This is a genomic window from Sulfurimonas sp. (assembly GCF_028714975.1).
Lineage (GTDB): Bacteria > Campylobacterota > Campylobacteria > Campylobacterales > Sulfurimonadaceae > Sulfurimonas.
Genome location: NZ_JAQTLH010000011.1, coordinates 1 through 57,671, shown reverse-complemented (window position 1 = coordinate 57,671; position 57,671 = coordinate 1). Strand labels below are relative to the sequence as shown.

At 35.8% G+C, this 57,671-nt stretch carries 66 protein-coding genes and 1 pseudogene (1 of these 67 running past the window's edge); 33 read left to right on the top strand and 34 right to left on the bottom strand.

Annotation, left to right across the window (positions count from 1 at the left end):
• The 8 genes from murC to PHQ93_RS09600 all read left to right on the top strand — a co-directional run.
• On the top strand, positions 1 to 237 hold the final stretch of the coding sequence (murC, locus tag PHQ93_RS09635) for a UDP-N-acetylmuramate--L-alanine ligase (RefSeq protein ID WP_299943706.1). 1,077 nt of this gene lie to the left of the window's left edge; only the last 237 of its 1,314 coding nucleotides appear in the window; its start codon lies off the left edge, out of view; it ends in the stop codon at positions 235 to 237.
• Complete coding sequence (locus PHQ93_RS09630) at positions 238 to 567, top strand: hypothetical protein (RefSeq protein ID WP_299943703.1); 330 nt, start codon at positions 238 to 240, stop codon at positions 565 to 567.
• Positions 558 to 2,780: an endonuclease MutS2 gene (locus PHQ93_RS09625; protein WP_299943700.1), complete on the top strand. Its 2,223-nt coding sequence runs from the start codon at positions 558 to 560 to the stop codon at positions 2,778 to 2,780. Before PHQ93_RS09630 ends, PHQ93_RS09625 begins: the two co-directional genes overlap by 10 nt.
• 17 nt (positions 2,781 to 2,797) lie before the next feature.
• On the top strand, positions 2,798 to 3,484 hold the full coding sequence (locus tag PHQ93_RS09620; RefSeq protein WP_299943697.1) for a response regulator transcription factor: 687 nt from the start codon (positions 2,798 to 2,800) through the stop codon (positions 3,482 to 3,484).
• The gene (locus tag PHQ93_RS09615) at positions 3,471 to 4,649 is read left to right on the top strand and encodes a HAMP domain-containing sensor histidine kinase (protein WP_299943694.1); all 1,179 of its coding nucleotides are present in this window, start codon (positions 3,471 to 3,473) and stop codon (positions 4,647 to 4,649) included. The genes PHQ93_RS09620 and PHQ93_RS09615 overlap by 14 nt, the downstream gene beginning before the upstream one ends.
• A 53-nt stretch (positions 4,650 to 4,702) precedes the next feature.
• Positions 4,703 to 4,894, top strand: coding sequence for a hypothetical protein (locus PHQ93_RS09610; protein ID WP_299943691.1), 192 nt, complete (start codon positions 4,703 to 4,705; stop codon positions 4,892 to 4,894).
• Positions 4,895 to 5,112: 218 nt separating this feature from the next.
• A complete protein-coding gene (locus PHQ93_RS09605; RefSeq protein ID WP_299943688.1) occupies positions 5,113 to 5,349 on the top strand; it encodes a hypothetical protein in 237 nt (78 codons plus the stop codon).
• Positions 5,350 to 5,459: 110 nt separating this feature from the next.
• On the top strand, positions 5,460 to 6,659 hold the full coding sequence (locus PHQ93_RS09600) for an NAD(P)/FAD-dependent oxidoreductase (protein ID WP_299943685.1): 1,200 nt from the start codon (positions 5,460 to 5,462) through the stop codon (positions 6,657 to 6,659).
• Here PHQ93_RS09600 and hypB read toward each other — a convergent pair.
• Both hypB and PHQ93_RS09590 read right to left on the bottom strand, forming a co-directional pair.
• A complete protein-coding gene (hypB, locus tag PHQ93_RS09595; RefSeq protein ID WP_299943682.1) occupies positions 6,656 to 7,411 on the bottom strand; it encodes a hydrogenase nickel incorporation protein HypB in 756 nt (251 codons plus the stop codon). The two genes, PHQ93_RS09600 and hypB, sit on opposite strands and share 4 nt — an antisense overlap.
• Complete coding sequence (locus PHQ93_RS09590; protein WP_299943679.1) at positions 7,411 to 7,584, bottom strand: hypothetical protein; 174 nt, start codon at positions 7,582 to 7,584, stop codon at positions 7,411 to 7,413. The genes hypB and PHQ93_RS09590 overlap by 1 nt, the downstream gene beginning before the upstream one ends.
• 87 nt (positions 7,585 to 7,671) lie before the next feature.
• Here PHQ93_RS09590 and PHQ93_RS09585 point away from each other — a divergent pair, with 87 nt between their 5' ends.
• From PHQ93_RS09585 to PHQ93_RS09555, 7 genes and pseudogenes are all read left to right on the top strand, one after another.
• On the top strand, positions 7,672 to 8,145 hold the full coding sequence (locus PHQ93_RS09585; RefSeq protein WP_299943676.1) for an NAD(P)H-dependent oxidoreductase subunit E: 474 nt from the start codon (positions 7,672 to 7,674) through the stop codon (positions 8,143 to 8,145).
• Positions 8,142 to 9,755 (top strand): NuoF family protein, encoded by a 1,614-nt coding sequence (locus PHQ93_RS09580; protein WP_299943673.1) that lies wholly within the window; start codon positions 8,142 to 8,144, stop codon positions 9,753 to 9,755. Before PHQ93_RS09585 ends, PHQ93_RS09580 begins: the two co-directional genes overlap by 4 nt.
• Positions 9,748 to 10,467, top strand: a complete 720-nt coding sequence (locus tag PHQ93_RS09575) for a 2Fe-2S iron-sulfur cluster-binding protein (RefSeq protein WP_299943670.1) — start codon at positions 9,748 to 9,750, stop codon at positions 10,465 to 10,467. The genes PHQ93_RS09580 and PHQ93_RS09575 overlap by 8 nt, the downstream gene beginning before the upstream one ends.
• Before the next feature lie 134 nt (positions 10,468 to 10,601).
• Positions 10,602 to 10,934: pseudogene (locus PHQ93_RS09570) on the top strand (ORF6N domain-containing protein).
• A gap of 56 nt (positions 10,935 to 10,990) precedes the next feature.
• A complete protein-coding gene (locus tag PHQ93_RS09565) occupies positions 10,991 to 11,542 on the top strand; it encodes a hypothetical protein (protein ID WP_299943669.1) in 552 nt (183 codons plus the stop codon).
• Positions 11,543 to 11,544: 2 nt separating this feature from the next.
• Positions 11,545 to 12,975 carry a Ni/Fe hydrogenase subunit alpha gene (locus PHQ93_RS09560; RefSeq protein ID WP_299943666.1) on the top strand — a complete coding sequence of 477 codons (1,431 nt, stop codon included), beginning with the start codon at positions 11,545 to 11,547 and terminating at the stop codon, positions 12,973 to 12,975.
• Positions 12,975 to 13,388, top strand: coding sequence for a hypothetical protein (locus tag PHQ93_RS09555; RefSeq protein ID WP_299943663.1), 414 nt, complete (start codon positions 12,975 to 12,977; stop codon positions 13,386 to 13,388). Before PHQ93_RS09560 ends, PHQ93_RS09555 begins: the two co-directional genes overlap by 1 nt.
• Positions 13,389 to 13,413: 25 nt before the next feature.
• Here PHQ93_RS09555 and PHQ93_RS09550 read toward each other — a convergent pair whose 3' ends face one another.
• The 5 genes from PHQ93_RS09550 to PHQ93_RS09530 all read right to left on the bottom strand — a co-directional run bounded on the left by PHQ93_RS09550 (position 13,414) and on the right by PHQ93_RS09530 (position 19,338).
• Positions 13,414 to 16,074 carry a glycosyltransferase family 2 protein gene (locus PHQ93_RS09550; protein WP_299943660.1) on the bottom strand — a complete coding sequence of 887 codons (2,661 nt, stop codon included), beginning with the start codon at positions 16,072 to 16,074 and terminating at the stop codon, positions 13,414 to 13,416.
• 192 nt (positions 16,075 to 16,266) lie between these two features.
• Positions 16,267 to 16,872 (bottom strand): ABC transporter substrate-binding protein, encoded by a 606-nt coding sequence (locus PHQ93_RS09545; RefSeq protein ID WP_299943657.1) that lies wholly within the window; start codon positions 16,870 to 16,872, stop codon positions 16,267 to 16,269.
• A gap of 2 nt (positions 16,873 to 16,874) precedes the next feature.
• Positions 16,875 to 17,666 (bottom strand): VacJ family lipoprotein, encoded by a 792-nt coding sequence (locus tag PHQ93_RS09540; RefSeq protein WP_299943655.1) that lies wholly within the window; start codon positions 17,664 to 17,666, stop codon positions 16,875 to 16,877.
• A 2-nt stretch (positions 17,667 to 17,668) separates the two neighbouring features.
• On the bottom strand, positions 17,669 to 18,238 hold the full coding sequence (gene recR / locus PHQ93_RS09535; protein ID WP_299943652.1) for a recombination mediator RecR: 570 nt from the start codon (positions 18,236 to 18,238) through the stop codon (positions 17,669 to 17,671).
• Positions 18,223 to 19,338: a murein transglycosylase A gene (locus PHQ93_RS09530; RefSeq protein ID WP_299943649.1), complete on the bottom strand. Its 1,116-nt coding sequence runs from the start codon at positions 19,336 to 19,338 to the stop codon at positions 18,223 to 18,225. Before PHQ93_RS09530 ends, recR begins: the two co-directional genes overlap by 16 nt.
• Positions 19,339 to 19,414: 76 nt before the next feature.
• On the opposite strand from PHQ93_RS09530, the gene dnaJ reads away from it, so the two are divergent.
• Complete coding sequence (gene dnaJ, locus PHQ93_RS09525; protein WP_299943646.1) at positions 19,415 to 20,539, top strand: molecular chaperone DnaJ; 1,125 nt, start codon at positions 19,415 to 19,417, stop codon at positions 20,537 to 20,539.
• 1 nt (position 20,540) lies between these two features.
• Here dnaJ and PHQ93_RS09520 read toward each other — a convergent pair whose 3' ends face one another.
• The 3 genes from PHQ93_RS09520 to PHQ93_RS09510 are packed head-to-tail and all read right to left on the bottom strand — an operon-like array spanning position 20,541 to position 22,561.
• A complete protein-coding gene (locus tag PHQ93_RS09520) occupies positions 20,541 to 20,894 on the bottom strand; it encodes a DsrE/DsrF/TusD sulfur relay family protein (protein WP_299943643.1) in 354 nt (117 codons plus the stop codon).
• A 15-nt stretch (positions 20,895 to 20,909) separates the two neighbouring features.
• On the bottom strand, positions 20,910 to 22,205 hold the full coding sequence (locus tag PHQ93_RS09515) for an adenosylmethionine--8-amino-7-oxononanoate transaminase (protein WP_299943640.1): 1,296 nt from the start codon (positions 22,203 to 22,205) through the stop codon (positions 20,910 to 20,912).
• A gap of 5 nt (positions 22,206 to 22,210) precedes the next feature.
• Complete coding sequence (locus tag PHQ93_RS09510) at positions 22,211 to 22,561, bottom strand: hypothetical protein (protein WP_299943637.1); 351 nt, start codon at positions 22,559 to 22,561, stop codon at positions 22,211 to 22,213.
• A 157-nt stretch (positions 22,562 to 22,718) separates the two neighbouring features.
• On the opposite strand from PHQ93_RS09510, the gene PHQ93_RS09505 reads away from it, so the two are divergent.
• The 17 genes from PHQ93_RS09505 to PHQ93_RS09425 all read left to right on the top strand — a co-directional run bounded on the left by PHQ93_RS09505 (position 22,719) and on the right by PHQ93_RS09425 (position 38,990).
• Complete coding sequence (locus tag PHQ93_RS09505) at positions 22,719 to 24,182, top strand: peptidylprolyl isomerase (RefSeq protein ID WP_299943635.1); 1,464 nt, start codon at positions 22,719 to 22,721, stop codon at positions 24,180 to 24,182.
• 1 nt (position 24,183) lies between these two features.
• A complete protein-coding gene (gene ftsA, locus PHQ93_RS09500) occupies positions 24,184 to 25,545 on the top strand; it encodes a cell division protein FtsA (RefSeq protein WP_299943632.1) in 1,362 nt (453 codons plus the stop codon).
• A gap of 9 nt (positions 25,546 to 25,554) precedes the next feature.
• Entirely contained in the window at positions 25,555 to 26,673 is a 1,119-nt protein-coding gene (ftsZ, locus tag PHQ93_RS09495) for a cell division protein FtsZ (RefSeq protein ID WP_299943629.1), read from the top strand.
• Between the two features lie 84 nt (positions 26,674 to 26,757).
• Entirely contained in the window at positions 26,758 to 27,186 is a 429-nt protein-coding gene (locus tag PHQ93_RS09490) for a hypothetical protein (RefSeq protein ID WP_299943626.1), read from the top strand.
• A 3-nt stretch (positions 27,187 to 27,189) separates the two neighbouring features.
• On the top strand, positions 27,190 to 27,858 hold the full coding sequence (locus PHQ93_RS09485; RefSeq protein WP_299943623.1) for a Crp/Fnr family transcriptional regulator: 669 nt from the start codon (positions 27,190 to 27,192) through the stop codon (positions 27,856 to 27,858).
• Between the two features lie 3 nt (positions 27,859 to 27,861).
• Positions 27,862 to 28,794 carry a hypothetical protein gene (locus PHQ93_RS09480; protein WP_299943620.1) on the top strand — a complete coding sequence of 311 codons (933 nt, stop codon included), beginning with the start codon at positions 27,862 to 27,864 and terminating at the stop codon, positions 28,792 to 28,794.
• Positions 28,795 to 28,911: 117 nt separating this feature from the next.
• The gene (nosZ, locus tag PHQ93_RS09475; protein WP_299943617.1) at positions 28,912 to 31,512 is read left to right on the top strand and encodes a Sec-dependent nitrous-oxide reductase; all 2,601 of its coding nucleotides are present in this window, start codon (positions 28,912 to 28,914) and stop codon (positions 31,510 to 31,512) included.
• Positions 31,513 to 31,696: 184 nt separating this feature from the next.
• Positions 31,697 to 32,479, top strand: coding sequence for a cytochrome C (locus PHQ93_RS09470; RefSeq protein WP_299943614.1), 783 nt, complete (start codon positions 31,697 to 31,699; stop codon positions 32,477 to 32,479).
• 2 nt (positions 32,480 to 32,481) lie between these two features.
• Positions 32,482 to 33,699, top strand: coding sequence for a nitrous oxide reductase family maturation protein NosD (locus PHQ93_RS09465; protein WP_299943611.1), 1,218 nt, complete (start codon positions 32,482 to 32,484; stop codon positions 33,697 to 33,699).
• 2 nt (positions 33,700 to 33,701) lie between these two features.
• Positions 33,702 to 34,442: a 4Fe-4S dicluster domain-containing protein gene (locus PHQ93_RS09460; protein ID WP_299943607.1), complete on the top strand. Its 741-nt coding sequence runs from the start codon at positions 33,702 to 33,704 to the stop codon at positions 34,440 to 34,442.
• Positions 34,443 to 34,451: 9 nt separating this feature from the next.
• The gene (locus tag PHQ93_RS09455; RefSeq protein ID WP_299943604.1) at positions 34,452 to 35,096 is read left to right on the top strand and encodes a hypothetical protein; all 645 of its coding nucleotides are present in this window, start codon (positions 34,452 to 34,454) and stop codon (positions 35,094 to 35,096) included.
• Positions 35,097 to 35,098: 2 nt separating this feature from the next.
• On the top strand, positions 35,099 to 35,611 hold the full coding sequence (locus tag PHQ93_RS09450) for a c-type cytochrome (RefSeq protein ID WP_299943601.1): 513 nt from the start codon (positions 35,099 to 35,101) through the stop codon (positions 35,609 to 35,611).
• Positions 35,612 to 35,639: 28 nt separating this feature from the next.
• Positions 35,640 to 36,545 (top strand): NapH/MauN family ferredoxin-type protein, encoded by a 906-nt coding sequence (locus PHQ93_RS09445; protein ID WP_299943598.1) that lies wholly within the window; start codon positions 35,640 to 35,642, stop codon positions 36,543 to 36,545.
• A 3-nt stretch (positions 36,546 to 36,548) separates the two neighbouring features.
• A complete protein-coding gene (locus PHQ93_RS09440) occupies positions 36,549 to 37,187 on the top strand; it encodes an ABC transporter ATP-binding protein (protein WP_299943595.1) in 639 nt (212 codons plus the stop codon).
• On the top strand, positions 37,174 to 37,644 hold the full coding sequence (locus tag PHQ93_RS09435; protein ID WP_299943593.1) for a hypothetical protein: 471 nt from the start codon (positions 37,174 to 37,176) through the stop codon (positions 37,642 to 37,644). Before PHQ93_RS09440 ends, PHQ93_RS09435 begins: the two co-directional genes overlap by 14 nt.
• Before the next feature lie 9 nt (positions 37,645 to 37,653).
• Positions 37,654 to 38,481 carry an ABC transporter permease subunit gene (locus tag PHQ93_RS09430; RefSeq protein ID WP_299943591.1) on the top strand — a complete coding sequence of 276 codons (828 nt, stop codon included), beginning with the start codon at positions 37,654 to 37,656 and terminating at the stop codon, positions 38,479 to 38,481.
• An 11-nt stretch (positions 38,482 to 38,492) separates the two neighbouring features.
• Positions 38,493 to 38,990 carry a nitrous oxide reductase accessory protein NosL gene (locus tag PHQ93_RS09425; RefSeq protein WP_299943589.1) on the top strand — a complete coding sequence of 166 codons (498 nt, stop codon included), beginning with the start codon at positions 38,493 to 38,495 and terminating at the stop codon, positions 38,988 to 38,990.
• A gap of 37 nt (positions 38,991 to 39,027) precedes the next feature.
• Here PHQ93_RS09425 and PHQ93_RS09420 read toward each other — a convergent pair whose 3' ends face one another.
• From PHQ93_RS09420 to atpD, 24 genes are all read right to left on the bottom strand, one after another.
• Positions 39,028 to 39,657, bottom strand: coding sequence for a Crp/Fnr family transcriptional regulator (locus tag PHQ93_RS09420; protein WP_299943586.1), 630 nt, complete (start codon positions 39,655 to 39,657; stop codon positions 39,028 to 39,030).
• A complete protein-coding gene (locus PHQ93_RS09415; protein ID WP_299943583.1) occupies positions 39,654 to 40,085 on the bottom strand; it encodes a hypothetical protein in 432 nt (143 codons plus the stop codon). Before PHQ93_RS09415 ends, PHQ93_RS09420 begins: the two co-directional genes overlap by 4 nt.
• A gap of 8 nt (positions 40,086 to 40,093) precedes the next feature.
• A complete protein-coding gene (locus PHQ93_RS09410) occupies positions 40,094 to 41,041 on the bottom strand; it encodes a hypothetical protein (RefSeq protein WP_299943580.1) in 948 nt (315 codons plus the stop codon).
• Complete coding sequence (locus PHQ93_RS09405) at positions 41,041 to 41,709, bottom strand: ABC transporter ATP-binding protein (RefSeq protein WP_299943577.1); 669 nt, start codon at positions 41,707 to 41,709, stop codon at positions 41,041 to 41,043. The genes PHQ93_RS09410 and PHQ93_RS09405 overlap by 1 nt, the downstream gene beginning before the upstream one ends.
• Positions 41,709 to 42,884, bottom strand: a complete 1,176-nt coding sequence (locus PHQ93_RS09400) for an FtsX-like permease family protein (protein ID WP_299943574.1) — start codon at positions 42,882 to 42,884, stop codon at positions 41,709 to 41,711. The genes PHQ93_RS09405 and PHQ93_RS09400 overlap by 1 nt, the downstream gene beginning before the upstream one ends.
• On the bottom strand, positions 42,874 to 43,185 hold the full coding sequence (locus PHQ93_RS09395) for a hypothetical protein (protein WP_299943571.1): 312 nt from the start codon (positions 43,183 to 43,185) through the stop codon (positions 42,874 to 42,876). The genes PHQ93_RS09400 and PHQ93_RS09395 overlap by 11 nt, the downstream gene beginning before the upstream one ends.
• Positions 43,178 to 44,269 carry a nitrous oxide reductase accessory protein NosL gene (locus PHQ93_RS09390; protein ID WP_299943568.1) on the bottom strand — a complete coding sequence of 364 codons (1,092 nt, stop codon included), beginning with the start codon at positions 44,267 to 44,269 and terminating at the stop codon, positions 43,178 to 43,180. Before PHQ93_RS09390 ends, PHQ93_RS09395 begins: the two co-directional genes overlap by 8 nt.
• A gap of 54 nt (positions 44,270 to 44,323) precedes the next feature.
• On the bottom strand, positions 44,324 to 44,803 hold the full coding sequence (locus PHQ93_RS09385; RefSeq protein ID WP_299943564.1) for a DUF4149 domain-containing protein: 480 nt from the start codon (positions 44,801 to 44,803) through the stop codon (positions 44,324 to 44,326).
• Between the two features lie 3 nt (positions 44,804 to 44,806).
• The gene (gene prmC, locus PHQ93_RS09380; RefSeq protein WP_299943561.1) at positions 44,807 to 45,637 is read right to left on the bottom strand and encodes a peptide chain release factor N(5)-glutamine methyltransferase; all 831 of its coding nucleotides are present in this window, start codon (positions 45,635 to 45,637) and stop codon (positions 44,807 to 44,809) included.
• The gene (locus tag PHQ93_RS09375) at positions 45,619 to 46,875 is read right to left on the bottom strand and encodes a M48 family metallopeptidase (protein ID WP_299943558.1); all 1,257 of its coding nucleotides are present in this window, start codon (positions 46,873 to 46,875) and stop codon (positions 45,619 to 45,621) included. The genes prmC and PHQ93_RS09375 overlap by 19 nt, the downstream gene beginning before the upstream one ends.
• Before the next feature lie 18 nt (positions 46,876 to 46,893).
• Positions 46,894 to 47,652 (bottom strand): tRNA lysidine(34) synthetase TilS, encoded by a 759-nt coding sequence (tilS, locus tag PHQ93_RS09370; protein WP_299943555.1) that lies wholly within the window; start codon positions 47,650 to 47,652, stop codon positions 46,894 to 46,896.
• 102 nt (positions 47,653 to 47,754) lie between these two features.
• Complete coding sequence (locus PHQ93_RS09365; RefSeq protein WP_299943552.1) at positions 47,755 to 48,456, bottom strand: 5'-methylthioadenosine/adenosylhomocysteine nucleosidase; 702 nt, start codon at positions 48,454 to 48,456, stop codon at positions 47,755 to 47,757.
• 9 nt (positions 48,457 to 48,465) lie between these two features.
• Positions 48,466 to 49,182 carry a nitrilase-related carbon-nitrogen hydrolase gene (locus tag PHQ93_RS09360; protein WP_299943549.1) on the bottom strand — a complete coding sequence of 239 codons (717 nt, stop codon included), beginning with the start codon at positions 49,180 to 49,182 and terminating at the stop codon, positions 48,466 to 48,468.
• Position 49,183: 1 nt separating this feature from the next.
• Entirely contained in the window at positions 49,184 to 50,122 is a 939-nt protein-coding gene (fabD, locus tag PHQ93_RS09355) for an ACP S-malonyltransferase (protein WP_299943546.1), read from the bottom strand.
• Between the two features lie 9 nt (positions 50,123 to 50,131).
• Complete coding sequence (locus tag PHQ93_RS09350) at positions 50,132 to 50,914, bottom strand: Fis family transcriptional regulator (RefSeq protein ID WP_299943543.1); 783 nt, start codon at positions 50,912 to 50,914, stop codon at positions 50,132 to 50,134.
• Entirely contained in the window at positions 50,871 to 51,383 is a 513-nt protein-coding gene (locus PHQ93_RS09345; protein ID WP_299943540.1) for a peptidylprolyl isomerase, read from the bottom strand. The genes PHQ93_RS09350 and PHQ93_RS09345 overlap by 44 nt, the downstream gene beginning before the upstream one ends.
• A gap of 69 nt (positions 51,384 to 51,452) precedes the next feature.
• Positions 51,453 to 52,337, bottom strand: coding sequence for a hypothetical protein (locus PHQ93_RS09340; protein ID WP_299943537.1), 885 nt, complete (start codon positions 52,335 to 52,337; stop codon positions 51,453 to 51,455).
• A gap of 30 nt (positions 52,338 to 52,367) precedes the next feature.
• On the bottom strand, positions 52,368 to 52,895 hold the full coding sequence (locus PHQ93_RS09335) for an OmpA family protein (RefSeq protein WP_299943534.1): 528 nt from the start codon (positions 52,893 to 52,895) through the stop codon (positions 52,368 to 52,370).
• Positions 52,896 to 52,966: 71 nt separating this feature from the next.
• Positions 52,967 to 54,217, bottom strand: coding sequence for a Tol-Pal system protein TolB (tolB, locus tag PHQ93_RS09330; RefSeq protein WP_299943531.1), 1,251 nt, complete (start codon positions 54,215 to 54,217; stop codon positions 52,967 to 52,969).
• A 9-nt stretch (positions 54,218 to 54,226) separates the two neighbouring features.
• A complete protein-coding gene (locus PHQ93_RS09325; protein WP_299943528.1) occupies positions 54,227 to 54,994 on the bottom strand; it encodes a TonB C-terminal domain-containing protein in 768 nt (255 codons plus the stop codon).
• Positions 54,987 to 55,379, bottom strand: a complete 393-nt coding sequence (locus PHQ93_RS09320; RefSeq protein ID WP_299943525.1) for a biopolymer transporter ExbD — start codon at positions 55,377 to 55,379, stop codon at positions 54,987 to 54,989. The genes PHQ93_RS09325 and PHQ93_RS09320 overlap by 8 nt, the downstream gene beginning before the upstream one ends.
• Before the next feature lie 2 nt (positions 55,380 to 55,381).
• Positions 55,382 to 55,948: a MotA/TolQ/ExbB proton channel family protein gene (locus tag PHQ93_RS09315; protein ID WP_299915322.1), complete on the bottom strand. Its 567-nt coding sequence runs from the start codon at positions 55,946 to 55,948 to the stop codon at positions 55,382 to 55,384.
• Between the two features lie 4 nt (positions 55,949 to 55,952).
• A complete protein-coding gene (atpC, locus tag PHQ93_RS09310) occupies positions 55,953 to 56,345 on the bottom strand; it encodes an ATP synthase F1 subunit epsilon (RefSeq protein ID WP_299943521.1) in 393 nt (130 codons plus the stop codon).
• Positions 56,346 to 56,361: 16 nt separating this feature from the next.
• Positions 56,362 to 57,671 (bottom strand): F0F1 ATP synthase subunit beta (atpD, locus tag PHQ93_RS09305; RefSeq protein WP_299943518.1); only part of this gene is annotated, 1,310 nt, incomplete at its 5' end.

The window sequence follows — 57,671 nt, the reverse complement described above, 5'->3', positions numbered from 1 at the left end:
GAGGGCGCATGTGAGCTTATCATCCTGCCTGTATGGGCCGCAGGTGAAGCAATCAGAGAAATTGATTTTAAAGAGAAGTTTAAAAGATATAACCTGACAATGGCAGACAATATCTCAAGAGCAGATAACACGATTACCGTTATGAAAGACAAAGAGGCGCTTAAAATCTTAGACAAAGGTCTTATCATCGGTTTTGGCGCAGGCGATTTGACTTATCAGATAAGAGGAATCGCTTAAGTGGCATATATAGCCGGAATTGTAATCGCAGGACTCTTTTTTTTGGCTCTGCACTATTTTACGGAACTGACAAATAAACAAAAAGCATTGATTACGGTAGTAGTTCTATCTATTGTTTTATCGGCGATTGCATTTAACAGTTACAGCAATGCCAAAAGCCAAAAGATGCTAGATGTCGTAATGAAGTTTAATCAGCACAACACTATCACATGTAACGGTGTGAGCGTAAACGATGAAAACTACACTCTAAGCATAGGAACATACACATTTATAGGCAAAAAAGAGACTCCGTTTTACGGTCAAATGATTAGCGCTTCTACATGCAAATAGAAAAAACTTCAAAAATTGATACTCTTATCAATCAACTTGATTTAAGCGATCATATAAACTCATTTAAGCAATTTTTTTCTCGTGAGAGTTCGCTCTATATTGAGGGAGACCAAGAGCTTCACTACCGCTACATCAAAGCGCTTGATACCATAGAGTTTAAGGCTCCTCCTAAAGTTGCAGACTTTACAAATATAAAACTTCATCTTCAAAAGCACGGTGTGTTGCAGTTTGAGCAGATTTTTGAAATCGTAAAAGTCGTTAGATATTTTCGCTATTTTAAAAACAGAGAACTAGAAGGTATCATCGGCGAATGGATGGATAAGTTTGTCATTGAGCCGAAGTTTTTTGAGGTTGAGAAGTACTTTACCCATGACGGTAAATTTGAAGAGAATCTCGACGAAGTGCTATTTGGTTTGGGTGCAAGAATAAGAGAGCATAAAGCCAACATGAACAGCTCGCTTAAGAGACTTACATCAAGCCCGAAACTCTCACCGTATCTCATAGATACACAGGTGCATCTCATAAACGACGAAGAGTCTCTTTTGGTTCGCGGCGGTTTTAACCATGTGTTAAAAGGTGCCATAGTCGGCAGAAGCAGCAGCGGCGGTTTTTATGTATCACCCGATAGCATACTAAAATCAAAAGAGCAGATTCGCTATATCGTCCAAGAACGAGAGGCGATTTTTTACACTTATGCAAAAGAGTTTTCATCCAAACTTGCCGAACTTTTACCGTTTATCTCATTTTGCGACAAAGAGTTCACAAAGTTTGACAACTATCAAGCCAGAGTTTTGTTTGCAAAGAGTAAAAACCTTCAACTTATAAAATCGAAGAAAGATTCTAAAATCATCTTAGATAGCTTTATCCACCCTGCTCTTCACCACGCAAAACCTATATATGTTGATTTTTCAAAAAATATTTTGATGATTACCGGTGTAAATGCGGGCGGAAAAACTATGCTTTTAAAGTCGATTTTAAGTGCTGCTTTTATGGCAAAATATATTATCCCTATGAAGCTGAATGAACACAAATCTCATATCGGCGGCTTTAAAAACATTTTAGCGATTATCGACGACCCTCAAAATGTTAAAAACGATATCTCAACTTTTGCAGGGCGTATGCAGGAGTTTTCTAAAATATTTGAGTATAAAGACGCACTTGTCGGAGTCGATGAGATTGAACTTGGAACAGATAGCGACGAGGCTGCGGCACTCTTTAAAGTTATACTTGATGAATTGATTTTAAGAGGGCAAAAGATAGTCGTCACAACGCACCACAAACGACTTGCCGCACTTATGGCTGACCGTGACGATGTAGAACTTATGGCGGCGATTTACGATGAGCAAAACAGAGTTCCGACTTATGAGTTTATGCACGGAATCATTGGGAAAAGTTACGCTTTTGAGACCGCCAGCAGATACGGAATCTCAAACAAAATAGTAAATGAAGCAAAAGCAGTATACGGCGACAACAGCGAAAAACTTAATATCCTTATAGAGAGAGGCTCACAGTTAGAGCGGGAGTTGAAACAAAAACATCAAAAAGTTGATGAAAAGTTAGAGAGTATAAAAGCCAAAGAGCTTGAGTTAAAAGAAGAGAAACAGAGAGTTTATGAAGAGCTAGAATATGAGAGAAATGCCCTTAAAGATAGTTACGAGAGTGCGATAAACGAAGCTAAACTTGCTGCCCGCGCGGGAGACACAAAAGCTATCCACAGAGCTATGAACAAAGCCAATCAGCAGCTCCCGCTTGAGAAAAAAGAGCCGCAAATCGCACAAATAGCAGAATTTAACATCGGCGACAATGTAAAATATCATAGCAAAAAAGGCGTAATCGTAGCTATGAAAGATAAAAATGAGGCGATTGTAGAAGTTGACGGAATGCGTGTCAGAGTTAAAACAAAAGAGCTTAAACATACGCAAATCATACATCAAAAACCTCGCACGGATGTCAATTTACAAGTACAAAGAAGAGCAGGACTAAAATGCGATTTGCACGGTATGAGAGCGGAAGAAGCAACGGAGGTACTGGACAAATTTATCTCTGACGCGCTTATAAACGGCTGGGATGAAGTCATCGTTTATCACGGTATCGGGACGGGAAAACTCTCTTATGCAGTCAAAGAGTTTCTAAAAGCACATCCAAAAGTAAAAAAATTTGAAGATGCACCGCAACATATGGGCGGTTTTGGGGCAAAACTTGTCACCCTTTAATAAAAAATGAGAAAACAATGAGAGAAAAAGGCTCAAAATTACGACTTCTTGTACTTGAAGACGACTTATTGATATGCGACATTATGTCTGAATTTTTAAACGGATGCGGCTATGAAGTCATCTGTGTGAATGACGGCAACGAAGCAATAGACAAAGCATATGAAGAACATTTCGATGCATTTATCTTTGATGTCAAAGTGCCTCTGATGAATGGGTTTGATGTACTAAAAACACTCAGAGAAGCAAAACAGGAAGCGCCGGCGATTTTTGTGACATCGCTAGCTAGCATAGCTGATCTATCAAGAGGGTATGATGCCGGATGTGACGACTACATAAAAAAACCATTTGAATTAAAAGAACTTCAACTGCGTCTTGAAAAATTGATTCAAAAATCTTTTTCTACAAACAACAGTAACAAAATAACTCTTACTCAGACATGGTCGTTTGAACCAAACAATGGAAAACTATTTAGTGCTAATGAAGAGCTTTTTTTAACAAAAAAAGAGACAAAATTACTCAATATACTAATTTCACATAAAGGTAAAATGGTATCTAATGAGCAAATTATTGCCAGTGTATGGAATTATGACGATGAAGCAACTGAAGAAAATCTTCGTACCCACATCAAAAAATTACGCAAAATATTAGGAAAAGAGATTATTCAAAATGTGCGAAAGCAGGGATACCTAATTGTTACAAGCTGAAAAAAAATCACTCATCCAATTTGTATCTGTTTTTGTCGGACTAAATATAATTTTTTTAATTATATTATCTACTCTTTATTACAACTATCAAAAAAAAATATATACAGAAATTCTGCAAGATGAGATGATATACTATACCGAAACAGCCTATGAATCAGTATATTATGCACAAAATATAGCTGATTTGGATGAATATTTACTGCACCATCCAAAATTTGATATTGCTATGATGGACAAAAACAAGAATATCATATATCCAAATCCTGCTCCCTTTAAAGTCAAGTTTAAACAAGGGTTTTTTAGAGAAGATACCCACTATTTTTTTATTAAAACTATTGAGCTAGAAAATATCGAAAATATTCACTATCTTATAGTCCGAGGGGATGCGATAGACGATGAGTTAAATAAAACAAAACAAACAATACTTATTGTTTTGATTTTTTCTATTGTATTTTTTGGTGCAGTAATATTTATTTTATCAAAAATTTTCTTGCGTCCTCTGCGTCAATACATTGAACTGCTAAACAAATTTATCACGGATGCGATTCACGAGCTAAACACTCCTATCTCTGTCCTCTCAATGAGCCTTGAAACAATGGAAGTAGACGAACTAAGCCAAAAAAATCTAAAATCTACAAATCGTATGTTAATCGCAACAAGAACGCTCTCACATCTCTATAACGACCTAACATTTACAATGTTCTCCTCCGAGCACTATCCTGTTCAAAAAACAGATCTCAAAGAGCTGATTTTGCAACGAATAGATTATTTTATGCCCTTAGCCTCTACAAAAAATCTTAGCTTTACAAAAGAGCTAAGAGAGTGCGAAATTATGATTAACGAGCGACTCATGGGCAGGATTATTGACAATCTACTCTCAAACGCTATTAAATACAACAAAAAAAATGGAAATATAAAGATAGAATTGAATGAAAATTCGTTTAGCATTTCAGATACAGGAATTGGATTTGACCAATCAAAATCAAAAGAGATTTTTGAACGCTACAAAAGATTTGATAACTCAAACGGCGGTTTTGGGCTTGGACTTAGTATCGTAAAATCATTGTGTGATTTATACGATATAGAGATTGAAGTAGTATCAAAAAAAGATATCGGAACAACTTTTACTCTAACTTGGAATAATTCACGAATAATTCACACTTAATAATATAAAATTCCTCTACACAAAAAGTGTAAACATCAAAAAAGGATTAATTTATGAAAAAAATTATCGCACTTGCTATCGTTCTTGGTCTAACTACTTCAGCTTTCGCTGCAACTCCTAAATCTGAAAGAGGTGAAAGAGTAGAGAAATCAGAAAAAACTTCTCACGCTAAAAAAGCTAAAAAAGCTAAAAAAGCTAAAAAAGCTAAAAAAAACAAAACAGCAGAAGAAGCAACTTCTAAGTAATCTCTAAGAGCGGCACGATTGTGTTGCTCTTCCTTTCTCTCAATCGTTCGATTCATTTCATCTTAATATCATTAAAATCCATTTAACGCAAATATGTTACAAAAGTAGTCATTAAAATAAGATTTACCATCTTTTGAGGTAATTCACGAATAATTCCACATATAATGCTATAGAATTACTTTACACATGATGTGTACACACCAAAAAAGGATTAATTTATGAAAAAAATTATCGCGATTGTTCTTGTTCTTGGTTTAAGTTCACTATTCGCCGCAGGCGGTCATAAAGCTGAAAAACCTGAAAAGGAAAAGAAAGAAAAAAAGGAGAAAAAAGATAAACCCGCTGAAGCTTCAGCAGGCGCTAATCATAGAGCAACTCGTGCCATTCCTGCGACACCTGCTACTCGTACAACTCCTGCAGTTCCGGCAACTCCTGCAGTTCCGGCAGCTAAATAATTCCCAAGAGCGGCACGATTGTGTTGCTCTTATGAATTACTCAACCTATTTATCTTAACATCTCTCATATTTATAGTACAATCCTTATAATTTTTAAAAAAGAGTATCTTGTGTTAAAAGAAAAAAAAGTAGCAATTATAGGCGGTGGAGCAAGCGGGCTTTTGTGTGCAATATTTTGTGCAAAAAAATCTCTAAGTGTTGATGTTTTTGAGCAAAATGCAAAATGTGCAAAAAAGATTTTAGTATCAGGAAACGGTCGTTGCAATATCACAAATAAAAACCTAAGCCCAAATGATTATTTCTCGCAAAATCCATCGTTTGTAGAGTTTGCACTTAAAGAGTTCGGATTTGGCGAGTTTGAGAAGTTTTGCGATAGCATAGGTCTTTTGCTTGATATTAAAGATGACGGAAGAGCTTATCCGCTCAGCAATGAAGCAAAAAGCGTAGCTTCTCTTCTTTTAAGCAGTGCAAAAAGTATCGGTGTAAATATCCATACCGATAAAAAAATTAGCGATATAAAAAAACTATTAAGTGAGTATGACTTCGTCGTAGTAGCAACCGGTTCAGAGGCAGCCTCACATCTTGGCGGAAACAGAGACGGCTTAGAGTTTGCAAAAGAGTTTGGGCATAACATCATCCCGACATATCCATCTTTGGTACAACTTCATCTAAACTCCAACATTGCAAAAAAAATGAGCGGAGCCAAGATAGAGAGCGAAGTCACACTGCTAATCAACAACAAAAAAGAGCTAACTTCCAGCGGTGATATACTCTTTACCGACTACGGAGTCTCAGGCTTTGCCGTCTTAGATATATCTCAAATGGCTAGTACAGCTTTGATGGAGTTTTCGCATGTAAGCATATCCGTAAACCTGCTTCCAAACTTCAACGCTCAAAAACTATCAACTCACATAAGCAAACTCGCAACCTCATCGCCAAAAATGACGATTTTCGATATTCTCATCGGGCTTGTTCCGACAAAAATAGCCTCAGGAATTTTAGAAGAGTTGGATATTTCAGCCTCTTTATGCCAAGATGAAATCGGCATAAAACTTGCCAAAAAAATAGCAAATCAGATGTTAAACTGGCGATTTGATGTAAGCGGTACCCACGGCTTCCGCCATGCAGAGGTAAGCGGAGGCGGAGTTGATACAACTGAGATAAACCCAAAAACTTTTGAATCACTTAAACAAAAAAACCTCTATTTCTGCGGCGAAGTGCTTGATGTTGTCGGTCGCCGCGGAGGATACAATTTTGCTTTTGCATGGGCAAGCGGATATTTGGCTGCAAAACATATAACTAGAGCTTAAGCCCGCATCCCTCTTTTAAACTCTATCCAGTTTAGGACTCTTTTTATAGAGTCGTCATCTTTTATGTTTACTTCTAAGATATCGACATTCGGTTTTAGTTTTCTCGCCTCTTTTTTCTCTGCTTCCATATCAAACTCTATGTAAGGCAAAAGGTCGGTTTTTGTAATGAGTATCAAATCAGCTTTGCGAAACATTACAGGGTATTTTGCTATCTTGTCATTTCCCTCAGGAACACTTACGAGGACTATATTTAGGTGTGTTCCGACATCGTAAGAAGCGGGACATACAAGGTTGCCGACATTTTCCACAAAACAGACATCTACCGTATCTAAATCGATATTATGAAGCGCCTTATGAACCATAAAAGCGTCCAAGTGACATGCGCTTCCCGTTTGTATCTGATAGGCATCTACTCCTTTGGCTTTTAGTCTATCTGCATCTTTTGAAGTCTGTAAGTCGCCCTCTATAACGGCAAATTTAAACTTAGACAACTCTGTAAACTTCTCTAAAAGTGCAGTTTTTCCGCTTCCGGGAGAGCTCATAATGTTTATCGCCAACACTCCGTGACTCTCAAAATGAGCTCTATTATGAGAAGCTTCATGGTCATTTTTGTCTAAAATCTTCTCTATAACGGCTATGGTTTTTGCGTCGTTTAACTGAGGGTTTGCATGTATAGTTTGCATATCGTGAGAATGCTCGTGAGAGTGTTCATGTCTATGTTCTATTATCCCGCATCCGCAATCTTTACACATTATCTGTTATCCTTAAAAAATTTATCATAAACAAAATAAGCGCCGACTAACCCGACTATAAAGAAAACAAAATACTCTGCATGTAATGATGAGAAAAAGTGCAGATGCTCATGCTCTTTGCCGTGAGCAAACAGAGTGCTAAATATTAGTTGAAAAATTACTATGTATTTCATAAAAGTACCGCCATTTTATAAAGATTAGACTATTTTAATCAATTGTTCCTTATAATAGAGGAAGTTTCCTACAAAGGATATTTTGAAATGTCAATAGCAACAGACGATAGATATAACACACTTGAAAAAAGCATGAAAAAACTCGGGTATGACAAAAGTGCTCTCATTGAGACTCTTCATACCGCGCAAGAGACATTCGGGTATTTGGGCATCGATACTCTAAAGTTTATAGCAAAACGGTTAAGACTTCCCTACTCAAAAGTTTATGGCGTTGCTACATTTTACAACTATTTCAGACTTAAACCAAAAGGCAAGCACAATGTCGTCGTTTGTATGGGAACTGCCTGCTATATAAAAGGCTCCAATAAAATACTCGAAAAAATCGAACAAAAATACGGTATCAAAGTCGGTGAAACAACCCCCGATAGTGTTTTGTCGCTTCTAAGTGCAAGATGTTTCGGTTCATGTTCTCTTGCTCCCGTAGTTGTTTATGACGATGTGCCAAAAGGCAAAGTGACTATTGAAGACTCTTTATGTGATATAGAGGAGATGATAAAATGATTACATCTTTAAATGAGTTAAAAGAACTCGCCGATAAAAAAAAGTGTACCGACGATAACAGCCGCCAAGAGCTAAGAGTCTGTATGGGCAGCAGCTGTATGTCTCTGGGTTCTGCAGAGTTAGGAAAAAGTCTGCAAGATGAACTGCAAAGCAGAGAGCTAAATGATAGGTACAAAATAAAAAGTGTCGGCTGTAGCGGACTTTGCGCAAACGGAACACTAGTTTCTCACTGCAATGGCAATGAAAGCACTCTATATGAAAAAATCACGACTTCAGACGCAAAAGATTTGGTTGATAGCATCCAAAACGGCGGTTTGCTTAAAGATAAAATGTGTGATATCGCTCAACCGTTTTTTGCAAAACAGACCAAAATAGTCCTTGAAAATGCCGGAATGATTGACCCCGATGAGATTGAAGACTATATAGCTCACGGCGGATATATAGCACTATTTAAGGCACTTGACGAGATGACGCCAAAAGAGGTTATAGAAGAGGTAAAGATAAGCGCTCTGCGCGGTCGCGGCGGTGGAGGTTATCCGGCGGGTATAAAATGGGAGAGCGTCTCAAAAGTTATCAGCGAACAGAAGTATATAATCTGTAACGGCGATGAGGGTGACCCCGGAGCTTTTATGGATAGAGCAGTTATGGAGTCCGACCCGCACAGAGTGTTAGAAGGAATGGCGATTGCAGGTTATGCATGCGGGGCAAACAAAGGTTATATCTATGTTCGAGCCGAATACCCTTTGGCCGTCGAGAAATTAAGCAGAGCTATAAAACAAGCAACAAAACTTGGTATTTTGGGAGAGAATATCGCCCACAGCAACTTTAGTTTTAGTATTGAGATTCGCCTCGGTGCGGGTGCATTTGTATGCGGAGAGGCGACTGCACTTATCGCTTCGGTGGAAGGTAACCGCGGCAATCCAAGACAAAAACCTCCTCATTTAACAGATTACGGCTTATGGGGTAAACCTACAGTTCTTAATAATGTCGAGACTTTAGCAAACATTGCACCCATAATTAAAAACGGCGGAGCGTGGTACAAAAATATAGGTACGCAAAACTCAAGCGGAACAAAAGTTTTTGCACTGACGGGACATATAAAAAACACGGGGCTTGTTGAAGTACCCATGGGAACAACCCTAAGGGAGCTTATATATGAAATCGGCGGCGGAATTCCCGATGGAAAAAGATTTAAAGCCATTCAGTCTGGAGGTCCAAGCGGAGGGTGTATTCCCGAAGAACTTTTAGATCTGCATGTAGACTATGAATCCCTTAAAAACGCAGGCTCCATTATGGGAAGCGGAGGTTTGATAGTTATAGATGATAGCTCAAATATGGTTGAGATTGCACGATTTTTTATGGATTTTTGCAGGAGTGAGTCTTGCGGAAAGTGTACGCCTTGCCGCGTAGGAACAACAGAACTTACACTCCTTTTGGATAAATTTATAAAAAAAGAGGCAACAAAGAGCGATTTTGAGCTCTTAAAAGAGATGTGTGAAGTACTAAAGAGCGCAAGTCTTTGCGGACTCGGGCAAACGGCGCCAAATCCGGTTCTTAGCACCATAAAATATTTTGAAAGTGAATATCTTGAAGGAATTGGCGATGATTAGAGAAAAAGTCAGGGTTAAAACCTTTAAGATAAACGGCGTAGATGTCACGGGGCAATCAAACCAAACCATACTTGAAGTTGCACGCGACAACGGCATTGAAATTCCGACACTCTGCCACTTAGAAGGTCTTAGCTGCGTCGGTTCATGCAGAATGTGCATAGTCGAAATAAAAGGAAGCCGTGAGCCGACTCCTGCATGTACGGCAAAGATAAAAGAGGGAATAGAGGTAACGACTAACTCTTCAAAAATTGAAGCCACAAGAAAGATGATACTCTCGATGATGTTTAGCGAGCGAACTCATACATGCAGTACTTGCGTCGCAAACGGAGATTGTGAACTTCAAAACAAATCGGTAGAACTTGAACTGCAACACAGCCAAGTTCCATATCTAAATAAAAGATTTGAGATAGACGCTTCACATAAAAACTTTGTAAACGACCCAAACAGATGCATATTGTGTACGAGATGTATCCGTGTCTGTGATGAGATTGAAGGCGCACACGCGCTTGATTTGGCAGGCAGAGGACTGAGCACAAGAATAATTCACGATATGGATGAGCCTTGGGCAGATTCACAGAGTTGTACAAGCTGCGGCAAATGCGTCTACGTCTGCCCGACGGGTGCACTTTATGAAAAAGATGTCAGTGAAGAAGAAGTCATCAAAAAAAGAGGGATTATTTTGGAGCTTGTGAAAAATAGAGGTAAATATTAAATAAAGTTTTTATTAAAAACCCTCGGCTAAATCTCAAGGATGAAGGCTTACGAGGGAATTACGGCAATCTAGTTTTTATAGGTGCTTAATATGACAAAATGCAATATTTTTAAATAAAAATCAAATTTTCTGTTATGGTTTCGTATCTTAAAAATCTAGGAGCAGTGGAGATGGATACAAAAAACCAAGCTTTAAATAATATTGTCGTAGATGATAAAATATTTATTATCAGAGGTATTCAAGTAATGATTGATAAGGATTTAGCCGAACTTTATCAAGTTCAAACTAGCAGATTGAATTAACAGATTAAAAGAAATATAGAAAAGTTTCCAGATGATTTCATGTTTGAGCTAACAGATGATGAAAAAAATAATCTTATCGCAAAATGCGATAACCTACAAAAACTTAAATTTAACCCATCAAAAATTTTTAGAATTGGCGAGTTCTTTAAGCGGGAGTTTGTTTGATAATTAACTACTCATAAATTTGTTATACTATTCTCTTTACAACAGAGGTAAAACAGATGGAAAATTCTCCAAAAAAATTACGCCTTGCAACTATTTGGCTTGACGGCTGTTCGGGATGTCATATGTCAATCTTAGATATGGACGAAAAACTCCTTGAAATAACTCCATTTATAGATGTAGTTTTCAGTCCCTATGTCGATGCAAAAGAGTTTCCGCCGAATGTTGATTTAACCATAGTTGAAGGTGCTCTCAGCACCGACCATGACATAGCGATAATAAAAAAGATAAGAGAAAACTCAAAACTCATACTAGCTCTTGGAGATTGCGCGATTACGGGAAATATTTCGGCTATGAAAAATCTCTTCGGCAGTGATGCGGTTTTGCAAAAAGGTTATTTTGACTTGGCGGATATAAACGAGAGCAAAAAGTACCCCTCACAAATAGTTCCCAAACTCTTAGATAAAGTTTTGCCTCTGCATGAAGTCGTAAAAGTCGACTACTTCCTGCCCGGTTGCCCTGCTCCGTACAAAGCTATCTACGAGATGTTAAAAGCGCTCATTGAAGGCAGAGAAATAAATATATATGAATATACAAGATTTGGAAAATAGTTATGGAAAATAAAAAAATCATAATCGACCCAGTAACCAGGATCGAAGGACATGCAAAAATCACAATCGACCTTGATTGTGATGGCAAAGTAGAAGATGCAAAGATACATGTAACTCAGTATCGCGGTTTTGAGAAGTTTTGCGAGGGTAGGATGTATACCGAAATGCCCGCAATAACAGCCAGAACTTGCGGAATCTGCCCCGTTAGTCATGTCGTAGCCTCCACAAAAGCCATTGATGAGATTTTAGCCGTTACTCCACCCCAAGCCGGCATAAACATAAGAAAAATCATAAATCTAGCTCAAATACTCCAGTCACATACGCTAAACTTTTTTCATCTCTCAAGCCCTGATTTTATATATGGTTTTGACGCGCCAAAAGAGGATAGAAATATCTTTAAGATGATGCAGACACATCCCGTAATGGCAAAAGACGGCATAATATTAAGAGCTTTCGGGCAAAAAATCATAGAAGAACTTGGAGGAAAAAGAATCCACCCGACAGGCATAACTCCCGGCGGAGCGGCTAAAAAGATTGAAGAGTCACAAAAAGAGATGATACTTAAAGAGATTCCAAATGCTATGAAAATTGCACAAGGCGCACTTAAATATTTCAAAGAAAATCTTCATAAGTTTCAAAAAGAGATAGACTCATTTGCAACATTTCCATCTCTGTTTATGGCTCTTATAAACCCAGACGGAACCTTAGAACATTATGACGGGGTTTTACGCTTTATTGACAGTGAGGGGAACATCCTTGAAGAGGGAATTGACCCACAAAATTACAAAGATTATATAGGTGAAGCGGTAGAAGAAGATAGTTACCTAAAATCACCGTACTACAAACCTTTAGGCTATCCTATGGGAATGTACAGAGTAGGAGCATTGGCAAGACTAAATATTGCATCAACTTGCGGAACTCCTTTAGCGGATGAGGAGCTTAAAAATTTTAAAGCACTCGGTGGCGGCAAACCTGTTTTAAACTCATTTTACTACCACTACGCAAGGCTTATCGAGATTATTTACGCCATCGAGAAAATAGAAGAGCTTTTAAATGACGATGAGACAATAAGTGAAACCGTAAGAAGAACCTCAAAAGTGAGTAAAAATAGAGGTGTCGGATGTTCGGAAGCTCCAAGAGGAACTCTCTTTCATGAGTACCATGTTACAAAAGAGGGAGTAATAACTGCCGTAAACCTTATCATAGCGACAGGAAATAACAACCTCGCTATGAACGCAGGGATAAAACAGGCGGCCCTTGCGTTTGTAGACGGCAATAACATAACGGACGGAGCATTAAACAGAGTCGAAGCCGTCATCAGATGTTTTGACCCGTGCCTTAGCTGTTCTACTCATGCACTCGGAATTGTCTCCTCAAAAATAGAGGTGCGCGACCATAACAAAAACATAATCAAAGTGATTGAGCGAAACTAATGAGAATCATCATTGGATATGGCAATGAGTTAAGAGGCGAAGATGCTTTTGGAGTCGATGTTATAAAAGAGCTGCAAAAACTTTCTCTAAAAGATACAAAACTCATTTCAGTTTTTCAACTAACACCGGAGATAGTTTTAGAGATGCTTGATGCAGATGAGATAATCTTTATAGACACGTGCAGTAATGAAAAAAATCACTACAAATTAGCATGTTCTTTGACTCAGCAAAACGGTTTAAATCTAAGCCACCATATAGCACCAAAAACTATTATCTACATGTTAGAAAGTTTATACGACAAACGCCCGAGCTTTTTTATCTATTCCATGATGAGCAGCAGTTTTGATGAGATAATGGATTTAAAGAAGTATAGAGAGTGTGTGGATATAGTCGTAAAGCATTTATTAGACTAAGGTCAAAGCCACATAAAAAAGCTATCTAAGCTTTTTTATAGGAACTCGTCTCAATCATTCTAAGAATAATAGCTGAAATATACGGGATACTTTGCACCAACAGAGTTAAAGAAAAGATATAAACCTCTACAATTCTTTGATGATTCGTCATAATAAGCGCTATAAATGAACCTATAAGAAGTACAGATAAAATAATCTCGTTCTTAATAGGATTTTCTAAAGACTTCTTACTATTTCCGCCTTTTTCTGTTCTCTTAAACGGCAAGCGATCTTTTACAAATCCATCAAATACTGCTTTAAAAATCGTAAGCTGCAGACTCATAGCCGCAATTGCACCCAAGAGTGAATGATAAAAGTTTGCCTTAACTCTTGTTCTATAAAGCACAAAAGAGTGAATAACATTAACTATAAATGCAGTCAAAATAGGTACGGTAAGAGCAATAGTCGGAATTGTCACTCCGACAAATATAATTACAGGAACCCAAATTATATTTAAAATCGAAGTAACTGTTCCAAGTGCATCAGAGAGCCAAAAAAACCATCCGGTAACAAAATGATGCTTTTGAGCACGAGTCAGTGTTTTTGAAGATGGTTTAAAATGCTGCCAATGTTTTTTAAGAATCTGTATTGCTCCGTAAGCCCAACGATGACGCTGATTTTTGAAGGCTTCAATCGTATCAGGCAGTAGACCAAAACCGTATCTGCGGTTTGTATAATGTCCCATATAACCTGCTTCAAAGAGTCTAAGTCCCAGCTCACTATCCTCAACTATGGTATCTGTATTCCATTTACCTACCTCGTTAAAAGCGCTTAAGCGTATTAAAAGCATAGTACCATGAGCAACGATAGCATTTTCTTCGTTGCGCTCAACCATTCCAATATCAAAGAAACCTGCATATTCTGCATTCATTGCGGTTTTTAGAAGTGATTCATTGCCGTCTCTGTGATCTTGTGGAGCTTGAACCAACGCAACTTTTGAATCATCAAAAATAGGTACCAAATCAATAAGCCAATTTGGACTAATAACATAATCGGCATCTATAACTGCTAAAATTTCACTCTGCGGGTTTGTAAAATCAAGCGCTTTGTTTAATGCTCCTGCTTTAAAGCCCGTACACTCTATATCGAGATATACAAATCTTGATCCAAGTTCTTGGCATAAAGCTTTTATCGGCGCTTTGTAGTAATCTTCAGGCGTATTGTTGATAATAACAAGCACCTCATAATTTGTGTAATTAAGTTTTGATAGTGCAATAAGCGTCTCTTCTAAAACAGCGGGTTGCTCTTTATAGGCAGGCACATGTATACTCACAAACGGTACATGATTTGATTTGAGATCAAGCGGAATAAGTCTTTGAGGGCGTCTTCCGATTGTACATTTAAAGAGCTCATTTGCTTTAGCCAATGTAATTAATGTTAGAGGTACCATGAGAATCGAACCCATTCCCCACATAACCCATTTACCGAAATTCATATAATGAACAAACGGATAGACGGCAGACATAACTATACCAAAAGAGATACCCTGCGCAGCTAAACCGTAAGTCATAGCATGCAAGAAATTAACATGTTGATTTCTAAGTCCAAAGAAAGTAAAAATTGCGCCTATTAATGCAGCTACTACCATTTGAGTAAACCAATACGGCTCTACAAGGACTTCTCCTTGCATCTCAAATTTCTGATGGCGATTTGCATCAAAAACACCCCAATATTGCCCTACACTACCCTCGTCAACCCCTTTCCAAGGTTGGTCAAACGCTTCAATAAGATTATAGCTAAATCCCTCTTCTTTAGCTAAAACTAAAAATCTTCTAATGATAGTTGCCTGATTTTCGGGACTTGCTACGGAACCTTGATTGTTATATCCTTGACTAGGCCATCCAAACTCACCGATGAATATAGGCTTATTTTTATATGCATCAGCTACTTTTTTATATATCTCTTTAAAAAACGATTCAAAATTTTCGGCTTTTATTTTTTCCCAATAAGGAAGAATATGTATATTTATAACATCGACTTCTTGAACTAAATCCGGATATAGTAACCACATATTCCAAATTTCTGCAGTAGTAACCAATATTTTATGTTCTTTTTCTTTGGCAGCTTTCTCTTTAGCGGCTTTTTCTTTTGCAGCTCTTGCTTTTCTATCTTTTTCTTTAGCAATTTCTTCTTTAGCGGCTTTAGCTTTAGATTCTCTATCGGCTTTAACCACATTATTAGTAAATTCTTTAAAATCTTTAATAAAAACAATTAAATCCTCAGGTGATAAATCATCGCGAAGCAATACCTCATTTCCGACAATAACGGATGCCAAATTCTCATGGTAGGATGTTATAAGACTTTTTGCTAATGCTATCTCTTTTTCGTTATTCTCTGCAACAGGAGAGAGCCAAAGACCCATATGTGCTTGCATTCCAAGCTTTTTTACCGCAGGCATTACTCTTTGTGAATCTTCGGCAGAATAGAGACGAACTTTGTTCGTAAATTGCTTAAGCAGAGTTAAATCTTGTACTATCTCTTCATCGCTAAGAAACTCTTTATTATTGCTTTTTTTATACGGTGCGTAAGATAGAGATTCTATAATATTATCAGCATCAGGCGGAGAGATAAACTTCTTGTCGCTATTTAGCCACAAAAAAACTTGAAGCAGTGAAGCTAATAGTAATGAGCTTATAATGTATTTCAATGGATTTCCTAAAAAAATAAAACGAATTGTATACCAAAATTTCGAAAAATGTTGCTTAATAAAAAAAATTGTACCGTAAAATTTAATTTACGGCGAAGCAACTACCAAAAACAGCCCATTTAACTCTTTAAAATTTCAAATATTAAGAAGCGCTCGGCATTAAAAAATTGCCGAGAATATCCATAAATACAACTATGATTGCTTAGATAAAGCATCCATTAGTTCGGTTATACTTTTTGTTTGCAAAAACTCTTTAAATTGAGCTATATCTGTTTTAAGTATGCTAACTCCTAAAATCTCTACATCATATATCAGCCAGTTATCTTTATCGCTTCTCTTCTCTTTGGGTTTATGAAATTTATAAACAATTTCAAGTTTTTGTTCTTTACTTACAAGATCTGTTACAAAAGCGATTCTACCCTCTTGCGATTGATCTATTTTCTTAACTTCAACCTTTTCATCTTTATAAGCATCTATTTTTGATGAGTATGATTGTTTCATTCGCTCCACATAAAGCGCAATAAACCTATCTTGATTCTCTTTTGAAAGTTCCTTCCACTTATTTCCTAAGCTAAGTTTTGCCATAAGCTCAAAATCAAACATCGGCGTTAAGCACTTTATGATATTTCCATTTCTGCTGTCTTTAGATAATTTTTTATCTTCAACTACTAAAATAACCTCATCAATTTTTTTTAAAAAATGCTTTTTTAATTCTAACTGCTCATTTGCTGCCAAATTTTGTCCAAATACTATTATAAAAAATAGCATCAACATTACATTTTTATACACTTTTTTCATTTTTACTCCTTAATCTGTTTATTTCTGTATTGCTCATACACATCTCTTAAATACGGGTACAAATCTACCGCATCTTTTCTCATTTTTTCATATCGATCCATATTTAAGGACATATAATTTACATTTTCCAATGACTTTGCCTCCAAATACTCTGCCAAAGTATCCGTTAATGTCCAATATCTTCTCTCATTATAATCAATCGGACTAAGCAGCGAATCAGGATAAAGACTAATCATATCTCTTAAGTTTGATGGACCAAGAAGCGGCAAAACTATATGTGGACCGCTGCCTACACCGTAAAACCCGAGCGTCTGACCGAAATCCTCTTCATGCGCTTGAAGTTCAAAACAACTCTTTGCCGGATCAAACAATCCAGCGATACCGACAGTAGTGTTAAGAACAAATCTAGCACCCTCTTCAGAGGCATATGAGAATTTTCCTTGAAAAATATTATTGGCAAAACGCATAGGAAAATAGAGATTATTAAAGAAATTTCTTACACTCTCCCTTATCTCGACGTGCAACACGGCTTTATACCCCTTTGAAACAGGTTTAAGTACATACTCATAAGCACCGTCATTAAAGCCGGTCATAAATCTGTTGTACCCGCTAAAGGGGTCATAAACTTCTTCTATTTTAAACTCGTCGGAAAACTCCTCAACATCACCGTTTACGGCATTGTTCTCTTTTACTTCATAAAGAGCTTCTGCACTTGGTTTTTCAATATTTTTTGAACTGCATCCTGCAAAATTTAAAATTATAGATAAACATATCGTCAAATAAATAAATCTCAAATTTATACCTTTACCCTGTCTGCCAATGCCCTAGTTAGAGACAATAAATCTATATTTTCTAAACTCACTCCCGTCGGAACGCCCTGAGCGATTTTCGTATAGTTTATATCAAAATTACTTAATTTATCTTCAATATATAACATAACGGCATCATTTGAAATAGAAGGAGTCAATGCAAAAACAATCTCTTTGACTCCTGAACCGACTAATTTTTCTAAACTTAAAAAATTCAACTCAGCTAAAGACTCCAGAACAAAATATCTACCGTCAAAAAGTCCATTCTCTTCTAAAAGAAGTATATCTTTTGCATTTTCTACTATGCAAAGAAGCGTCTCATCTCTACTCTCATCGCAGCATATAAAACATAAATCATCTTCACTCATTCCGCCGCAGGAGCTACACTGCTTTAGTGTTCCTAAAGCCTCTTCTATGGCATGAGAAACTTTCATTCCGATAAAACTATCTTTCATAACCATATGATACGCTAATCTTGTTGCCGATTTTTTCCCTATGGTAGGTAGTTCTTGCAGTGCCTCTACAAGTTTATTAAATTTCTCTAACGAGCTTCGCACATGCTCTCTTTTTGGTTATTTTTCGGCAATAATATCCATAATTTCAAAGGTGCCTTTAATTTTCCGGCACTATTTCCCGCTTCATCCCCGTAACCGAAAAAAAGGTCGGCTCTTACGCACCCTTTTATAGCCCCGCCGGTATCTTGTGCTATAACTATTCTATTTAAATCTTTCTCTTTGGTATCCGCACTAAGATAGAGCATACTTCCAAGAGGAAGATATCTCTGATCTACCGCGACTGAGCGATTTGGTGTTAAAACAACTCCAAGCGAGCCTGTTGCGGGTTTATCTTTCTTTTTAAAAAAAACCATGGATTCATTTTTATTTAGTAAATCATCGACTTTAGTCGGATTTTTATCACACCACTCTTTTATGCCTTTCATAGACGCCTGAGCATAACTCATTTCACCGGCGTCAATTAGGTATTTTCCGATAGAGCTGTATTTATATCCGTTTAGATTGTCAAAGCCTACATAAATCACCTCACCGTTATCAAGCCGCACCCTTCCCGAGCCTTGCACCTCTAAGAAAAAAAGATCTATTCTTGAATCGACATAGCAAACTACATCCGCGTCCAAAGCTTTACCGTTAAGCTCTTTTCTTGTGTAGTAAGGTACCACTTTATTGCCGTTAACTCTACCTCTTAATCTATAATTTTGCAACTCCGGATATTGTTTGGCAAAATCAACAACGACCAAATCTCTCGGTGTTGCATATACCGGATAAATATATGGTCCTTTTTTTGTAAGCGAACCTTTCAATAACGGTTCATAATAACCCGTTAAAAGTCCATCTTCTTTACTATCGGTCGTATCAATTTTATACGGTGTAAAATTTTGTGTAAAAAACTTTTTTGCATCCGTCGTATTTGCACCTCTACTGCACAACTCTTTATAAAGCACTTTTGTTTTACTCGTTTTACAGCTTTCAAGAAAAGAGCTTAAAGCTTTAGAATAATCTTCATTATCCCAATTAGGCAACTCCTCAAAGCTACTCTCGGAAATATCCGTTTTAGGCGTCTCTAAAAGAACTATTTTTGGTTCTTTCGAACAGCCGACAAGGAGTAAAATAGTAATTAAAAATAGGATATTATGTTTCATAAACGCAATTATACATACATTAAATTTAAAACGATATAATTGCGAAAATTTTAAATGTTAGGATATTTAATATAATATGCAGGATTTAAGCTATTACGAAATATTAGAAGTCTCAAAAGACGCAGACCAAACAACAATTAAAAAAGCATATCGAAAAATGGCTAAAATTTACCATCCGGATAAAAATCATGGTGATAGTGAAGCTGAGAGCAAATTTAAATTATGTAACGAAGCGTACCAATGTTTAAGCGACGACAAACAAAGAAGTATCTATGATCGCTACGGAAAAGAGGGACTTACCGGAATGGGCAGCCGCGGTCGCTCATCAGGCGGATTTGACGACCTCGGTTCAATGTTTGAAGAGATGTTTAATGGTTTTGGAGGCGGAGGTTCTCGCCGTCGCCAAAATCCGGCAGATATGGAAAAATACAATCTTGATATGAATGTCAATATGAGCATTAGTTTCAATGAGGCTGTTTTTGGATGCGAAAAAGAGATAGAGTTCAAGTACAAAAATTCTTGTAACAGCTGTAAGGGCACCGGAGCAAAGGACGGCAAGCTCTCCACATGTCACCAATGCAGAGGACAAGGTCAAGTTTTTATGAAACAGGGCTTTATGACATTCTCGCAAACTTGTCCGGTATGTCAGGGAACAGGTTCTGCACCCTCAGCTCCGTGTCAAAGTTGTGACGGCAACGGCTATCATGAAGAGAGAGGCAATGTTACGATTAAGATTCCAAAGGGAATTGATGACGGAAATCGCTTAAGAGTCTCAGGAAAAGGAAATATCGGCAAACGCGGAACCAGAGGTGATTTGTATGTTACTTTTAGCGTAAAACCCGACAAACATTTTCAAAGGGACGGAAATGATATCTATATCGCAATTCCGGTATTTTTTACTCAGGCAGTTGCAGGTGAGAGCTTGACAATTCCATCACTTACGGGCGAATTAGAGCTCAAACTTGATATTGGAACAAAAGATAAACAGCACTTTGTATTCAAAGGCGAAGGTATAGATGATGTCCACGGACACGGCAAAGGAAATTTAATTGCACAAGTCAACATCACATATCCGAATAAACTAAACGATGAGCAACGCGAGCTTATAAAAAAACTTCAGGAGTCGTTCGGAATAGAATCCAAACCGCATGAGAGCGTTTTAGATTCTGCGATTGAGAAGATGAAGAGCTGGTTTAAGTAAATTAAAATGTTAAAACTTGCTTGCTTTGAACAACCCAGTCTGAGAGAACCTGCATAGTTGATGATACTTTTTCATCAAAGTATGGTTCATTTTTAAAGATCCCACATCTTGCATTACAAGTTCCGCAAGCTTGCAATGCAACTCCTTTTTTGTAAAGTTCTTTTAACATCAAAACCAAGTCATGATCATAACTATCGGGTTTTAATGTTTTATCTCTTGCCAAATCAACCGCATCATTCATTAAAAAAATATTTACATCTTCTCCATTTTTATGTAGTGTTGAAGCCAGACGCAAAGCATTCCAAGTAACATCGGAACCATCATACGGTTCATGATTTAATATAATAGTAATCATTTTTACTCCTAACCCTTAAAGTAATTTTATAGCCTCATAAGCGGTATCCATCATCTTGTCGCACTCATCTTTAGTTATGATATATGGCGGCATAAAATAGACTACATCTCCAAGCGGGCGCAATAACACACCATTATCAAGTCCGTATTGATAGACTTTTAGCCCTATTCTATCTTCAGGTCTATACCCTTTTAACTCTACCGCACAAATCATTCCCGTTTGTCTAACGGATGCAACATTTTTTAGCTCTTTAAACTTTGAGAGTTTTTCGCTCATATACTTTGTGGTTACTCTGTTTTTTTCTATAACGTTATCTCTCTCAAAGAGATCAAGAGTAGCATTTGCTGCGGCACAAGCAAGAGCATTTCCGGTATAACTGTGAGAGTGTAAAAAAGCTTTATGTTCATTATAATCACAGTAAAATTTAGCATAAATTTCATTTGTTGTTAGCACGACTGAAAGCGGTAAATAGCCGCCTGTTAAGCCTTTGGATAAAACAAGAAAATCTGGTGTTATGTTAGCGCTATGACATGCAAACATCTCTCCAGTCCTGCCAAAACCTACCATAACTTCATCGGCAATCAGATGAATATCGTATCTATTGCAAATTTTATGTACTAAAACCAAAAACTCTTTATGATACATATGCATAGAACCGGCACCCTGCACTAGCGGTTCTAGTATAATCGCACTTATCTCATCGGCTCTTTTGCTACACAACTCTTCAAACTGATCTGCAGCAATTTTAGCAGCCTCCAAACTCATATCTTTTGGTACCGGAGTTTGAATACTTTGAATCAGAAGCGGCTCGTAAGTATCTTTATAAAGTTTTACATCACCCACACTAAGCGCACCGATTGTTTCACCGTGATATGAGTTAGTGAGCGAAACAAAAACACTTTTCTTTTTACCGCTGTTTTTATGAGCATGAAAACTCATCTTTAACGCGATTTCAACAGCACTTGAACCGTTATCTGCATAAAAACATTTTTTTAGACCATCGGGTGATAGTTTTACAAGCCTCTCGGATAATCTTACCGCCTGTTCATGCGTAAAACCCGCGAGTATGACATGTTCAAGCGTATCTAACTGCTCTTTAATCTTAGAGTTTATATAACCGTTTGTGTGACCGAAAAGATTAACCCACCAACTGCTTATAGCATCTATGTAGCTGTTACCGTCAAAATCTTCTAAATAAACCCCGTGAGCTTTTTTAATAGGAATAAGAGGAAGAGTTTCATGATCTTTCATTTGAGTACAAGGGTGCCACAAAACATCCAAGTCTCTACTTTTTAACTCAAAATTAGTCATATATCTTATCTTTTTAACATAGAAGCTTCATACTCTTGTGTGTAATTAAGAGCAGTACACGAAAGAAGTCCGTATAACTCCATCTCTGTTCCGCTTACATCAAAAAGCTCTTCTCCCTCTTTACCTAAAAATATAAATTTTTCATATTTATGATTGTCTTTACCTATATACTTTGAATAAACTACATAATAGACATCTTTAAATCCGGGTGTATTAGAACATGTTTCAAGATACTTTTCACATGTTTTATCAACACTTTTTATCTCTAAAACATCGGACTGAATCGTATTTAGTAACACTTCGGGTAATTTTGGTAACTCTTCTTTAATATTTGAATATTTTGCAATACTACTCATAAAAAATCCTTTTTTGACTCTCTGTTTTGATTTTACCACCTTTTCAATTATATTTCTATTATTTACACCTATTTAAGAAGTTTAAACTCTTTTTATCAAGGTTTAATACGAATTTACCTAAAATTACAAAAATACCATATACAAGGCTCTTAACTCAATGATTACATGGATGCAAAGACATAAAAAATATCTCATTATTACTATCTGGATTTCTACAATCGCTTTTGTTGGAGCCGGTTTTGTTGGCTGGGGTCAATATAAATACGGCGATAAAGCAGGGGCTGTCGCAAAAGTAGGTAATGTTGAGATAACAATGGGCGAGCTGCAAAAAAGCTACTCAAATCTTTATGCACAATATAATCAAATGTTTCAGGGCAATTTCGATGAAGAGAAAGCTAAAAGTTTCGGTCTTAAATCTCAAGCTCTTCAATTTTTAACTCAGCAGGCTTTAATTTTAAACTTAGCTGCATCATATGATTTACAAGTTGGCGATGATGAATTGTTGGCTAATATTAAAACAAAAGATTATTTCTTTAAAAACGGCGTTTTTAATAAAGATGTATATAAAGATGTTCTTTCCAAAAACAACTTAAGCATCAAAGAGTATGAAGCCGGCACAAGAAAAGAGCTGCTAATTCAAAAAGCCCTTGCTCTTCTTCCTATAAAAACAAAAGATAGCGAACTAAAGATTTTAGATACCGCAATGAATATTGCAGACAAAGTAAACTATAAAGTTTTAAAAACTAGCGAAATTAGCATTGATATGTCTGATGAAGCTCTAAAACCTTTTTGGGAAAAAATGCAAAACAAATTTATGACTGAAGTTAGCTATGATGTAAAATTCATTAAACAAGCAAAAATCTCTAAAGAACATGATGATGCGGCAATTAACGAATATTACAATGAAAATAAAAACAGCTTAAAAGACGCAGAGGGGAAATTGCTCTCTTTAGATGCAGCTAAAGATAAAATCAAAGAGGCTTTAAATGCCAAAGAGACTAAAAAAGAGGCTTTAAAATCATATATAGCATATAAAAAAGGCGAGCTTAAAGATGTAGAGATAAACAGCTCTACTCTCTCTGCAAGCAACAACCCTTTCGGTACCGAAGCATTTGAAATAGTATCAAAACTGACATCTGCATCACCGTTTTCAAAACCTGTTATGGTCGGAGACGATTATATTACTTTTGAGCTTGTAAAAACAAGCCCATCAACGGCAAAAAGCTATGAAGAGGCTAAAAAAGAAGTTGCTTCTATATATACGGCAGAACAAAAAAAGACAAAACTTTTAGAGTTGGCAAAAAATTCGTTTAATACATTTAGCGGAAATACAACTGATTTTATAACAGGAAACGACTCTAACAAACTAACAGATTTAAGCACCCAAGAAGCGAATGAATTTTTAAGCACACTCTTTACTACCCAAACCAAAAAAGGGTTTGTTACTTTAGAGAACGGAAATATTGTAATGTACAATATTTTGGAACAAAAAATGCTTAGTAACACTAACACTAATCAAGACAATCAAATTGTTAGATTAAAGAGTGCTATGTTTAATGAAAGTTTAGTCAAGAACTTACAAAACAAGTACAAAACCGAGATTTTTATCCAAGGACTATAAGTTGAGCAGAACTGTTTTAGCCATTGATATTGGTTCTACAAAGATATGTGCAATCATCGCTGAAATAGCCGGTGACAACTCCATAGCTATAACAGGTGCGGGAATTTCAAAAGCACAAGGGCTTAAGAGAGGAAGCATAACAAATATTGAGCTTGCTTCAAAATCTATAAAAACTGCAGTAAACGATGCAAAAAGAATAGCCGGAAGTGAAGTCAAAACTGCGATAGTCTCTATATCGGGAGCCTATACAAAGAGTATAAATGCAAGCGGTATCGTAAATATTCAAAACAAAGAAGTAACTTTTAAAGAGATAGAGAGAGTTATGCAAACATCTCTTTATAACGCAAACATTCCAAACGAGTACGAAGTTTTACATGCTCTGCCTTATAATTTTAAAGTTGACGATCAAGACCATGTAGAAGATCCGATGGGGATGAATGCCTCAAGACTTGAAGTCGATACCCATATTATTACAACTCAAAAATCAAATTTAAACAATCTTAGAAAAGCAGTTCGCGGTGCAGGCATTGAAGTTGAAAGTATTGTTCTAGCTGGTTATGCTTCTTCTATAGCGACACTCAATGATGATGAAAAAGAGCTAGGTGTCGCTCTTATAGATATGGGCGGAAACACAAGCAATATAATTATTCACTCCGGCAATTCTATTGTATACAATGACTTTTTAGGAGTCGGTTCTAATCATGTTACGAGTGACCTATCTATGGCACTTCATACACCGTTAAATATTGCCGATAGCGTAAAATTAAATTACGGCTCACTTCTAAATCCTAGCAATGACCTAATCGAACTTCCTATAATAGGCGATGAAAATACAACTCATGAAGTCTCTCTTGAAGTAGTGCATAATGTTATTTATGCAAGAGTTGAAGAGACTTTAATGATTTTGGCTCAGTTCATTGAAAACAGCGGATTAAAAGACAAAATCGGCGCCGGCATAGTTTTAACCGGCGGTTTTTCACAAATGGAAGGAATAAGAGAGTTAGCAGTTGCAACTTTTGGTTCCGTTCCGGTTCGTCTTGCTAAACCAAAAGAGATGAGCGGACTTTTTGAAAATCTTCGCTCACCTCAATACTCAAGCGCTATCGGTCTTGTTTTATATGCCGCATCTGCATACACCCCGTATGAGATAGATGCAAATAAAAGAATAAGGCACTCAAATGAAGCACCTGCAGAACAAACCAGTGTAAATCTAACAGATGATCTTGCTATTTTATCTTCTCAACTGCTTAATGCCGATGAGAAAAAAGAGAAAATGGTTTTTATCCCAACAAAAAAAGAGAAGAAGAGTGAAGAGGCCGGAGCGATTAGTAAATTTTGGAACTGGGCAAACCAGTTATTTTAAGGAGAGATTATGGAACCATTTTTAATAGAAGAAGCAAGTAAAATTAGCGGAGCTAGAATCGTAGCTGTCGGCGTCGGCGGCGGTGGCGGCAATATGATCGGGCATATGATCAGAGAAGGCGTAAGCGGTATAGAGATGATTATAATCAACACTGATGCTCAAGCTCTAAAAGATACAAAAAATGCGACTACGATTCAAATCGGTGCCAAACTTACAAAAGGACTTGGTGCAGGGATGAAACCCGAAATCGGCAGAGAGTCTGCAATAGAGAATTATGATGAGATAAAAAAAGCACTAACAGGTGCCGACATAGTATTTATCTCAGCAGGTCTTGGCGGTGGAACCGGTACCGGTGCTGCTCCTATCATAGCAAAAATTGCTAAAGAGGTAGATGCACTAACTATATCAATCGTTACAAAACCTTTTATGTTTGAAGCGCCAAAAAGATTAAAACTTGCAAATGCCGGTCTTGAAGAGCTAAAAAAAGAGAGCGATTCTATCGTTGTTATTCCAAATGACAAACTACTCTCTATAATTGACAGAAAACTTGGTCTAAAAGATAGTTTTAAAATTGTTGACAGTGTTCTAGCTCAAGCTGTTAGCGGAACTGCAGGAGTTATCTTATCAAACGGCGAAAATGATATTAATCTTGACTTTGCCGACTTAAGAACCGTAATGAGTCATAAAGGTATGGCACTTATGGGTGTAGGTGAGTATGAAGGTGAAAACGCAGCTTATGAAGCGATTAAGGCGGCAATTGAGTCTCCTCTTCTTGATAATGTATCTATAAACGGCGCGATGGGTGTTCTTGTTCACTTTCATATGCATCCTAATTTTCCTATGATAGAAACATCAGAAGCTATGATTGTAGTTCAAGAGAGTGCACATGAAGATGCCGATGTAATTTTTGGTACTTCAACTGATGAGACTCTTCCTGAAAACTATGTCAAAATAACTATCATAGCAACAGGTTTTGAAAAAAATTTTAGTTCCAGCTCAAATAACGAAAGCTTTGTGAGCGAATCTATGCTTCCTATTGCAAAAATTCGTCCAAGGCTAGTTGTCGGCGGTGATCTTGACGGAAGCCACCTAGATATTCCATCTTATATGAGACAACAACAAGACTAAATCTCTTCATTAGATACTAATTCCCTTCACTTTTGTCGGGAATTATTTTATATTTTATTTCCACTCCATTATTAAAGGCGTATAGTGAAATCTTTTTTTATTGCTCTAACCATAATGCTGCCTCTTTTAGCGTCGGCAACACAGATTCAAAATAAAGAGTTATCACCGCAGGCTATAAAAGATCAAGGCAAAGAGATTACAAAATTGGCTGCAGAAGAGATTTCAAAATCACTTCCGCAAACAGTCGACAAATATACAAAACTTATAGACGCGCAAGCCGACAACACAACTTTAGTATATATTTATGAGATTAATACGGCTCCAAAAAGCGATGAAACAGTAAAAAAAGAGGATCACAGCCGAATGAAAAAAGCGGTTACGGAAGGAACTTGTAAAACTTCAAAGCGTTTTTTGGAAGCAAATATATCCATTCGCTATATATATAAAAGTGCACTTACTAAAGCAGAGTTATTTAGATTTGACATATCTCAAGAGAGTTGTCCAAAACTATAGATAATGAGCAATTTTATCTCTACTAAAGGCGCCATAACTTCTTTAAATTTCTTCTCATCTCTAAATGAAGAGCAAATTGAGCTTTTAGCATCCATATCTACAATAAATACATATGCTAAAGGGTATGTTGTTTATTATGAAAAAAACAAAAACAACTCTCTTTTATTTCTTTTAAGCGGTTTATCAAAAGCATATAAAATCGACAAACACAATAATGAAATATTTTTACACTATATATATGCCAACTCTTTAATATCTGAAATATCAAATATAAAACAAGATACGCTTAGCTCTTTTTCAAATGTAGCACTGCTTGAAGACTCCCAAATACTCAATATTGATTATAAAAAATTTAAAGATTTTTTTATAGATAGAGGCTATTTATGTTCTGAATTTACAAATGAGATTATTTTAAGATCTCAACAACTTCAATCTCTTATAAATAGAGAGTTTATTTTTAACTCGGTTGTAAAAGTCGCTATGATGCTACATGATGATTTAGATATTTTTAATAAATTAAAACGAGCTGAAATATCACTTATACTGCACATACAACCGGAAACTTTATCAAGAGTTTTAAATAGGCTAAAAAGAGATAAAATAATTGATTCAATTAACGGAAAAGTTGTAGTTTTGGATAAAGAAGCTCTAATATCCGTTTGCGAGGAGTAGGATATGCAAAGAATTAAAATTGTCGGTGCTCTTATATTTACACTCTCTATGACCTTAGCACTGCTATTCAACCATACATCAAAAGAGAACTCGCTTCATAATGATTTTATAAATATTATGAGCCAACAAAAAGATTTTACACAAGAGATATCAAAAAATATTTTTTATATCTACAAAAACCCTAGCAGCTCTACGCAGAGCCTAGACAACTCTATAAAAAAATTTTTAAGCAATATTAAAAATGAAGAGCTAGAAAAAAGCGCGCAAATCATAAAATTATGGAATAATTTTTATCTTCATGTACAACATTTTAGAGATCAGATAAATAACAAATCACTCTATTCAAACATTATTCTTGAAAAAAGCGTAAAAGATATTTACAACACTAACTTAGAGTTGATTGTTGAGTTTGACAAAATAATCATAGCAAAACAGATTGATTTTGATAAAAAACAAAATATATACAAACTAATTCAATACATACTATTTGCAATGTTAGTGTTGCTGCTTATATATGTATTTACCCAGTTAAAAACAATAATGGCTTTTATGCAAAAATTTCTCACGGCATCAAAAGCAATTATCTCAAACTCATCCATTAAAGAGTTAAAACCTATCGAAATTAATGACGGTATAAACGATATTTCTCAAGCAAAAGATAATTTCAATACACTTGTACAAAGAATAAATGATTCTATTAAATACTCAAGCAGTTCCATAGAACACTCTTACAAGTCACTAGAAATCGTAGAACAAAATATAGAAGATCTAATAGATTTGATATATACAATGAATGAAAACTCAAGAGATAAAGAGCTAAGAAAAAAAGAGGATGCAGTAATACAATCACTTGAAGAGTTAAGCTCTATGGCAAATGGATTAAAGAGTTTAAGAGGTGATTTGGATAATCTAATCTCCTATACAACCCAACCTTAAAAATAAAAATTAATTAAACAATTTGACCTTAGTCAAATTTTGAGTCCTTGAATTAGATTAATATTATATTATCATTTGAGTATTGTGTAAAACTCAAAGGAATTTAAGGAGAATATTATGGAAAGACATTTCAGTAAGTTTTCTTCGATTATCCTAGGCACTTCACTGGTTGCAACGGCATTAGCTGCTGCAGGTGGTGAATTAGCAGAGGTAATGAAGAAAAGGGGCTTAAGCGAAGTTGATGTAGTTCGTGCTGCAAAAACTTACAACCCTTCAGGTGTTAAAGATGAGTATGTAGTATTTAGTTCAGGCGGGCAATCAGGGCAAGTAATTGTTTACGGTGTACCGTCTATGAGAATTTTAAAATACATTGGTGTATTTACTCCTGAACCTTGGCAAGGATACGGATTCGATGAAGAATCTAAAAAAGTTCTTAGACAAGGTAATATTAGAGGCAAAGAGATTAATTGGGGAGATACTCACCACCCTGCGTTATCGGAAAAAGATGGAAAATATGACGGTAAGTGGTTAGCGATTAACGATAAAGCAAACCCTCGTATAGCAATTATTGATTTAGCAGACTTTGAAACTAAACAGATTGTTGTTAATCCTGTATTCAAATCATCTCACGGTGGAGCTTTCTTTACTCAAAATAGTGATTTTATCTTAGAAGCATGTCAATACGCTGCTCCATTTGATAATAATTACCATCCGATTGAAGACTATAAAGAGGATTACCGCGGCGGTGTTACAATGTGGAGATTTGACCATAAAAAAGGTAGAATCCAAGAAAAAGAATCATTTACTATTGAAATGCCTCCATATATGCAAGATTTAAGTGACTCCGGTAAAGCCGTGTCTGACGGTTGGGGTTTTACTAACTCTGTTAATAGTGAAATGTACACAGGCGGAATCGAAGTAGGTATGCCGCCAAACGAAGCAGGTATGAGTAGAAATGATACTGACTTTTTACATGTTTATAACTGGAAAAAATTGGCAGAACTTGCAAAAGACTCTAAAAATGTAAAAATTATCAATGATCATAAAGTTATCCCTATGGAAGTAGCTGTTAAAAATGATGCATTATTCTTAATTCCTGAACCAAAATCACCGCACGGTGTGGATGTTTCTCCTGATGGTAATTACATCACTGTTTGTGGAAAATTAGATACACACGCTTCTGTTTTTAGTTTTGAAAAAATTCAAAAACTTATTAAAAACAAAGAGTATGCAGGAAAAGACCCATTCGGGATTCCTATCTTAGATATGAAAAAATCTCTACACGGTCAAGCTGAGTTGGGTCTGGGGCCATTGCATAGTCAATACTCTCCTGTTGACGGCGAGATATATACTTCACTCTATGTTGATAGTCAAGTTGTAAAATGGAACTACAAAACTCTAAAAGTTATTGATAAACAAAATGTTCACTATAACATCGGTCACTTGTGCGGCATGGAGAGTGAAACAATGGATCCTCAAGGAAGATATATTATCGCTCTAAACAAACTTGCGATTGATAGATTCCAAAATGTCGGTCCACTACATCCACAAAACCACCAGTTAATTGATATTAGCGGTAAAAAAATGGATTTACTTGTTGACATGCCTCTACCGTTAGGTGAACCTCACAACGCTGTTGCGATTAGAGCTGAAAAACTTAATGGGCATGTTAGATATGCAATGGGTACCAACTCAAGAACAGATTCTGTTCACGAAGGTAAAACACTTGCTGGTCAAGAGAGAATTGAGAGAAACGGAAACAAAGTTAAAGTATATGCAACTATGGTTCGCTCACACATCAATCCTGAAAGAATTACAGTAAACAAAGGTGACGAAGTTACAATGTACCTAACAAACCTTGAGAGAGCTCAAGATGAGGCTCACGGTTTTACGGTAGATCATTACAATGTTCACGCGTCATTAGAACCGGGTAAAACTGCAAGTATAAAATTTATAGCTGATATGGAAGGGGTTTTCCCTTACTATTGTACTGAGTTTTGTTCTGCACTACACTTAGAGATGATGGGTTACTTAATGGTTAAAGATCCTAACAAAAAATATGTTAGTGCTCAAAAAACAAAAATGCAAACAATGACTCCTGCACAACTTAAAGCTGAGTATGACAAAACTGTTGCAACAAATGCCGCTACTGATGCAGTTATCCAATCTGTTGTTAAATTCTTAAAAGACAACAAATATGAAAAACATAAAGTAGTTGCTGACCTTGTAACGGATGCATTTGACCAATACAACCAAATCCCTGCACAGAAAAAACTGGCGGATGCTGCAGTTAAAGCAGGCGATATGGAAAAAGCTATTCTTTTTGAAAACATGATTTGGCAGCTGCAAGTTAAAACTGCGGATGTTGGAATTAGAGCAAAAGATGCACTTGTAAGATTAATTGCTACAAAACAGTCTGATGCTGCGGCTGCAGGTGAAAAAGCTTTCGGTGAAGGCGGATGTGGCGGATGCCATGTTATCGGTAAAGTTTCATCAGGTCCGGACTTAACGGGTGTTCTTTCAAGACACGGTAAAGACGGCGAAAAATGGGTTAAAGATTTCGTTATGAAACCTGAAGCTATGTACAACGACCCTTATGTAAAAGGTATGATTGATTACTTTAATCTAAAAATGCCGAATCAGCATATGGAAGAAAAAGATACTAAAAACATTATTGAATACCTAAAATGGGTAGATCAAAATGCAAATCTATTCTAATAGATAGATTTAAACTATAAAAAAAGGGGGAGGAGTTTTTCCTCCCCCTTTTTTTTTGATTGATTAATTTTTTTATTATTTAAGCTTATAAAAGAAATATAGTTATATAATACATCTAAAAAAATAAAGCTTGAGGGTTATTTTTAATTTTCAATCTTTATTTTACAAAAAAGGAACATTTGCTATGAACAAAAGTTTAATAAAAGCAAGGTTTTTTGCAACTTTAGCTTTAGTTATTTTAACACTCTCTTTTACTCTTCCGATGATTGCTTTTCACGGTACGCTAAACCAAATTGATGCCGGAAAGAAAGATGAAGTCTCATCATTAAGTAAAATTATTTGGAATCTATACAACCAAGGTAGATATAAAAGTGTTACTACACCCAAAGATGCTCATAATAATTTAGAAAAAATGATAGACTCTTCATCGGAAATCGGTGTTGCTTCACTGCCGATTTGGGCAGTTTCGCTTGAAGCTCCAAACTACCCTAAAGAGGCTTTTCCGGAGGGTATCCCGGTATATTTTCATTTTGACGGTTATAGCGGGGAAGTGCATGAAATGAATACAATCAACCACTATGTCGGAATGGATCCGATGTGGATTGGCGGTATAATTGAGAGAGAAATAGGCATATATGCTCTTTTAGCTCTCTCTTTGGGAATGATCTATTTCATAGCTTATAATTCAAAATTTTTAAACTATATTGTCTTGATACCTGCATCGCTTCCACTGCTTTTTATTGCTGATTACTCTTATTGGCTCTATTGGTTTGGACACAATCTTCATGACTGGGGCGCATTTAAAATAAAACCTTTTATGCCGACGGTTTTTGGTGATGGAAAAATAGCTCAGTTCGTAACTCACTCATATCCGGCTATAGGTTTTTATCTAATTGTCGTAATTAGTTTATTGAGCCTGCTTGCTTTTTTTGCAAAGCAAAAAGCTCTTAAAGAGTCGAATTTATAGATATGTTTAGAATTTTCCTCCTCACCATAGTTTTTCTTACCGCCGAGTTAAGTGCTAGCGTACTGCAAGAGGCAATTGACAATGCTCCTAGCGGATCAATTTTAAAATTGCCTGCGGGAGTCTATAAAGGTAAAATAACTATTGACAAACCTTTAACGATTATAGGCAAAGAAAGCGGTGTTATAATTGACGGAGAGGGAGAGGGAACCGTAATAACTGTTAAAAGTTCTTTTGTAACGCTAAAAAATTTAAAAATTATAAACAGCGGTGCCAGACATGAAAAAATTGATGCTGCCATCACTATATCTGAAGCAAAGCAGTGTGAAGTTAGCGATTGCGTAATAGATGATTGCTTATTCGGCATCGATATGCAGATGGTAAGCAACTCCATAATATCAAACAATAGAATTACATCGAAGAATTTTGAGCTTGGACTAAAAGGAGACGGTTTAAGACTTTGGTATAGCAACAACAACATTGTCAAAAAAAACTCACTTATTCACTCTCGTGATATGGTTGTTTGGTATAGCCACGGAAATACCATAGAAGAGAATGTCGGCGAGTATTGCAGATATTCTCTTCACTTTATGTATGCCGGTAAAAACAATGTAATAAACAATAGATATCAATACAACTCCGTAGGGATATTTTTTATGTACTCAAAAGATACAATTGCATCAGGCAATATAATAAAAAGCTCTTTGGGCGCTACAGGTATGGGCATAGGATTAAAAGAAGTTACGAACTTTACAATAAAAGACAATACTATTCTTTACTGTGCACAGGGTCTCTATATCGACAGATCCCCGTTTGAACCGGAGACTAACAACTGGATTGAAAATAATAAAATATTATACAATGCCGAAGCACTTCATTTTCATTCACTAAGCGAAGATAATATTATAAAGAACAATAAGATAATGGGAAATATCGAAGATGTCGTAAATGACGGTAAATCAAGCAAAACTTATAACAATGATATAAGAGAAAATTATTGGGATAATTACGAAGGTTTCGATAGAGACGGCGATAATATAGGCGACACGCCGCATAAAGTTTATCGATATGCGGATCAGCTTTGGCTTTATAATCCAAACGTGAAATTTTTTTACGGATCGCCTGTTATCTCTTTGCTAAATTTTTTGGCGAAACTGGCTCCTTTTACAAAGCCGCTTTTTTTACTTGAAGATAAAAAACCAATAGTTAAGACTGAAGGATAAACATGGAAAAAGTTAAAACAGACAAACGAGAGTTTATCAAATACTCTACGCTAGGAGTACTTGGACTTGTTTTAGGCGGAGGAATGGTATTTAGCCCTTATGTACTCAAAGCCGAAAACAGATTAAGACCGCCCGGTGCAGTTGATGAGAAAAAATTTTTAGCACTATGTATAAAATGCGGTCAATGCCTTCAAGTTTGCCCTTACCACTCTATAAAACTTTCAGATTTTGGTATGGGTCACGGCGTCGGCACACCGTACATAGATGCAAATGAAAGAGGCTGTTATGCTTGCAGCGCCGTACCGTGCGTACTTGCATGTCCAAGCGGAGCATTGGATCACCACTGCGAAAAGCCGCAAGATATTAAAATGGGGATTGCCGTATTGGAATTCCCAAATACTTGTATTGCCATGACAAATACGCCTATTCCTAAGGACTACAACAAAAGAATGCATAAATTTACTAATTCCGTAGTAAATATTCATGAACTTGAAATCAAGCTTTTAGAAAAATTTGATGCATTTGAAGGCAAGCAGTGTACCTTATGCGCAGATATGTGCCCTATTCCAAATCCCTTAAGCGCTATTGCTATGGTACAAGATAGCGGCGGCGGAAATAGACCTCAAATTTATGACGGCTGTATCGGTTGCGGAGCTTGCCAAGAGGTATGCCCGACAACTACTCCATCCATCGTAGTTAAACCTAGAGTTACTTACGAGCAGTATTATGCAAACAAAAATTAAGGATAAAAGATGAAAATTAATAGTTTAAAAAGTCTGTTTTATATTTCTGGTTTACTGTTGAGTATTTTTACAGGATGTAGTGACAACAATGAAAAAAACAAGAAGACAAATGAGAGTGCTTCATTATCTTCACAAACTGCTCCTACTCAAAAGATAGAAGTTGTTCAAAATGAAAATGCAAAAGAGATTAAAGTTGCCCAAAAGGAGTATGATGAAAATCAAAGTAAATCTTACTACTACGACTACAATGCAAAAAGCGAACATGATTCACATGGGTCACATGATTTAAATGCAAAACCGACTAATAACGATGCATCTGAAAGAACAAATCCAAGAACACCTTTAGAAGCAAATCTTCATATCAGAAGTCCCTATGAGCAAGTTCAAGTCTCTATGGGAATGAAAAAATTGAGCAAAAATTTTATAGTCAAATGCTCTGCATGTCATAATGATTATGGAAATGGGATTATCGGTCCTTCACTTCTTGGAAAAGATTCCGATTACATATTTAACAAAATAGTTAAGTTTAAAGACGGAACTTCAAAAAATGTATTGATGAGCGGGCTAGTAGACAGAATGGACGAAAAAGAGATAAGAGAATTGGCTAATGAGATATTTGAGTTTAACAAAATTATAAAAGAAGCGAGGAAATAGATATGAAAAATATAGTTGTAGGATTTTTAACGATACTAATATTTGCTTTAATGGCATGGACAGCTTCAAAAGGCAGAGCTTATCATGGCGGAGAACACTCAAAAGTTACTGAGAATATCGGAAATAAAACAGTAGCCGTGCAGCAACAACAAACATCCGCAACTCCACCGCAAGAGAAAAGCGATAGAGAAAAAGAGCAAGAGCAGCTAAGTGCACTTAAAGACAAGGCAGGGAATATCGGACAAGTTAAGGTTAGTGCCGAGTATAAAGCTAGATGTTCTGCTTGCCATGGTGTAGACGGTTCGGGAATGCAAGATGGAAGAAAGCTAATGGGACCAAAACTTTACGGACAAAATGCGGATAAAATATATAAAGATTTAATTGATTTTAAAGCCGGAAGAAAAGAGAACATAATTATGAAAGGACTATTGATAAATATCAGCGAAGAAGAATTGAAAAAATATGCCGATGAAATAGGAAATTTTTCTAATAGTGCCGGAGCTGTTAACAAATAATTGAATAGTAAAAACAATGGAGCTTTAAATGGATAAGTATAACAATAGAGAAACGATAAAACACTCTTCGTTTTGGTCAACATTTTTTGACACCTCAAGAGATGGAAAAAAATTTTTTAGCTATAGAATGAAGAGATGGATATTGGTAGTATCTATACATCTACTATTTTTTCTATCTTTTTCGATTGATATTCAAACGCTAGAGGGAACACTAAACGGTTCAAGATTTTTAGGTTTTCACCTCATAGATATATTTACGACTATGGAGCTTTTTTTAGCAACTCACGAGCTACCTGTAAATATGGTAATCGGAACCGTAACTATACTGATTTTTTATCTTTTAATCGGCGGAAGAAGCTACTGCGCTTGGGTTTGCCCTTACGGTATACTTAGCGAAATCGGTGAAAAATGGCACAATACTCTAGTAGATAAAAAAATTATTAAAGAGAGAAAGTTTGATCATAGAGTCAGACATATCTTTTGGGCTATCTTTTTAATTCTATCTTTTTTTACAGGTTTTTTAGTTTTTGAAACTTTTAACGTTGTCGGAATTCTTAGCAGAATGATTGCATATGGTTGGAGTTTGGCTTTAGTATGGGTTGTAGTCGTTTTTGCTATTGAAGTTTTTTACTCTCGCAGAGCTTGGTGTACATACATCTGTCCGATTGGAACTACATACGGCTATATCGGAAAAATTTCAGCTCTAAGAGTTGAGTGGAATGACAATTGCGACCACTGTATGGTTTGCCATGATGTCTGTTTTGAAAATCAAGTTTTAGAGATTACAAAAGCAAAATATGACAAACAAAGAGAAGAAAAAGGTATAACCAGAGAGTATATAACCGGTGCCGACTGTACGCTTTGCGGAAGATGTATAGATGTTTGTCATGCAGATGCGCTAAAATTTGATTTTAGACTGAAAAGTTTGGTGTAAAAAATGATAACTATTTCAAATCTTACAAAAAAATTTGGTTCGCATATATCTCTTGATGATGTCAGCTGCGAATTTAACAAAAATGACTCCATCGCATTAATGGGAGCAAACGGCGCGGGAAAAACAACTCTCATCCGTTCAATCCTCGGATACTACCATCCTGATTTAGGAAAAATTTTGATAGACGGTTCTTGTCCTATCAAAGATAGAGTTAAAGTGCTGCAAAACATCAGTTTCGTACCGCAACTCCCTCCTCCGATTAAATTGAACATTCAAGAGCTTATGCAGTATATTTGCATGAGTACGGACATAGACAAAGAACTCATTGAACACTACTCAAACGAAATGAAGCTTGACATAAAATCCAATCTCTATAAATCTTTTTTCAAACTAAGCGGCGGGATGAAACAAAAACTGCTTATCGCAATAAGTTTGGCTAAAAAAAGCAGTATCATCATATACGACGAACCGACTGCAAATCTTGACCCAAAAGCAAGAGATGATTTTTATAGACTCTTAAAACAAAATGAGGATGAAAAAGTTCTTCTCTTTGTTACGCACAGACTCGAAGAGGTTCAAGAACTTGTAAACAGACAAATATATATGGACTTGGGAAAAATAGTTTCAGATGAGAGATTTTAGATTTTTATTTTTTATCTTAAATTTTTTACTCCTGTTTTTTATAACGGGTTGCAACACATCGGAAGCCTCATCTTCCAAAGAGAGAGATAGCAGCCATAAAATTTGCTCAAAATGCAATATGGAACTGCCCTCATCAAATATCCATACGGCAAAGATATTAAAAGATACGAGTAATTACTATTTTGACGATATAGGATGTTTAGTTCTATGGGCTAAAGATAAAAATATAGATATAGCTGCGGCAAAAACAGAAGTTTTTACAAACGACACGCACAGATATATAGAAGCTTCTTCGGCATATTTTACGATTAGCGAAAAAACACCAATGAATTATGGATTTAGCGCTTATGAACATAAAAAAGAGAACTTCATAAAGATAGATGAAGTGAAGCTTAAGATGCTCAGAGGCGAACATATGGCAAATCCAAAAATCAGAAAACAGATACTTGGACAGTAAAGGATTAGTTTGAAAAATTTATATTTAATTGCATACCTAGATTTAAAAGAGTCCATAAGAGCCAAATGGTTTTTAGTTTATTCTCTTGTATTTGGAGGGTTGATTGCCCTCTTTTTTATAGCGGGAGTGACGGAATCACAAGTTATGGGATTTAGCGGACTTAGCAGGCTTCTGCTTATGTACATTCAAATAACCATAGTTATTCTTCCTATATTTATACTTATAACCACGGTTCGCTCAATATCGGGCGACAGAGACAATCATATACTTGAGTATATGCTATCCTTTCCGATTTCGCTTAGACAATATTACTGGGGTAAAATTATAGGCAGATTTATCACGGTATATCTACCGGTTCTTTTTGCTATGATTATCGCTATAATCTTCGGTTTCATAAAAGGTGCGGCAATTCCGTGGAGTATCTTCTTTTTATATACGGGACTGCTCTTTTCACTCTCGAGCGCTTTTTTAGGAATTGCATTTTTTATATCTTCATTTGTAAAATCATCAGAAGTCGCACTCGGAATCTCATTTTTCGTATGGATATTTTTGCTTGCTTTTATTGATATAGCTCTTATATCGTTAATGATGCAGCAAAGATTAAATGAGGAGCTAATTATATTTATATCTATGATTAACCCTATGGAACTCTTTAGAGTGGCTGCTATCTCTCTTTTTGATCCCGAACTTACAGTTATGGGTCCGGTTGCATTTTATATACTTGATCGAATGAGTCAAAGTATGTTTGTTCTTTTATCGATAGGTTATCCGCTTTTAATCGGATTGGCTTTTGCTTATGCAGGTTTTAAAATATTTGAAAAAAAAGATTTAGTTTAAAAGGAGTTTTTATGTACAAAAAATTATTTACATCGCTGGTGATTGCTTCATCTCTCTCGCTAATTTCAACTTTAGCCGCAAATGAATCATACAAAATGGATTATGACAAAGAGTCAACTTGTATAGTAAGAAAAATAAAAGTTTATCAAGAACCTAAATGGGTTGCTAAAGTAGCGCTTACAAACGGCAAAAAACTTTTCTTTTCATCTCCTAAATCAATGATAGAGTTCTATCAAACTCCGGGAAAATGGTTTGATATCGGAGTAAAAAGCGAGGATGATTTTAAAGAGATATTGGTTACCGATTTTGACACGCTAAAACCGATAAATGCAAGAGGTGCTTTTTTTGTTTACGGAAGCAATGTAACTTCACCTGCGGGTGATGATTTGGTAGCGTTTGCAACATACGAAGCGGCAAAAAACTTTGCTTCTAACCATAACGGAAAAAGGGTAATGGCTTTCAATCAAATATCAGATGCTCTTATCAGACTGCTTAACGGAAAAATTTAACACACCTTAGCAAAACCAGATAATTATTCTGTTTTTGCTAAAAATACTCAATTAGCGCCTCTTTGTTTATATATCTGGTTTTAACATTTATAATGTTGTTATCTTTGAAAAATTTTAATATTCTTGAGAGCGTCTCGGGTGAGACTCCAAGCACTTCTGCTATCTCTATATTTTTTGTTTCAAAAAAATCATCGACATGGTTATAAATATATTTTGCAACTCTTTCTCTTGAATCCAGCACCAAGTTTGTTGATATTATATTTTCAAGGTTTTTAATCTTTTTTATCAAAGATGTTTGAATATTAAACGCCATGTTAGGATTTGAAAATATAATATCTTTTAGTTTATCAAAATCAATTTTTAAAATCTCAACATCGCTGTAAGCTTTTGCCGTTGCTGGATAAGGGATGCCTTCAAAGTTTGCAACTTCGCCGATTAACTCATTGTCATGAAAATATTTAAGCACTATCTCTTTATGGCTTGAGGATGTTTTATAGAGCTTAATGACACCCTTTACTAAAAGATACAAAAATTTCGGTTCATCGCCCTCATAAAAAACAATATTATCTTTAGGAATTTTGTACTCGGTCGTAAAAGTCTCTATTTTTTTTATCGTCTCTTCATCTATGTTTTTAAAAAGAACTATATTTTTTATGTGTGCTTTCATTTTACTCTTTTTAACACCTCATCGTAAGTTATAATCTCTTCGCCTATTTTTATAGACTCTTTGCTTTTATATGCGCTAAATCCATATGCCATAGGCGTAACATTCTGCGTTGTGTAAAATGCCTCTCTTGCACTTATCCACTCTCCGCTTATTGCATCGGTAATCCATATTTGAACACTATCTCTGTACGCTATCTTTTCCTCATTAAACCATAAAACCATACATCCGATATCATCGAATTTGTAAACCTTTTTACTGCTTGGATCTCTAAGTTGAATAGTATGCTTTCTATCACTCAAAACCATAACACATCTGTCGCACATGTCTCTATCCCAATTTATTTTTGCGACTCCGCTATCCACCTTCTGCTCACAACCCAAAAAAAGAAAAAATATAAATAAAAACGGTAATAACTTAAACTTCAACATACATATCCTTATAGCAAAACGCCGTTTTTTATATAGTAAATCACTACATACATTGTCAACAATATAACATAAAGAGAATTAAATAAAAGTGAGACTTTATAGCTTACTTTTGACTCTTTTACAAAACTCACGACCAAACCGTAGAATGTTCCGATAAATAGTAAAAAGTATATAAGATACCCTACATAATAGTAATCGCTCTGCAAGTAACAAAATGGGCAGTGGTGAGAAGGAAGTTCATATATATATGTTCCGAAAAAGAGTATAAGCGATATAAGCGAAACGGGTATAAAAATTATGTTTAAGAGAGTGAAAATATGTCTATTTTTTAAAAAATAAAAGAGTACTATCAAGAGGTAATTGCCGTAAAACAGCGCAAGTAAAAGAGATGTGTCCAGCGTAAAGAGCGTAGAGATGGCAGATGTTGAAGAACTTGAGTATATACTTCCGCAACAACTAACCATCTTGTTGATCTCAATGGAGCTAAACATAAAAGCCTCTAAAACAATCTCAACCATAAAAAGAAAAAATAGCCCTATAAAGAGTCCGAATTTTACTTTTGTATAAGGCTGATTTTTATCCGTCATATCCTGAGAGTGCAATCTTAACCAATAAGCGAACAGATATAAATTTATAATTTTTAAAACGATAAGACTCATCCCTATCTGCGTAGCATCTACAACACCTGCCGCGCACATGGCACCTGTTATAACATTTGATATCTTATCAAGCGCGAAAACAAAAAAGAGAAAAAGCGGTACTTTTATGCTAAATATATATTTTATAATCGTCGATGCTAAAAAGCTCTCTTTTTCAAGTTTATACTGCAGAGGCGAAGTCGAGTCTATATTCCATCCCAAATATATTCTTATGCTTAATACAAAAGCCACTACGCCTAAGAGCGCAAATATGCCGTTTAAGATAAGAATAGTCAGTACTTCAGGGGTTAAGAGCATTAAACGATACTTCCTTGATAAATCTCTATCTCTCTATCTACAATGTTAAGTCCAAAAAAGAGCGGGTCATGCGTAGCTACTACTATAGTTTTTCCCTCTGCTTTTAGCTCTTTAAGAATATCTATGAAGTGTAAGGATAGTTTCTCATCTAAATTTGCCGTAGGCTCGTCTGCTAAAATAATTTGTGGATTATTTATATTTGCTCTTGCTATTGCTACTCTTTGCTGCTCTCCGCCTGAGAGATTTTTAACAAGCTGATTCTCTTTATGCTCAATATGAAACATCTTTAAGACTCGAGAGAGCTTATCCTCAATATCTCTAGTTTCTAAGTTCATAGGAACAAGCGGTAAAATTATATTCTCTTTTACACTAAGGGTCGGTATGAGATTATATTTTTGAAAAACGAAACCTATGCTATGGCGTCTAAAATCGGATGCAAAGTTATCAGGAAGTTTAGATATCCTATCTCCATTAACTATAACTTCTCCGCTTGTCGGCTTGCTTAATGCTGCGATAAGCGAAAGAATAGTGCTTTTCCCGCTACCGCTTGCACCTTTTAAAACTACCAACTCACCACTTCTTACATACAAATTTATGCCCCTAAGCGCCATTACCGTATCTATACCGTTTACTTGATACTCTTTTATTATCTCTTTTAACTCTATCACTATCTTATAACCTCATCCGCTTCAAGCGTCGCACTTCTCCATGAAGGAATAATTGTCGCCGCTATATAAATCGGCACGCTTAAAAAAAATATCAAAGCCAAAGTTTGCACATCAAGCACAAAAGGGAGATTAAAAGATGTTTTTAGTTGAGAATAACCCGTGAAAATATTTTGCAAAAGCGGAGCTTTGAGTATATATACAAAAGCTAATGCCAAAATAATTCCCATCATATATGAGAAAAATGAGACTATAAAGCCCTCATAAAACTTCTCTCTAAGTACATCATTTACTCTCCAACCGATTGCCTTTAATATCCCTATCTCTCTTTTTTGCTCACTGCTAAGCCCGCTTGCTTTATCATAAACTATTATAAAAAATGTAAAAAGTGAAACAACAAAAAGCGCCAAAAAAAGTCCGCTTTTATAATCAAATATATTTTGATAACTTATCTTTAAATCATCTTTGGTTATAACTCTGCTATCAGGATAGAGAAGTTTTATCTTTGAAGCCACCTTCGCAACTTCATTAAAATTTGCAACTCTAACTACTATATCCGTAGCTTTTGACTCTTCCATATCAAAAATTTCTCTAACACTCTCTTTGCTCATAACGATAACATCGTTTGACTCCAACTCCGTCTCACCCTTAAACAGACCGCCGATATCAACTCTCTTTAGCGTTCCGTCAGGTTTGATAAAGTTAAAATACTCTCTGTAGTAGTTCTTATCCATAATTTTTTTAACACCCTCTCCCACTACCATGGAAGGTTTGCTAAAATCCAATCCTTTTACGGCTTCGACAAAAGAGTTTTTATACTGCTCTTCATACTCATCCAAACCGACAATGCTAAAATTTACTCCCGCATTTTCAAAATAGTAGTACCCCCAGACCCTTGCAACCGCACTCTCTACACCGGTAATTTGCAAAATTTCGTCTAGTACACTTATATCTATATCGTAATGTCGTCCCGCTTTAATCTTTTGAACGGTTATTTCAGGAAGAGAATCTACGGTAGATTTAAGTTCATATTTTATGGAGTTTGTTATAAAGAAGAGCGAACTTAGCAAAAAGACAAGAATACTCAAAATAAAAGTTACAAAAAAAGTTTTATACTTCTGGCGAAGCAGCGAATTTATGGCATATTCAATTACATAAAGATTGATTTTATTTCTCATTTTTGCTCTTGTTGTTTATAATATTTGAATGAGAAAATATATAAGTCGATGCAAAATACTCTCTTAATGTAGCGTCATCTTTATAGATTGAAAAAAGATCACTCAAACTTCTATGTCTGACATACGAAGCCTCCGTCGAAATCGCCAAATCCGGAATTCCTAGCGATTTTACAAACTCTTTTTTTTTATCAAGAGCATCTCTATCCATACTTTTTGCAGTGTAAAGATAACCGATTTCAATAAAAAAAAGAGTTGCCGATACAAAAAAAGAGTAAAACAAAAACTTACTTTTTTTATTCATCTAGTTTTTGAACTTCTTTTTGTTTAATCTCTTCAAACTTTAAAACCTTTACGCCTTTGTGATCCAAGCTAAAAGTTTTTGCTTCACTCTCGTTTTTAAAAGGTATAAGCTCATGCCCCATAGGTCCATAAATATCGCTGCCGATTACAAAGTAAGCTTTTGCAGCATCTATTGCTTTTTGAGAGTAGTAATCCGAAACCAATATCTTACTTATACCCTCTTTATGTTCAAAATAGTACTTTATCATATCTTTTGCGCCGTCAAAAGATAAGTGCTTATCTTTGTAAAATATTTGCGCTGCCCATTTTGGATATTTATAGACAAACATTCCACAAACCGGACACTTCTCATCTTTGCTTACTTTTATAAAATCAGTGCTGTTTTGTGCATCGCCGAATCTTTTTACTTCCCAAAGATATAACGATAGGGCTTGAAGTTCAGGCTCATTTAAATCACCGCAAAGCTGTTTTTCTCTTATACCTGCTTTTAGCTCATTAATCTCCAAATAAGCGTTAATATCTATGTTATTTTTACAATTTTTTTCAAACACTTTTTTACCCATCGGATAAACTTGTTTGTTCTTCTTATTTTGCACCATTTCAACATCTAAAGAGAGTGAATCTTGCGCCATTTTCAAGGCAGTTTTAAAATCAACGATTTTTCCGCCATGCTCCATATTGAAATCTTCTGCCGCCTCTTTATCTCCAAAAGCCAGCTTGCTGACCTTTGACATTGTGCCTTGTACATCAGAACCGACTATATAATATGCACTCTTGGCATAAATGAGTTTTTGAGTTGTAACATCAACGACTTTTATATCGTCAAGATTTATCTCATGCTCTTGCATATCAACGGCTAAACATCTCATCGAACAATATTGTCTATCTTTATGATTGTGAATTTTTGAAGTATGAGAAGTTTTATAAAATGCCTCTATATTCATACCGCATACGGGGCACCACTCTTTTTGCGACCCTGTTTGAACCAACTCCGGCTTAACGGTTGCAGATTTTGTAAAACTCTCTGCATATAAACTTAACACGGTCAAAAATAGAGCCACTACTAACATTAAAATAAATTTCATAGTATGAAACCTCTCTTCGCATATTAATCTCTACAATAAAAGTAGAAAAGTCCGTTATTGTATCTTAAGAAGCATTAATCTTCTTATAAATAATATAAGCAGAGCTATTGCTAAAATTTTAAAATCAAACTCGCTTGCCATATGAATATTTCTAAATGTATCACTTTGAGTAGCTTCAACACCCAACCTCTGCATAGCTAAAATCTTTGGCGAATATATAGCACTAAACATAAGAGCAGAAAAAACAACCGTAACAGAACTGCCAAAGATTATGGCATCTCTTTGCCCTTTTTTATACATTATAAATTCATACACAGCGACAAAAAGCACTACTAAATATACCCAATAACTAAAACGATGAAAAATTTCACCCATTATTATACCGGCATTAAAATTATCAATCAACACGGAATATAAAATTTCATTAGTATTAAAGATAGTAGGAGCAACAACTGCACCAAGCACTATAACCGCTCCAAAAGTTGAAGCTAATAGAGCAAGATAGCTAAAATCAATGTAAATATTTCTCTTCACGAACTACAACCTTAATGTAAAACCCCTGTCAAAATCACTGTAATCTTTATAAAATTCCAATTTTGACACAGACTTATTCTTTAAATAACTCTGTATTTTATCTTTTTGGTCATAACCTATCTCACATGTAAAGAAGTTAATCTCTTTGCTTAAGACTTCATCAAGAAGTTCTCTTATTATCTCATCTCCTGCTTCTCCGCCAAAAAGCGCATTTTGAGGCTCATATGAGAGATTTGATTCCAATTCTACATCATTTGCAATGTAAGGCGGATTTGAAACCAAATAATCTATATGCTCGTCTATCGGTTCTAAAAGCGAGCCGTGTCTTAATTCTATCCTACTTTCAAGTCCGAATTTTTCTATATTTTTCTTTGCTATCTCTATTGCAGCCTCCGAAATATCTACTGCGATAAACTTTGCATTTAAGAAATATTTTGCAAGCATAATAGAGATAATTCCGCTCCCTACTCCGACTTCTGCAAAAGTTATATCTGCATTTTTATCGGATACATTTTTTATAACTTCATCGATTAAAAGCTCAGTTTCGGGACGAGGAATAAGCGCACCCTTTGCGATGTAAAACTCCTCGCTATAAAAACTTACACGATTGGTTATATACTCTAAAGGTTCGTTTTTGGCTCTTTGCTCAACCCACTTAAAAAGTTTATCTGCGTCTGCTACATGTGAATTTTGATTCGTCAAAAGCCAGAGTTCATCTACACCTAAATGGTGCATCAAAAGAAGTTGCGCTTCTCTTGAAGCTCTCTCAATAAAAGGGTTTAATCTATCGGTAATATCTTTTAAAATATCTTTAACTAGATATCCGCTTGGCATGACGCTCCCAAAGCACTTTTATCGTCATCTCCAACATCAACGCCAAGCTCTTTTAGTCTCTCTAAAACAGGAGGATGCGTATAGTGAAAAAAGATATAAAGCGGATGTGATAGAGGAAAACTTTTATTTTCATTTACCAACTTTTTAAGTGCGTTTGCAAGCTCAATTGCTCCGCCGCTTCCGCCAAGCTCACTTCCCATTCTATCTGCCGCATACTCATTATGACGACTAACAATTCCCATAACAGGCATCATCAAAAACCCCAAAACAGGCATAAAAAGAAGCAGTAAAATCATTACAGAGTAAGGAGCTTGATTAAGTCCTAACTCCATATAAAGCGAATCAGGCAAATTTCCAAACACTCCAAACATTACAAAAAGCATCGCACCGATCATAGCAATATTTTTATAAATATCTCCATGCGAAAAGTGACCAAGCTCATGACCCAAAACAGCCAAAAGCTCTTTAGTGGTTAGCTTTTCTATCAATGTATCAAAAAGCACGACTCTCTTTGACTTGCCGATTCCGCCAAAATAAGCGTTTAATCTTGCATCTCTTTTACTTGCATCGCTTATGAAAACACCTGCACTTACAAAGCCCGTCTTATCCATTAAACTCTTTATTTGACTATCAAGCTCCTCATTTTGAAGCGGAGTTAGTTTGTCAAAAAACATAGCCCTAAAAGTCGGATATAGCATATTTATTAAAATAACCACCGCAAATATAAAGACAAAACTCCAAAGCCACCAAAGAGCAAAACCGGATATTATTGCATAAATACCCCATACGACAAGCGAACCGAATATTAGAGTAGTTACAAACGAAATAAGCGTATCTTTTAACCACTGCGCTTTGGTTGACTTGTTAAAACCGAACTTCTCATCAAGCACAAACTTCTCATAGTACCCAAACGGCATAGAGATAATAGAGTTTATAACCAAAAATCCCATAACAATAGCAATATTTAAAAAGGCTTCATTTTCAAAATATATACTATTTTGCAAAAATCCAATCCCAAAACCCATCCACATTATAAAAGCGATATAGTCGACAAACATAGTCGCTATGCTCATCTTTTCTTTTGCTACGCTATAGTTTCCCGCTTTTATAAAATCATTATCCAAAAGAAGAACCGCTTTGCCTCTTTTTGCTTGATTTACAAAACCTATCTGCATAACGCTTGTATATATTGAGACAAGAACAAAAAAAGTATAAATACCCATAACAGTCATTAACATGCAGATTCCTTAAAAAAATTAGAGCTGAAACAACTCTTTGTCAAAAAAACTCTCGGTAGATATATTTTTAAAAGCAGCATTTAAGCTGGTAAAAAGCGTCGGAAACTCTTTTTCCATCTTAGAGAGCATCTCTTTTGTATGCGCTCTTGCATGTGGCATTTTTATATCAAATCTCATTGACGGACATGCCTCATCACCGATAGTCTCTATAGCGTTTTCACGGGCAAATGCCTCTAACTGTCTCTCTCTCATCTGAATAAGGGGACGAATAACAGTAACGCCTCTATCTGCTTTATATTTTGGAGCAAGACTTCTTAGCTGTCCGTTGTAGATAAAGTTCATAAAAAAACTCTCTGCTGCATCATCCATGTGATGACCGAGTGCTACTTTATTGCACCCGTATTTCTCGGCGGCGCTATATAAAGACCCCCTTCTCATACGAGAGAAAAAACTGCAAAAAGATGAATTTTTTCTGATTTTATCTTCTGCGATATCATAAATATTGGTATCATATACCTCATACTCAATGGCGTGTTCTTGGCAGTGAGCTTTGAGTTTCTCATAGTTTTCACCCATACCGTACGAAACCGTTACGGCAATAAACTCAAATTTAAACGGAGCACGGCGTTGCTGCTCTTTTAGTGCATGAACTAAAGTAAGCGAATCTTTACCTCCGCTTAGTCCCACTAAGATTTTGTCGCCCTCTTCTATAAGGTTAAACTCGGCATTTGTTTTGCCGAGTTTACTCATTATTTTTTTAGATATTTTTATAGACATTTTAAGCTCGGCTTGTCTGAGCGCGCCCCACAGGAAGTACCCTTGTGGTATGAGCTTTACGCTGAGTAAAACATAGCGTTAGCGTAGCTAAATGGGCTTTGTTCATTTAGCGTTCTCAATAATGGACTGCACCATTTTCATTATAAACTCTGCACTCTCTTTTGCACTACTCTCTAAAAACTCATCAAAACTAAAACTTGCATCCATATCGGCTGCATCACTAATAGCGCGAAGGATAAAAAATGGAATGTTTAGGGCATTACAAACAACCGCAACACTTCCGCCTTCCATCTCAAGCGCATCTGCACCGAATGTTTTGCCTATCCAGTTTTTTCGCTCTTCATTTGCTACAAACTGATCCCCCGTAGCAATAATCCCCTCTTGCACATTTTTACCCATTTGAGATGCCACTTCTTTGCTCATCTCTATCATCTGCTTATCTGCTTCGACAAAAACCGCACCTTCAGGAACATAGCCGTACGGATGACCAAAAGCAGTAATATCCAAATCATGCTGAGATAGTTTTGTAGCTACTATCAAATCTCCCACTTTAAGAGTAGGCGATATCGCTCCCGCAACACCGGAGAAAAGCAATCTATCCGCCCCAAAATGTTCAATCATGGTCGTAGCGGTAAGAGTTGAAAATACTTTTCCTATCTTACTATACGCGATAACTAAATCAACACCTCTATATGTTGACTCATAATATTTATTGCCTGCATATTGGGTTGTCTTATATGAGCCCAGTTTTTCGAGTATCGGAAAGATCTCTTCGGGCATTGCACCCATTATTGCAATTTTCATAAAGTTTCCTTATATTTCAAATGTTTTAACTATTTTTTCATATCGAGGCAGTTTGTATAAAATCTCTGCACTCTCATCAACAATGCAGCTCCCGCCCCAAAAACCGAGACCGTCTTCAAAACCCACTCTATTTACAAATATTAATTTAGCTTTGCACTCTGACGCTACTGTTTTAATAATCTCATACCACTTATCTTCGATCTCAAGTCCGCTATCGCTAAAACCTCGTGCAGGAGAGGCAACAAGAGCAATTATATAGTCCAGATTTTCATCCATTAAATTTTTATGAACACTTTTATGCCATAAATCTTCACAAACTACCATAGATATTTTTCCGAATTCACTTGAAAAACTCTCAAAAATATCCCCTGATTTGAAGTATCTAGCCTCTTCAAACATTCCGTAATTTGGCAGATGAACTTTATCGTGTTTTGATAAAAGCTTACCTTTACAGAAGTAAAGTGCCGCATTTCTAAAATCATTTCCGTCTCTAATAGCGGCACCTACTGCTATATCTATATACAGACTTAAATCTCTTAAAGCATCAAGTTCATCAATACTCCAAGCATCCTCAGAGAGTTTATCTTGAAGCATATAACCATTTAGCGACAACTCCGAAAAAACTATTAAATCACTCTCATCTTTGCACGCAGTAACGATTGAAATAATCTCCGTTAAATTAGAGCGATTTAGTTTCGGTGCCGTTTGAGCCAGAGTAACTCTCATACTATTTACAAATCTGCTCGGCTACTTCAAGCAAGGATTTCATATCCGAGATAGTGTATGTCTCTAAATTCGGTGCTATTCTTTTGTTTAAACCTTTAAGAGTCGCTCCGTTTCCAAACTCAATCGCAATATCAACATCATCTGCAATTGCCAAAATAGACTGCTTGTACTTAACCGGCTTAACCAACTGCTCCGTTAAAAGTTCAACTGCCTCTTTTTTGGTTGAGTAGGGAGCAGTAGTTACATTTGAGATAACAGGAGCTTCAAAACTATCACTTATCATACTCTCCATTAAACTTCTAAGAGGAATTTGTGCAGGAGATAAAAGCTCACAATGGCTTGCAACAGACATATTAAGCAAAAGTGCGCGTTTTGCACCCGCATCTTTAAATGTCTGCTCCAATGATGCCAAATCAGATCTCATTCCAGCAACAACCAGCTGTCCGTCTTGATTATAGTTTGCCGGCCAAACTTTTTTTCCTTCTTTTTGTGCGTCTGTACAAATTTTCTCAACCGCTTCATCATCAAGCCCCATAACAACCATCATGCCTGCTTCAATATCAGTACATGCGTCTTGCATTAACTGACCGCGTCTATGAACAAGCTCAACGGCATCTACATAGTCAATCGCACCACTTGCGCAAAGAGCAGAAAACTCGCCTAAAGAGTGACCTAAAAAGAGCTCGGCTTTCACATTTGGGCACTTGTCTTTAAAAAGACGATACGCTATCATCTGAATCAAAAGTATCGAAGGTTGTGTATATGCAGTCTGACCCAATAACTCGTGTTCGCCGAAAATCAGCTCATCAAATTTTAGTCCGACTCTCTTTCCCGCTTCTTCAAACATCTCTTTGGCAATATCCGTATTGTCAAAAAAGTCTCTTCCCATACCGATTGCCTGTGAACCCTGCCCCGCAAAAATCATCGCTATCTTTTTCATTTTTATTCCTTATAAGTATTTACTATTATCCGCTATTTTTTTTCTTAAGGTATTTCTGTTTAGTCCAAGTCTGTCCGACAATTGAAGCTGCGATTTAAATTTGTTAAATCCGGCTTTAATTAACGGCACTTCATAGAGATAGAGAAAATTTTTATAATCACTATTTGAACCTAATTTATCCGCAAGATAATTTTGAAATATATCTATTAATTCATTCTCATTTATATCTTGCAACAAGTAATGAATCATAACTTGTCTTCTTAGAGAGTTTGAATTTTGACTCAAATCAGGTTTAAAATTTTTAATTTTAAACTCCTCTTTTGAACAAAACAGCAAAGAAGCTTCTTTAATAAATTTTTGAACTAACTCTTCAACATCTTCCGGTCTTTCTCTAAGAGACGGAATATCAAATTTAACACTAAAGAGCTTATCTGCAAATTCATTATAGTATGAACTTTTTGCAGTTGCAATAACTCTTATATTGTTATTATATATGATATCTAAAATTTTTTTTATATTCGGTGAATTTTCTAAATTTGTGATAATGACCTTATTAACACTGCTTAAGGTTGTTAATAATTCGTCATAATTGGATGCATCAAGCATAGGAGCATCCGGAAGAATATAACGAGCTAAACTCTTTTTTCCAACACCAACCTCTCCGGTTATAAGAGCGTTTACATTTAGTGTTTTTAAAAGAGTGGCTGTTTTAAATGCTTGTGCCGAAGAGGCAGAAGCAGTTACATAACTAGCATCCACAACCAGTGCCACCACCAGAACCACAACAATCATCTTGTAGATTTTCTATAGGAATCCCACTCATTGCTTCTTCGGCAGATGCTTCTCTAATATTATTTACTAAAACTACAAAAGCTAAGTCTTTACCTGATAAAGGATGATTAAAGTCAATAATAACACTATCGTTGCCTATCTCTTTTACGATAACCTGAACCGTTCCGCCATCTTCACCTTGACCGTAAAGACTCATTCCTTCTTCCAAATCAATTCCGGCAAATTGGTCTAAAGGAACCTCCTGCACAGCTTCTGCATTATATTCACCGTATGCATCTTCAGCTTTTACGAGGACTTCTGCTTTTTGACCGATTGTCATATCTGCTATTGCATTTTCCAATCCCGGAATTATCTGACCTCTTCCAAACATAAATACTAACGGCATACCGCCGATATTGCTATCTACAACTTTTTCTCCGTCGCTTACTTCATACTCTATTGATACAATTTGATTTGTTTCTATTGCCATAATTTTAATACCTTTTATTTTTTTTACGATTTTATCATAATTAAATCAGTTACGATTAATTGATACTAGCTATTTGATTGAATCTAGTTTGCTTTTTGCGGTTTTTGCATGTTCAGTCTTAGGATATTGCGCAATAACTGCATTATAAAAAACTTCTGCGTTTTTTTTGTCGCCTGTTTTTTCCATAGACATCGCTGTATGAAGCATTAAAACCGGCATATAATCCGCTTTTGCGTTAAGTGACGCACTTTTTTTATAATATGCTATCGCATCGGCGTAACTCTTTTTATAATACTCTATTTCACCAACCATATAGTGAGTAAGAGCAGGTTTGTAATTTTTTTCAGCAAGGCTCTTGTATAGCTCCATTGACTCTTCATAATGTTTTTTATCATAAAGATCTTTAGCTTTTTTTTCAACTTCTGCACTTGGCAAATTAGTGTCTTGAGCTTTAGCCGTTGTTTTTGATTTGCTTCCTGAATCTTTTACCAGTAAATCTTTAAGTTTATTTACGTCATTTACTAATGAATTGAACTCATCTTTTTTAACATAAGAGCGATTTATTACATCTATTAACTTAGATATCTCAATAATTTGAAGATTTATTTTTTCTATATCTTTACTATTTACTTGAACAGACTCTATAACACGCTTGTCATACTCATTTTTACGAGAATTTTCATCTGATAAAGATTTAATTTTAAGCTTATTATCGTGCGTTGAAGCATTCATACTTTCAATAATTGTTTGCAATCCGTCAACTCTCTCTCTTAGAGAATCAAATTCATTTGCTTGAGTATTACTTTTAACAACAACTTTTTGAAGATTTTTTTTAGTTTCTAGGAGGGTTGCTTCAGTTGAAGTTAAACCGTATGGATTGGGATTATTTAAATCACCGGCACCGAACGCAGAAGGTTCGGCTCCGATTAAATAATGAGGTAAGATTACTGCCAATAAGGCAATTATTTTACGACTATTCATAAATTATGGTAGAAGTTTAAATTCAACTCTACGATTTTTAGCCCAGCACTCTTTAGTTTTATCAGTACATGTAGGGTTACCTTCGCCTAAACTTACCATAGAAATACGGTTAGTATCAACACCTTCTGCAACTAAAGCATTTTTAACTGTGTTTGCTCTTTTTAATCCTAGTGCGAAGTTATATTCATCACTTCCCCACTCATCACAATTTCCTTCTAATTTAATAGCATATTTACTCGCTTGAGATTTTGCTACAGAAGCATCTTTAGATACACTACTTTGCATATCCGCTCTGATGTTGAATTTATCAAAATCAAAATATACAGAACTGAACTCTTTTTCTAAACGAGCCATGATATCGCTTTCAGACTCTGTGCTTGAAAGAGATTGACCTGATAGACCCTCACCTGCTGAACTTACTTTGCTGCCTGCTGCTGCATTATCTAGTCCCTCAACCTTTGGCTCTTTATCGCTACAACCTGTTAACACTAAAAGCGCTGCAAATACACTTGAAACTACTACTTTTCTCATTTTTTCTACCTTAGAGTTTATTTGTCGGAATTATACCTAAATAATATTAAAAAAAAATTATATTTTTAATTTTACCAATCAATTGACTGAACTTTGCCGTATTTGAGCGGGAAAAGAAAATTTTTATTATGATTTAGTCTAATAATACCGATTGAACTTTGAGATTCATAACTTTTAATAAAAATTATTGCATCACCATCTACCGAAAACCTTGGAAATTCATTTACACCAACCGCAGTAAGCCTTCTGATAAAATCAGTCTTTGTGGAGACGAGATGTAAATTAAATGTATTATTACCAAAAGATTCTGAACTTTCCCTTGCTTTATAAACTATATAGTCACCATGTACACTGCAAGCAGCATTGCTTTTTCCGTAGTGAACCATCTGTTCAACATTATTAGAATTTATATTTGTAGAAAATATATTCGGATAACCTAAACGATCTGATACAAACACTACTTTATCATTACCCATAAACTGTCCGCCTACATCTATACCGCCGTAATTTGTCAAAACTTTTAAGTTTTTTGTATTTACATCATAAAGATAAACATCAGGTTGACCTTTTGGAGCCATTGTAAGTAATAATTTATTTCCATCATCACTAACATCAGAACAAATCATCATTCCATCAGATGATTTTATAACTTGAACTTTTCCTGTTCTAATATCTAAATATTTTAAAGTCGGCTTTTTTTCATCCAATGCACTATAGTAAAAAGCAGTTTGCTCCTTATTTGCCCACTTTGGAAATATATTAAATCCGCCTTTTACTATCACATGTTGATAAGTAAGAGTATAGTCCGAAACGACTAATTCACTTTTTTGAGGAGAAGTCATTCTTGAAAAAATAACTTTTCTTTTCATCCATTCAACCGGAGATTCACCCATAAATTTGTTTATATCGTATGCTATTGAGTGGGAAACAAACATATAAATATTAGAATTATTTACATTATAACTTTTATTGAAAACTATATTGCCGTCACTTATTAGTTTAATATCCGTATTAAACGCACCGTTGTCGCCTTCACTCATTCTATATCGTAACACATACTTCATATCTTTATTTTCAACTACTACGCTGCCTGCATCGTAACTGACTTTTCGATAATTTCCGTCTACATTAAAAATAGCAAGAACATTCAAATCGGCGACGATGGATTTAAAAAATCTATCTTTAAATGTCTGATCATAACTAGCAGATGAATCTTCAACGGCAATTGACGGAAGATTACCTGCCTTTTTTATAACATCTATAGTAGCATCATTTGCAAACAGTGACGAAATGACCAATAAAATTGAAATAATTATTTTCAAGTTTACTCCTTATTCAGGTTTTAAATTTATTATATATACGCCTGATTTATTATCAGGATTTTTTGGAAAGAGAATATTAATAATTCTTCCTTTTATTTTATCGCATTCACTGTTAAGAGCGGCGTTGTCAGAATAAGTTAGAATTCTAAAATCAATAACTTTTCCAAACGCATTAAGCTCAATAACGGCTTTAACAACCTTATTTTGAGTATTTTCAGGCGGTGTAAAATGCTCATAAACTAAAGCTTGAATTTTAGCCAAATATTCATTAACTTCATTGCCTGTAGAACTTTTAGACTCTTTTTCCGATTTATTTTCTGAATTTATTTTTTGAATTTTACTAGTTATTGATTCAACTTTAGTTTCATCTGATTTGGTACTTTTTTTAGAAAGTTCTTGAGCAACTCTTTTATCTTCTTTCTCAATTACTTTTTCTTCTGTTTTTTTAATGCTCTTAGTTTTTACTTCGCTAAATAAATTGTCAATATTTATCTCTTTTTTTTCAGTTTTGGTAACTGTCTCTTTTTCGGGTTCCTTTTCAACAACAGGAACCTCTTTTTTCTCTTTTTCCACCGGTTTATCTACGGTTTTTTTTACTTCACTTGATTGCGCTGCTACCATATTAACCGATACGGATACAAAGTTGTCTTTTTGTAATGCATAGTTTTTTACTTTGTCAGAGAAAACAATAGCCATAAGAAAAATAGCCGAAAATAGCGTAAAAAGAGATAGTGATATAAAACCACTAATATAAAAATAGGAGTTATTCTTATCCATTAGTAGCTAGTGAAACATCGACGAAACCTGCTTGCTTAACGGCAGCAAGCACGGACATAACGACACCGTAATCCAAACTTTTATCCGCACTAATAAGTACGGTTGCTTTTAAATCAAGCTTTTTTGAGTAGAGGAAAAAATTATCTAAAAATGCATTAAGTTCATAATTGTCTTTATTGATTTTTAACTTTTTATCTTTATCAATTGTAATATGTACCGGAGGTATTTTAGATAATGTTTTAGTTTTTGAACTTTGAGGAAGATTTATCTTCTCTTCATATATCATATTCGGTGCAATAACCATCATTATTGCTAAAAGAACCAACATTACATCCACAAGCGGAGTAATGTTTAATTCAGGTTTTTCATCCCAGTTATAAGCCATATTTACACTCTTCGTGCCATTATAGCATCACTTTGCATCTCTATAAAGTTAAGTAGCTCATATGATTTTCTTTTTAATATTTGGTGATATGTATATGAAAAAATAGCAACAAAGATACCCGCGGCAGTTGCTACAAGAGCATCAGAAACACCACCCGCTATTACAGACATACCGCCGCTGCTTTGACCGATATGCGTAAATGTATCCAAAATTGAAACAACGGTTCCAAACAGACCGATAAATGGCGTAGTAGATGCAAAAATTGAGAGAATAGAGAGTCCTTTTGTAGCATCTTTTGTTGCAGCCAATTGAGCTAATGCCAAAATATCTTTCGAAACATTTGAACTGCTTTTTAAAAAATTGCTTAAATAAGATTGCGGACTCACAGTCGTAGATCCCATTAAAACACTCTCAAGAGATCTATTTTCAATTTCAAGCCAACTAGCAAGAGAGAGATATCGGTAGTAAAAAACCCAATTTAGCACTATAAAGTAGAGTGCTAAAAGAGCCAAGACACCCAAAGTAACAGGGTGACTTTTGAGGTAAAAATCAATTAATTGGTTAATCATATATTTATATTAAATTCTGAGCTGCCGACTCAAGTCTAGCAGTAACAGACGCAATCGCAGGATTGTTATCTTTAATAGATTCAATAAGCTCTTTAGCGTCACTAAGAGCTTTTGCAACAGCACTTTCACTATCTCCGCGAATCGCTACGGCACCTTCAACCAATACAATAACTTTTTTCTCATCAACTTGGACTACGCCCCAGTTGATAAGAACTGATTCGACTGATTTATCCTCTTTCTCTATATCAATTACACCTGCTTCAAGCAGTGTAGTTAAAGAAGAGTGTTCTGCTAGAACACCAAACTCGCCCTCTTCGCCCGGAAGAGTTACGCTAAGAGCCTCACCGTTATAGATGATGCCGTTAGGAGTCAGGATTTCAAGTTTTAACTTATCCATGTCAGTCCTTTATGAATTACTTCATTTTTTGAGCTTTTTCAATCGCCTCATCTATACCACCAACCATGTAGAAAGAACCTTCTGGCATATGGTCACATTCACCGCTAAGAATCATTTTAAAGCCCTTAATGGTATCCGCTAAAGATACATATTTACCCGGTGAACCTGTGAATACTTCAGCAACGAAAAATGGTTGTGATAAGAATTTCTCGATTTTACGAGCTCTCTCAACAGTATTTTTGTCATCTTCAGAAAGTTCATCCATACCGAGAATTGCAATAATATCTTGTAAATCTTTGTACTTTTGAAGTGTTTGTTGAACACCGCGAGCAACATTGTAATGCTCTTGACCCAAAATTTGCGGATCAAGTAATCTTGAAGATGAATCCAGTGGATCCACCGCAGGATAGATACCTTTTTCAGCAATTTTACGGTTAAGAACCGTCGTTGCATCTAAGTGAGCAAAAACTGAAGCAGGAGCCGGGTCAGTTAAGTCGTCCGCAGGTACATAAACAGCTTGAACAGATGTAATTGAACCGTTTTTAGTTGATGTAATACGATCTTGTAATGCACCCATCTCACGAGCTAATGTCGGTTGATAACCAACAGCTGAGGGGATACGACCAAGAAGCGCAGACATTTCAGAACCTGATTGAGCAAAACGGAAAATATTATCAACGAACATTAATACATCAAGACCTTTTTCATCTCTAAAATATTCAGCCATTGTAAGACCCGTTAAAGCAATACGGTTACGTGCACCCGGCGGCTCACTCATTTGTCCGTAGCACAGTGCAACTTTATCCAAAACGTTAGACTCTTTCATCTCGTGGTAAAGGTCATTACCTTCACGAGTTCTCTCACCGACACCTGCGAATACAGATAGACCGTCATGACCCATTGCAACATTATGGATTAATTCCATAATAATAACCGTTTTACCTACGCCGGCACCGCCGAATAGTCCAACTTTACCACCCTTAGAGTACGGTGCTAACAAGTCAACGACTTTAATACCCGTCTCAAACATCTCTGTTGCAGTAGATTGCTCAACCAACTTCGGAGGCTCACGGTGAATTGACCACATAGGAGCATCTGATATTTGATCTCCGTTGTCGATTGTTTCACCGATTACATTGAAAATACGACCTAGTACTTTCTCTCCAACCGGAACTTTAATAGGTGCACCTGTTGCAACAGCATCCATACCGCGTACAAGACCCTCACTCATATCCATTGCAATCGTTCTAACACGACCGTCACCTAAGTGAGCTGCAACTTCAAGTACTAAACGAGACTGAGTACCTTCTAAATTTACTTTAACTT

Coding starts and splice junctions, on each gene's coding strand:
- PHQ93_RS09625 (WP_299943700.1), top strand. CDS start 558: ATGCAAATAGAAAAAACTTCAAAAATTGATACTCTTATCAATCAACTT.
- PHQ93_RS09620 (WP_299943697.1), top strand. CDS start 2,798: ATGAGAGAAAAAGGCTCAAAATTACGACTTCTTGTACTTGAAGACGAC.
- PHQ93_RS09610 (WP_299943691.1), top strand. CDS start 4,703: ATGAAAAAAATTATCGCACTTGCTATCGTTCTTGGTCTAACTACTTCA.
- PHQ93_RS09605 (WP_299943688.1), top strand. CDS start 5,113: ATGAAAAAAATTATCGCGATTGTTCTTGTTCTTGGTTTAAGTTCACTA.
- hypB (WP_299943682.1), bottom strand. CDS start 7,411: ATGTGTAAAGATTGCGGATGCGGGATAATAGAACATAGACATGAACAC.
- PHQ93_RS09590 (WP_299943679.1), bottom strand. CDS start 7,584: ATGAAATACATAGTAATTTTTCAACTAATATTTAGCACTCTGTTTGCT.
- PHQ93_RS09585 (WP_299943676.1), top strand. CDS start 7,672: ATGTCAATAGCAACAGACGATAGATATAACACACTTGAAAAAAGCATG.
- PHQ93_RS09580 (WP_299943673.1), top strand. CDS start 8,142: ATGATTACATCTTTAAATGAGTTAAAAGAACTCGCCGATAAAAAAAAG.
- PHQ93_RS09575 (WP_299943670.1), top strand. CDS start 9,748: ATGATTAGAGAAAAAGTCAGGGTTAAAACCTTTAAGATAAACGGCGTA.
- PHQ93_RS09565 (WP_299943669.1), top strand. CDS start 10,991: ATGGAAAATTCTCCAAAAAAATTACGCCTTGCAACTATTTGGCTTGAC.
- PHQ93_RS09560 (WP_299943666.1), top strand. CDS start 11,545: ATGGAAAATAAAAAAATCATAATCGACCCAGTAACCAGGATCGAAGGA.
- PHQ93_RS09555 (WP_299943663.1), top strand. CDS start 12,975: ATGAGAATCATCATTGGATATGGCAATGAGTTAAGAGGCGAAGATGCT.
- PHQ93_RS09545 (WP_299943657.1), bottom strand. CDS start 16,872: ATGAAAAAAGTGTATAAAAATGTAATGTTGATGCTATTTTTTATAATA.
- PHQ93_RS09530 (WP_299943649.1), bottom strand. CDS start 19,338: ATGAAACATAATATCCTATTTTTAATTACTATTTTACTCCTTGTCGGC.
- dnaJ (WP_299943646.1), top strand. CDS start 19,415: ATGCAGGATTTAAGCTATTACGAAATATTAGAAGTCTCAAAAGACGCA.
- PHQ93_RS09520 (WP_299943643.1), bottom strand. CDS start 20,894: ATGATTACTATTATATTAAATCATGAACCGTATGATGGTTCCGATGTT.
- PHQ93_RS09515 (WP_299943640.1), bottom strand. CDS start 22,205: ATGACTAATTTTGAGTTAAAAAGTAGAGACTTGGATGTTTTGTGGCAC.
- PHQ93_RS09510 (WP_299943637.1), bottom strand. CDS start 22,561: ATGAGTAGTATTGCAAAATATTCAAATATTAAAGAAGAGTTACCAAAA.
- PHQ93_RS09505 (WP_299943635.1), top strand. CDS start 22,719: ATGATTACATGGATGCAAAGACATAAAAAATATCTCATTATTACTATC.
- ftsZ (WP_299943629.1), top strand. CDS start 25,555: ATGGAACCATTTTTAATAGAAGAAGCAAGTAAAATTAGCGGAGCTAGA.
- PHQ93_RS09485 (WP_299943623.1), top strand. CDS start 27,190: ATGAGCAATTTTATCTCTACTAAAGGCGCCATAACTTCTTTAAATTTC.
- PHQ93_RS09480 (WP_299943620.1), top strand. CDS start 27,862: ATGCAAAGAATTAAAATTGTCGGTGCTCTTATATTTACACTCTCTATG.
- nosZ (WP_299943617.1), top strand. CDS start 28,912: ATGGAAAGACATTTCAGTAAGTTTTCTTCGATTATCCTAGGCACTTCA.
- PHQ93_RS09470 (WP_299943614.1), top strand. CDS start 31,697: ATGAACAAAAGTTTAATAAAAGCAAGGTTTTTTGCAACTTTAGCTTTA.
- PHQ93_RS09465 (WP_299943611.1), top strand. CDS start 32,482: ATGTTTAGAATTTTCCTCCTCACCATAGTTTTTCTTACCGCCGAGTTA.
- PHQ93_RS09460 (WP_299943607.1), top strand. CDS start 33,702: ATGGAAAAAGTTAAAACAGACAAACGAGAGTTTATCAAATACTCTACG.
- PHQ93_RS09455 (WP_299943604.1), top strand. CDS start 34,452: ATGAAAATTAATAGTTTAAAAAGTCTGTTTTATATTTCTGGTTTACTG.
- PHQ93_RS09450 (WP_299943601.1), top strand. CDS start 35,099: ATGAAAAATATAGTTGTAGGATTTTTAACGATACTAATATTTGCTTTA.
- PHQ93_RS09445 (WP_299943598.1), top strand. CDS start 35,640: ATGGATAAGTATAACAATAGAGAAACGATAAAACACTCTTCGTTTTGG.
- PHQ93_RS09440 (WP_299943595.1), top strand. CDS start 36,549: ATGATAACTATTTCAAATCTTACAAAAAAATTTGGTTCGCATATATCT.
- PHQ93_RS09435 (WP_299943593.1), top strand. CDS start 37,174: ATGAGAGATTTTAGATTTTTATTTTTTATCTTAAATTTTTTACTCCTG.
- PHQ93_RS09425 (WP_299943589.1), top strand. CDS start 38,493: ATGTACAAAAAATTATTTACATCGCTGGTGATTGCTTCATCTCTCTCG.
- PHQ93_RS09420 (WP_299943586.1), bottom strand. CDS start 39,657: ATGAAAGCACACATAAAAAATATAGTTCTTTTTAAAAACATAGATGAA.
- PHQ93_RS09415 (WP_299943583.1), bottom strand. CDS start 40,085: ATGTTGAAGTTTAAGTTATTACCGTTTTTATTTATATTTTTTCTTTTT.
- PHQ93_RS09410 (WP_299943580.1), bottom strand. CDS start 41,041: ATGCTCTTAACCCCTGAAGTACTGACTATTCTTATCTTAAACGGCATA.
- PHQ93_RS09400 (WP_299943574.1), bottom strand. CDS start 42,884: ATGAGAAATAAAATCAATCTTTATGTAATTGAATATGCCATAAATTCG.
- PHQ93_RS09395 (WP_299943571.1), bottom strand. CDS start 43,185: ATGAATAAAAAAAGTAAGTTTTTGTTTTACTCTTTTTTTGTATCGGCA.
- PHQ93_RS09390 (WP_299943568.1), bottom strand. CDS start 44,269: ATGAAATTTATTTTAATGTTAGTAGTGGCTCTATTTTTGACCGTGTTA.
- prmC (WP_299943561.1), bottom strand. CDS start 45,637: ATGCCAAGCGGATATCTAGTTAAAGATATTTTAAAAGATATTACCGAT.
- PHQ93_RS09375 (WP_299943558.1), bottom strand. CDS start 46,875: ATGTTAATGACTGTTATGGGTATTTATACTTTTTTTGTTCTTGTCTCA.
- tilS (WP_299943555.1), bottom strand. CDS start 47,652: ATGTCTATAAAAATATCTAAAAAAATAATGAGTAAACTCGGCAAAACA.
- PHQ93_RS09365 (WP_299943552.1), bottom strand. CDS start 48,456: ATGAAAATTGCAATAATGGGTGCAATGCCCGAAGAGATCTTTCCGATA.
- PHQ93_RS09360 (WP_299943549.1), bottom strand. CDS start 49,182: ATGAGAGTTACTCTGGCTCAAACGGCACCGAAACTAAATCGCTCTAAT.
- fabD (WP_299943546.1), bottom strand. CDS start 50,122: ATGAAAAAGATAGCGATGATTTTTGCGGGGCAGGGTTCACAGGCAATC.
- PHQ93_RS09350 (WP_299943543.1), bottom strand. CDS start 50,914: ATGATTGTTGTGGTTCTGGTGGTGGCACTGGTTGTGGATGCTAGTTAT.
- PHQ93_RS09345 (WP_299943540.1), bottom strand. CDS start 51,383: ATGGCAATAGAAACAAATCAAATTGTATCAATAGAGTATGAAGTAAGC.
- PHQ93_RS09335 (WP_299943534.1), bottom strand. CDS start 52,895: ATGAGAAAAGTAGTAGTTTCAAGTGTATTTGCAGCGCTTTTAGTGTTA.
- PHQ93_RS09325 (WP_299943528.1), bottom strand. CDS start 54,994: ATGGATAAGAATAACTCCTATTTTTATATTAGTGGTTTTATATCACTA.
- PHQ93_RS09320 (WP_299943525.1), bottom strand. CDS start 55,379: ATGGCTTATAACTGGGATGAAAAACCTGAATTAAACATTACTCCGCTT.
- PHQ93_RS09315 (WP_299915322.1), bottom strand. CDS start 55,948: ATGATTAACCAATTAATTGATTTTTACCTCAAAAGTCACCCTGTTACT.
- atpC (WP_299943521.1), bottom strand. CDS start 56,345: ATGGATAAGTTAAAACTTGAAATCCTGACTCCTAACGGCATCATCTAT.